Raw genomic sequence first — 57,671 nt, forward strand, 5'->3', positions numbered from 1 at the left:
CTTGTTTCGCTTCCCAAAAAGCTCGTGACCGCTACTATCGAAAGATTACCTTCTCTCTGATTCAGGAATTTGATGCCTGGGCCTAAATGTACTGCTAAATGTACAAAAAAAAGTGTCCGTCAGTCAGGGTTATAGCACTACCAATTAAGGTTAGTGCTATTCATCTGCTGACAGCTGACCGCTGAAGGCTGAATGCTTACAACCAGCTAACCTTGGCCTATTGGCCACGCGATCGCGTTCAACCTGTTAACCTTCAACCAGCTAACCTTGGCCTATTGGCCACGCGATCGCGTTCAACCTACTAACCTTCAACCTACTAACCTTCAACCTACTAACCTTCAACCAGCTAACCTTGGCCTATTGGCCACGCGATCGCGTTCAACCTACTAACCTTCAACCTACTAACCTTCAACCTACTAACCTTCAACCTACTAACCTTCAACCTACTAACCTTCAACCTACTAACCTTCAACCAGCTAACCTTCAACCTACTAACCTTCAACCTTCAACCCTTCAAGGTAGCCAACGAGCATTAAATCCAGTTAAGAGTGGTTCCGCTTCCAGCTTCACTGGAGTATCTGACGATGTATCATCCTCTAAAGGTAATAGCCAGAGTCTAGCATTAGCAATTATTTGTCCTTCATCAGTGATCAAACCTTCCTCAGATGACCGTTCAGGGACTATTTGATCAAAGAGTATACCTAAGTCATCTGGGGACAAGCTCATATGAACTTCCTGTTGCTCCGGTAAAACTACCAAGCGCTTTAAAGTATACTCATTCTTGTCATTAGGTTTAAGGTTAATCGCTGCTAGGAACGGTTCTTCTTTGAACTCTTCCCCAGCAATGAGTTGGCTGAGCAGACAATAGAGAATCTGGTTTTGCGCCGAGAATTCACAACTATGGACAGAACCAGTGGTGCGCAGTATCTCTTGCTCAGAGCCTTGGTTTTTGACTAGAAATAGCGATCGCGTATAGTCACTATTAAACTTCACCATCACTGCTGCTGAACCATCCTTAGCAAAGTTTAGGACCATGCCAAACTTCGGTAAAAAGTCTAGGGGTTGAGCATTTGGTGTCAAGGGTAAAATGCCCACTCCCTGACCTTGAGCCATCGCAATAGCGTTGCTGTCAGGAGTAATCATAAAATCTCCTCCTGGTTCATGGTCTAATGGTTTCGGTTTAGTACCAGTTTGTATGGTCCACAGCCCAAATTCCGAAGGATTACTGCGACTGACCCGCTGTACCACAATCGTTTTACCATCAGCAGACAAATCAAACTTCAGATTCTGGTAGTCTTTGCTATCGAGAACCAGCTCAACTTTACCACCAGAGTCTGAGGATACGGTCTCTTGAGCTGGGGCACGAGTAGATATGCCCGTGGTCACAGTATATAATTTTGCAGAGAGCAAGTCCTGTTCTTTATTCTGACTTCTAACAGCAGAGAAAAGAATTCGGCTGCCATCAGGATAGAACTTAAAGTCCATAACCAGCAAATCTGGAGGCGTTAAGATAGTTTTTTGTTGGCGAGTGAGATTATAGAAAATTAATCGCCCCTGTTCTTCTGCTTTAACACCCACATAGGCAAAGGCTCGGTCACGGGTACGGAAGGATGCCTTAAACGGTTCGATGGCAGTCTTATTGCCAGGCTTAGCGAATTGCTCTACTGCCCCAGTGAGCTGGAATTGATACTCGGTGCCATAGGGTAAAGGGAGCAGCGGAGTATAAGCCATTTTGCGTCCAGCCCAGCTAATTTTGCCCGGGATTGGTGGAACAATGTTCAGATTCGCTTCCACACTAGTCTGATCCATAGGACGGCTGAAGGTTAGGATAAATGCTTTATCCTCCGCACCGATTTGTTTATCTTGCCAGGAAAATTCCCGTACCCTGGGGGCAGTGCGATCGCCAGTCCACAGTAATATACCAATCAGTAGACTCAGTATAACTATGACTACCCCAGCAGTACGGTCAATGGGTTGAACAAAGGTTTGAATCTTCACGGTTTGAGCTGCTACTGTTGACATCTCCCCCGGTTAAAACACGGGGGATTCTAAAAGGTTGTTAGGAGGCTGGTTGAAACCGAGCCTCTATCGGCTTTCGCCGACGCTACGCGAACGCCAACACTTCTTTTTCGATATGATTTTTTCAAGGAACTAAAAACGTCATATCGGTGTGGGACTGTCAAGGATCCCCTACTCACCTTGGTTAGATCAAGACCTAACTGTGTGGCTACTTTTCTTGCAATGTTTCCGGCACCGTTGCAATCAGCGTTTACTAAGCATCCAGAAGAAGTCTTATAAAGCCCACGTCTCACTCTTTTTCCTGATGGCTTCCATTCACTGGGTTTTTCACCGTGTCTAGGTAATGGATCCTCATCCAGAAAAGACGCTTTGCTAGTGTATGACTCTTCAGTAATTGTCAATTTAATTCCGTATTCATAGCAAAGTTGTTTTAATCTTTCGATTAATCTTTTAGTGGGAATTAAAACAAAATTTTGATTACCTCGCTTACCCATATTAGATGCATTTTTTTGCCGCTCATTCCATCCAATAATCAGATTTCCAATTTTATCGTTAAGGCAACGGTTAATAATAAACCTGGCAGCTTTGTTCTTCGCATCTCTCATTTGGTTGTTGCGCTTACGCTGCACTCTATCCAAATTAGCATCCCAATAAGATTCGGATTTCCCTGACTTGTACTTAGCGACCAACCTAGAATAGCCTTGGTTCATTGATTTAAGCTTTCGACCGTCGATTATCAGGCTTTTTCCTTTGGTCGAAATACCAGTTAGCCAGTTGTCTCCGCCATGATCAAAACTCCAAGCTTGAGAGTAGTCCAGATCTGGATTATGTTCAACGGCCTGCTTCCCGTCATCTATAACCCAGTCAATCCACAACTGCCCTAAGTTAGGACGAATGGTTACCTCTTTCACCCAATCTGGATCTATAAAGTCAGGCGGAGTTAACGTTATCTTGCAAATTAGTTCTGGCTTAGATTCTTTACTGATTGAAGGGTAAAAAATGCCTTCTTTGTAGGTAAGTGACTGTCTTGGAAAAGTGACACCAGCTAATCCACCTTTTTTTCTGTATCTAGGCAGCCTTGGCCTATCGACTTCCCCTTTGTAATAAGAACCTACTAGTTGGTTGTAGCTAGAAATTGATTCTCCTACTGATTTTAAAGTCTGTTGAGCTGATTGAGCCGCCATAGCCTTGTAATGAGGATTCATCTTCAAGACTTTGTCTAACTCTGGATACTTTGTAATACACTTGTAAGTCTTCCATCCCAGCCTTAACTCGTCACCTCTCCAATAAGTGGAATAAGCTTCTAGCTGCTCTTTTAACCAATCGTAATGTTTCTGCTTGATGTAATAAATAGCGCAATTTATCAAGCTATTCGCTCGCTGGCACTGAAAGACCCAAAAAGCCTCCTCTTCGTCTGTAAATTCTGCTCTTACCGGAATGGTTTTGTACAACTTCATCACCTCCTACTATAATCATAACAAATGTCTGCCTATATTGTCATATATAAATATGAAAACAAATTAGGATCACAAGTTTGCCAGAAGCAGCAGTTAAAGGAGGAGGCTGAACGGCTGGGAATGACTCAGTCTGAGTTGATTAGGAGTTTGATAGCCAGACTGCCTGAACCCACACGAAGAGATACGGCGGGGTTTACCCCGTGGCTCTGTTTCATCCGGGAGACGAAACCTTAGAATAGGGCAGCCTTAATGAATAAGTTTTAACCAAAGGTGCGCTTTCCGTAGGCGAATTAAATTCGCCACGGGTCTTGAAGTTACCGTAAGTGTAGTGGAGCCTTAATACAATAGTTTTAACCATGCATCTTCATAGCCAGTCACTTATAAAGGCGACCCTACACGCTTGGCGCGCGTCTCTGCACCTCTTTTATGCATAGCCGACCAACTATAAAGACTGCCCCAGGGAGGGATTGCTCGCTGGGGTAACTTCTAAGCCGGTCTAAAGACGCAGGGTTCTCAGATTTCTGGATGTTTTGATAGCCAATCTGTCACCGCCTCAAGCCAATACCCCAGTATTAGTCAGTCCAATCCTCACTAACAGGGTAATTGACCCAAAAAATCGGATATAAGTTCAAAAATTGGTAATTTTAGACTTATCGCATTTTCTAGTCAAAGTAGAAAAACGAAAGTGCGTTCGCGTAGCGTGGCCTACGGCCAATCGCTAATTTTATCAGAGGATTAAACTTTGATTAATTGCAAATTATAGCGGTTTGCGTTTAAATAAAGTATAATATATATATCCCAATTATGAAAGCCTATTCTGTTGACATAAGAACTAAAATTATCACAGCTTATCTAGACTGTGAAGGATCAATTACGCAGTTATCTAAAAGGTTTAAAGTGAGTCGTGATTTTGTATTTATAATTATTAAAAAATTTAAAGATACCGGAGATTTATCACCAGGTAAACAAGGGAATAACCGAGCCTCTAAATTAGAACCATTCACAGAATTTATCAAATCTATGTTGTCAGATTATCCCTCATTAACTCTATCCTAAATAGTGGAAATACTTGAAAACGAAAAAAAAATTACTGTCCACATAACTACCTTAAGTAGATTCTTAAAAAAACTCAATATAACCCGAAAAAAAAAACTTTATATGCCACTCAAGCCAAAACGGAAAGGGTAGGTAACTTAAGCAGGGTAAGCGCATCTCAAAACCTATTGACATAAAGGTTTTGAGGCATCATGATAATGAGATAAACAAGCAGCGATAATCGTCAACATATAGTTATTATCCATGGCAGCTCGATTCGATTTTTGACGATTACTACGCCGGAACGATTGCTCTAAATTCAATGCGTTAAGTGCAATTCGTCGCAGCAATGATAAGTTTTGTGGAGCATGGCCAGTACGAACACGGCAAGCATCTTCATGAAAAGTGACATCTAAAGTCCAATGCAACCCATTTTCTACACCCCAGTGGAGACGGATAGCTTTCCCGCTCTTTACGAGCATCACAATCCAAACTCGTTAAGTAAAACTGAACTTCGCGTGTAGTTTTGTTCCACAGATGACGTACTCTTATCACCATGACAATACACTTAAGTCCGACCCAATCATCTTGGTTATGTAGAGGTGATATTTCAGATATTGGAACACACCACACTTGCCTTGTTTCAGTCCGATGATGACCTTTTTCTATCCGTTTATCATAACTATGAGTAATCCCTTTAAATCCCTGTTCTAGGTTTTTATAAAACCAATCTTTTACTTGTTTATGAAGGGTAGGATGGTTGGCTTTAAGAGCTAAAACGTAATCAGCTTTGGCACTGATAATTTGAGAGGCAATGGCAGTTTGCGTACCCATAGCATCAATTGTTACGATACATCCAGCTAAATCTAGTAATTCTAATAAGGCGGGAATTGCCGTGATTTCATTTGATTTATCAGCTACTTTTACTTGTCCTAAAACAAGACGATATTCACGCTTTCCATGCACTGACTAAGTGCAAAGCGGTTTTTCCCAGTACTCTATCATAAGAGCCTTTGATAGTTTTACCGTCAATGGGAATTACCTGTGCTTCTACTGTCTCAACTATCGATTGGACCCAACGTCTAAAACATCTCTCGAATATTTTTGGGTTGATACGCAACTCCAACGGAGACGCTGCGCGAACAAACACTCGGCGAAATGTGTCTGCACTTGGGATACCTTTCGGTTTTGCTAAAAATTGCTCTAGCCATTCATATTTACTTAATCCATAATTTTCCATATCCTCCCATCCCTTGGCTCCTGCAATTACTGATAGTATTGCGATGATTAAAATATCTGTTAACAAATGGACACGTGTTCTAGCCACACGGGGGTCTTCTATCTCGCTGAAAATTAATGCCATTTTTTCAGTTAACGCAGTCGCTTTAGCTACACTTAAAGCTTTCGAGTTTAATTTCGAAACTGTTCGAGATTGAAAACCATTACCCATGAGACTAACCCTAATCTAAAGTAGACACAATGCTAATCACGATACTACTTAACATCATTAATACTCAAACTGGCACTTATACATATATTAATCAATAAATCTGTACTTTTTTATACAAAATTAGATGCGCTTACCCTGGTAACTTAAGATATCTTTATTGGCAAAAAATTACTAATTTTTTAGTAAAGAACCTAGTTTTTTTGGATGAAACAGGGTTTAATTTAGGCAAAAAACGCATTTATGGCCGTTCTCAAAGAGGAACTAGAGTTGTCGATTATCGTCCTTATTATAGAGGAGAAAATATTACAATAATTAGTGCTCTTTCTTCGGAAGGTATCTTAGGGACTATGACGTTAAATGGTTCAATGAATACTCAAAGTTTTCTAACTTATATAAAACAAGTTTTAGCACCATCATTATGGCCTGGCGCTATGGTAATTATGGATAATTTACCCACCCATAAAAGTCAAAAAATTGTAGAAATATTATCTACAGTTGGAGCTAGTGTTTTCTTTTTACCTCCTTACTCTCCCGATTTTAATCCCATCGAAAAGTTTTGGTTTATTTTGAAAGAATATTTGCGTTCATTAGTCCCGATGACTAGAGATGAGTTAGAACAAGGTCTAGTAGAGTGTTGTGATTCTTTGACTAAAGAAGACATAAAAAAATTGTTTTCTTATTGTTGTTATTGTAACTAACTTAAGTGCAAACCGCTATAAGTAAAAAATTAAGTTTTTCTGACTCGAAGCTCCTGATTCGAAGCTCCTGACTCCTGAGGTGCGCTTTCCGTGTCTTGATGCAGTCGCTCATGGGGGGAACCACGGCAGTCGCTCATGGGGGAAACCCCCAAGACCGCGCTGCCTCCCCAAGACCGCGCTGCATCGCTAGGCGAATTAAATTCGCCACGGGTCGCACCTCGATAACGTTGCTTATGTCGAAATCACGTTGGCACGATATCGAAGGAAAACCATAAGTAAAATTACTCAACAGTTCTAGCCTATAGTTTCCAAAGCCAATCCCCTTCAATTTATACAGTTAATACTTGATCTAGCGGTTATAATAGTAATTATGGATACATTTTTTTACCTATTCCCTATTCCAAAGTTTCCTACTCCCTACTCCCTGTTCCCTTTTACCTGAGCCAAATTTACCTTTGCTATAACAATACAAATCGTCAAAGTCAGATAAGACAAATTGTCAACCTTTTTGGCTTTGTAATAAATCTTAAAACTTCCTGAAAATATACTAATACTAAGGGTTAGCTGGCTATACTAAAACCAGGTGATATATCTAAAGTAAGGTATCGCTATCCTTGCTCCAGTTAGTAGCTATATCTACTAACTGGAGCTAGCTGCTTGCTTTGTAAACCATGTCATTTGAGTCAATCAATTTGACAAAGTTAGTTGTTTGCTTAAAAATTAGCAGTCACTAACTAGATATCTGATCAAGTCTAAGTAAATCCTCAGTTAATGAGGATTTATATCTAGGTAAAAACTAAAAAATAGGAGAATCGCAGTGTTTTTTTTGAAAGGAATAAAGCCCCAACAATTTTATGTTATTTTATTGCTGCTCAGCCTGAATATAATTGTTTTTATGGCTCTAATGTCAAAGATGCCTAATAATTTGATACTAGCGTTTTAGTTAGTCTATTATTTTACTATTATTTGAGTAGTATAATTCAAACTTAGTAAGTTAGTGGTAAATATGTAGTGATTTTGCTACGGTAAGCGTGAAGGTTTCGGGTGTGAAAATCACTACTTGTTTACCACTACCAACAATTCCTCATTGAAACCTCATTGAGAACAATATGCTAGAGTATCTCCCCCCACTCAACGATCACAACTTGCCGTATCCCGATACAATTCATCCGATCGTGGTTCATTTTGTGATTGCCATGGTATTGTTTGCCGTCTTGTGTGACGCTGTCGGCTACTTTAGCCGTAATTATCGTCTGTATGAGGTAAGTTGGTGGAATTTATTTTTTGCGACTATTTCTATCTTTATTGCTGTTATTTTTGGGCAAATTGAAGCTGGATTAGCAGAGCCTTACACAGCAGCAGAGGCAACATTGAACCTGCATACGCTGATTGGTTGGTCTCTATCTGGCATCATTGCAGCGGTGACAGCATGGCGCTACATTATTCGTTCTCGCAATCCCAAAGAGTTACCCATACCTTTTTTGGGGGTGGGGGTGTTGTTAGTAGGGTTAGTGTTTGTCCAGGTCTACCTGGGTGACTTACTCGTTTGGGTCTATGGATTACATACTGTTCCGGTAGTAGAAGGGACTAGGGAGGGCTTGTTGCAATGAGTTCAAACCTAATTGACCAACTAGGGAGCCAATTGGGAGCCAATGGCTTGCCTTACCCGATTCCGATTCATCCCAATCTGGTACATCTAACCCTTGGTTTATTTATCGTGGCCATCGGCTTTGATATCGTTGGGGTCTTGTTTCCCCTGGAAAAGCCAGTCTTTAAGATACTGGCAATTCCTGCCACAAGATCCAATTTTTTTGATGTCGGCTGGTACAACATGCTGGCAGCAGCAGTGGTTACTTTCTTCACCGTTGCAGCCGGTTTCTATGAAATCATGCTGGCAGACCCACCCACAGAGGTTAGAAGTGCCTGGGGATTACAAGCCATGGAAACCATGCTTTGGCATGGAGTTGGCGGAGTCTTGCTGCTGCTGCTGATTGTAGCAATGACAGTATGGCGCGGATTTCAGCGATTTGTTTGGAATAAAGATAGGGCCAGACAAGTACAATGGACCTATTTGTTAGCGGGACTAGGGATTTTTGCACTGATGTTTGTTCACGGTACCCTGGGAGCGCAACTGGCGGCAGATTTTGGCCTACATATTAGCGCCGATCGCCTGTTGAGACTGGGAGAAGATCCAAACTTACTCTTGAAATAAATAAGCTCATGAATATTCGCAGGATTTTGACTTTGGTTGTCGTTGCGATCGCATTAGCCGGGATTAGTCTGTGGATGGGTCAACAGGCTTACTATTGGTTTCCTCCCCAAGCTTCAGCTGAATCCCTGCTAGTTGACGATTTATTCAGTTTCCTAGTGACACTGGGAACCTTTATTTTCTTAGGAGTAGTAGGAACCCTAACCTATTCAGTCTTGTTTCAGCAAGCAGGCAAGTATGACTTAAGCGATGGTCCACCAATTGAAGGAAACATCACCCTGGAAATCGTCTGGACAGCAATTCCCTTGGTCCTAGTAATTTGGATTGCAGCCTACAGTTACCAGGTCTACGACCAGATGTCGATTCTCGGTCCGATGGAGCATGTTCATCTAGAAATGGCAACCGCTGAGGCTGCACCAATTGAACCAAGTACTGACTCACAAATGCCTGACTCCAACGAACCAATAGAGCGTATTGAAGTCTTGTCTCGCCAGTGGGCGTGGGAATTTCGCTATCCCGAGCAAAGTATCAGCAGCACAGAACTGCATTTACCCAACAACCATCGCATCAAGCTTACCCTCAAATCAGAGGATGTGATACATGGGTTTTATATACCCGCCTTTCGAGTCAAGCAGGATATTATCCCAAATCAGGCGATCGAGTTTGAATTTACTCCCATTCGCGAAGGCAACTATCGGTTGCGGGATTCTCAATACAGTGGGACTTACTTTGCAGCAATGCAGGCGGATGTGGTGGTACAATCCCCGGAATCCTATCAGCAGTGGCTTGCTCAAGCAGCGGTTCAACCCCCCAAAGCAGCCTACAATCAAGCCTTCGAGGAATATCGTCGAGCCTCTGAAACAGCAATTAATGCAGGCTGGAAAACGGTGGTTCCAGCTGCGCCTCCTATGGTTAATTACTCCGGTTCCAATCTGCCAAATAAAGGATTATGACCAATCTTTCTTCGGTTGACGCGATCGCATCCTTGGGCAAACAGCCCTCGCCAGGTACCCCTGAAGACTGGAAACGGTTTTTCAGCTTCAGCACCGATCACAAAGTGATTGGGATTCAGTATATTGTCACCTCTTTTTTCTTTTTTCTCATTGGTGGAATCTTTGCCATGATCGTCCGGGGTGAACTGATTACCCCAGAGGCCGATCTGGTTGATCGCACCGTCTACAATGCTATGTTTACCCTCCACGGAACAGTAATGCTGTTCTTGTGGACCTTTCCAGTGTTAGCCGGGCTGGCCAATTACCTAGTACCGCTGATGATTGGGGCACGGGATATGGCATTTCCCAGGCTAAATGCCCTCGCCTTCTGGATGGTGCCCGTCTTTGGGGTTGTCCTGATGGGAAGCTTTTTAGCTCCAGGAGGCCCAGCCCAGGCAGGTTGGTGGTCTTATCCACCCGTGAGCCTGCAAAACCCTACTGGTGCTTTGATTAACGGTCAATTTCTCTGGCTACTAGCCGTGGCGCTTTCGGGAGTATCCTCTATTCTAGGAGCTGTCAATATCGTAACCACGATTATTCGGATGCGATCGCCCGGAATGACCTTTTTCCGAATGCCTGTCTTTGTCTGGGCTGTACTCAGTGCCCAGATTATTCAATTATTTGGCTTACCTGCCCTGACTGCTGGAGCCATCATGCTGTTGTTTGATTTAACCCTAGGCACCAGCTTTTTTGACCCTGCCAAAGGGGGCGATCCCATTCTGTTCCAGCACTTTTTCTGGTTCTACTCTCACCCAGCCGTTTACGTAATTATCCTGCCGATTTTTGGCATTTTTTCAGAAATATTCCCAGTTTACGCCCGCAAGCCCCTTTTTGGTTACAAAGTAGTTGCTATTTCATCCCTAATTATTGTCGGGTTGAGCGCTATAGTCTGGGTGCATCACATGTTTGCTAGTGGCACCCCCGGATGGATGCGGATGCTGTTTATGTTCTCCACAATGTTGATTTCCGTGCCAACTGGCATCAAAGTCTTTGCTTGGGTAGCCACCATTTGGGGAGGCAAACTCAGACTAACCAGCGCCATGCTTTTCGGACTAGGTGGCTTGGTGATGTTCGTATTTGCGGGCATTACTGGCATTATGTTAGCAGCCGTTCCAGTAGATATTCACGTCAACAACACCTATTTCGTTGTTGGTCACTTTCACTACGTTATCTATGGCGCAACAGTTATGGGAATTTATGCCGCCTTCTACCATTGGTTCCCCAAAATGACAGGGCGGATGTATAATGAAGGGTTGGGTAAACTGCACTTTGCCCTAACCTTTATTGGAGCCAATCTCAATTTTTTCCCCATGCACCCATTAGGACTGCAAGGAATGCCCCGCCGAGTTGCGTCCTACGATCCCGAATTTGCCTTTTGGAATGTGGTTGCTAGCATTGGAGCCTTCCTATTGGGCATGTCTACGTTGCCCTTTATCCTCAATATGGTCGGTTCCTGGGTACAAGGAGAAAAAGCACCAGCCAATCCCTGGCGGGCGATCGGGATAGAATGGCTTGTCTCCTCCCCGCCCAGTCACGAGAACTTTGAACAGTTGCCTGTGGTGATTGCCGAACCCTATGGCTATGGCAAATCTGAAGCTTTGATTTCTAACCCTGATGCCCTAGAAGTTACCCATGAACCCAACTGAAATCGATCCATCACTCACCTCTGGTGTAATACCGAGTCAGACCCATACCTCTGATGGGACGGCAGAACATAGCCATGATGAAGCAGGCAACAGCATGTTTGGCTTCATCATTTTCTTGCTCTCGGAAAGTGTTATCTTCCTGAGCTTCTTTGCTGGATACATTGTTTACAAGACTACCACAGCCGACTGGCTCCCTACCGGTGTCACAGGGCTAGAGATCAAAGAGCCAGCTATTAATACTGTAGTGCTGGTGTCTAGTAGTTTCGTAATTTACATTGCCGAACGATATCTTCATGTCAAAAATCTGTGGGGCTTTCGGGCATTCTGGCTCCTGACCATGGCAATGGGGAGCTACTTTTTATATGGTCAGGCAGTGGAATGGGGCAGTCTCCCCTTTGGATTTACCGATGGGGTATTTGGCGGCACCTTTTATTTGCTCACCGGGTTTCATGGTTTGCACGTGCTCACAGGAGTCTTGCTGCAATTGATTATGCTGGGACGCTCCTTCATTCCCGGTAACTACAACAACGGTGAGTTTGGGGTTGCTGCCACCTCCCTGTTCTGGCATTTTGTCGATGTGATCTGGATTATTTTGTTTGTGCTGATTTACATCTGGCAGTAGCGTTATTCTTAGGTTGGGTGAGCAGGAGCGTAACCCAACCAGGTAAGGCTTTCGTCACGTTTAGTGATATTTCCAATAAAAAAATGCTCTATGAAACTGACATCATCCAATGGGTTGAACAACAAGTTTCCCTGATCAAAGAACAACGGTATAGTGAAGTAGACTGGGTTAATCTCCTAGAAGAGATTGAAGACTTGAGTAAACGAGAGCGAGACCGCTTTTTATCCTCGATTCGTTTAACGATTCAACATCTGTTGAAATGGGAATATCAACCTGAAAAACGGTCTAGGTATTGGGAAATCACCATCAAACGAGAGCGCAATAACCTTAAACGCTATCTCAGAGATACTCCTAGTTTAAAGCGATACTGGGCAGATTTATCAAAAGTTTATGGTGATGCGAGAGCCGACGCTGCTAATGAAACCGGAATTTCCGATTGGGACTTTCCTGACAACTGTCCCTATTCCCCTGAGCAAATCCAATCGGATTGGTTTCCTCCAATTGGAGGTAAAACAATGGATACCCAAACGACCTATCGAGAAATAATCAAACAAGTTATTTTAAAATACGCTCAATTTCGTCCCTCTCATGGAGACATCCGACTTGATCCTATTTTTGACGAAACACGAGAGCACTATGGATTAATGCAGGTAGGATGGTCACAGGGAAAAAGAATCAGAGGGAACCTAATATATATTACTCTAAAAAATACTAAAATTTATATTGAATATGATGGAATAGAAACGGGTATCACTACTGATTTAGTTAATGCTGGCATCAAGAAAGAAAATATTGTTTTAGCTTTCTATCCTCCCGAAATGCGTCAGCAAACTGAATTTGCCGTCAATTAAAATTTATTCGTGTTTGATAAAATAAAGGCTATAACCAATTTAATTTTAAATGACCATGGATAGAAAAGACAGGTTACCGCTTCTAGGAGTAGGGTTTACTATTAGCTTAATCATAATGGGTTGTAATCCCTCTGATGATGCGTTAGAAAAATCTCGTTATCAACCCTTGAATATAGCTGAAATCAAAGGTAAGAGAATAGGAGATGATCCGAAAGCGATCGCATTAGACTTATTTGGTAACAAAGAAACGGTCGAGAGTGAGTTTACTGAAGAAATAAAGGTGATTGAGCAGCAAGCTTTTGAGAAAATCGTGATTCTAACCCAGATGAATCTACCTGATGACAAAATTAGGGGCAAGCGTTATCGACTTGAGTTTCAATTCGATCAATCTACCGGTAAATGGAATTTAAAAGAAGCAGGTCGTCAACAGTCCTGTTATAAAAGTGAGAAACCTAAAGATTGGACAATTGAGCCTTGTCCCTAGCTAAACTTGTCGATAGCGTTTATCGTATTTATGAGGTAAGCTATCAGCTATCAGCTATCAGCTATCAGCTATCAGCTATCAGCTATCAGCTATCAGCTATCAGCTATCAGCTATCAGCTATCAGCCATCAGCCATCAGCCCTACTAGATTCAACATTTCTGGGGAATAACCTATCACTAACCTATAATTGTACTAAGTTACTGCTATGTCAATCAGCACCGAAGCTATCAAGCAAGACCTGGATATACTTACTGCTGAACAACTTCAGCAAGTCGCTGATTTTATTGCATTTCTTAAGTTTCAAGATAAACGTCGTCGGATTGTCCTAGATCCTGCTCAGTTAAAAGCCCTTGCTCATGAGTTTGCTGAGGAAGACCGCGCTCTTGCTGAAGTGGGAATGAGCGATTATGCGGCAAGTCTTGATCAAGAAGATAAGCTATGACCAATAAATATCAGCGTGGCGATATCTGGGTAGCTAATCTCAATCCAAGTCAAGGTTCTGAGCAAGCAGGTATTCGTCCTGTCATTATTTTTCAAAATGACATTGTTTCCCAGTTCTCTACAACAATTATTGCAATTCCTTTAACGACAAATCAACGCCGCGCTTCGTTACCAATTTGTGTTCAGATTGCACAAGGAGAGGGTGGATTAGCTCAAGATTCTGTTGCACTGTGTTTCCAAATGCGAGTGCTTGACAAAAGTCGTTTAATTCAAAAACTGGGGCACCTTAGTCCTAAAACAGTTGCTCAATTGGAAGAAGTGGTTTTGCTAACACTTGGATATGAGCTATAAATCCTGCTTTCCATAAGATAATCCACCTATACAAAAGTGCGTTCGCGTAGCGTGGCCTACGGCCAATCACTAATTTTCTAGGGTATGTTAATTAAGTAACGCACCTATCCTCAAAAATATCACAAGTCAGTGATCATCTGTAACTCCTGAACTCCTGCAAGCGCACTACACATTCAGAGGTTTGACATTGTCTTGATGCAATAGCGAGTGGGGGAAACCCCCAAGACCGTAATGGTGCGTTTTCCGTTGGCGAATTTAATTCGCCACGGGTCGCACCTCTGCATCGCTCCTAAACTCCGAAACTTAGTCATAGCTGACTTCTGACTTCTGACTTCTGACTTCTGACTTCTGACTTCCGACTTCCCACTTCAAACTTCGGACTTTTACTATGATTATCGACGACCAATATTACGACTTTATTATTATCGGCACAGGGGCTGGCGGCGGAACCTTAGCCTATAAACTTGCGCCAACAGGAAAGAAAATTCTGATCCTAGAACGAGGCGATTTTATGCCTCTAGAAGAGCAAAATCGCAGTAATGTCGATATTTTTAAGCGAGAACGCTATCACGCTCCTGAAATTTGGTATGACACTGCTGGAGAACCCTTTTTCCCCCAAATGAATTACGCTATCGGTGGCAATACTAAAATCTATGGTGCAGCATTGCTACGACTGCGGGAGCGGGATTTTGAGAAAGTGCAACATCAAGAGGGAGTATCGCCGGAGTGGTGTTTGAAATATTCCGACTTTGAACCCTACTACACTCAAGCGGAACAGCTTTATAAAGTTCACGGTCAGGCAACCAGCGATCCCACCGAGCCATTTCATAGTCAAGACTATCCCTTTGAAGCAATCCCCCAAGAGCCTCAAATTGCGGAAATTTACAATGCGATCGCTCAACAAGGTCTGCATCCATCTTACCTACCGTTAGGACTGACGCGCCAAGACGACGACCCAACCAATGATTCCGAGGTCAGCGGAATTGTGCCAGCTTTGACACATCCGAACGTGACCTTAAAAACCAATGCGAAAGTGGTCTGTTTGCACACTAACCCCTCAGGTTTAGTAGTTAAAGCAGTCGAAGCCGAAATTGCCGGACAATCCTACTTGTTTATGGGGGAGATTGTCGTGGTTGCTTGTGGTGCCGTGAATTCAGCAGCATTGCTATTACACTCTGCTAATGATCGACACCCCCAAGGACTTGCTAACAGTTCGGGGCAAGTGGGACGGAATTTGATGAAAAGCCTAATGACTGCTGTAGTGCAACTGAGCACTAAGCCCAATTCAGGTGCTTTTCAAAGAAGTATTTATCTCAATGATTTTTATTGGGGTGATCCCGATTTTCCTTACCCAATGGGTCACATTCAAAATTCCGGTGGATTGCTGACAGATATTATTTTTGCTGAAGCACCACCACTGTTATCGGTTCTGGCAAAATTTATGCCAGGATTTGGACTGAAGCAGTTAGCTACTCGTTCCATTGGCTGGTGGGTGCAGACGGAGGATTTGCCCGATCCCAATAATCGAGTACGAATTGATGGAAACAAGTTGTATATTGACTACACTCCCAATAATATCGAAGCGCACGATCGCCTGATTTATCGCTTGACTGAGGTACTAAAAGTTATTGAAAAACGTCTGGATAGTTTTCAGAGCGGTAAAATATATCCTCGTGGGGAAGTGCCGATTCAAGTAATGGCAAATCAGTGTGGCACCTGCCGTTTTGGGGACGATCCTGCTACTACTGTGCTCGATCGCAACTGCCGCACTCATGATGTGGAAAATCTTTACGTAGTCGATGGCAGTTTCTTTCCATCCAATGCCAGTGTTAGCCCAGCTTTAACCATTATTGCTAATGCTCTAAGGGTGGGCGATCATCTGATTGAACAGTTTGGGTAAGCATGTAGGGGAGCATGTCACTTTTGAAATTAGGTACATAGATCCCCCCTAACCCCCCTTAAAAAAGGGGGGAATTAGATTCAAAAGTCCCCCTTATTAAGGGGGATTTAGGGGGATCTGAATCAGGGCTTAACAAAACTGACATGCACCCGCATGTAGGGTGCATTAGGGGCGGGCTTGCCCTCATTTTCACAGTCACCAGTGTTTGGAGAGCCCGCCCCGTAACGCACCACCTTTAGACTCTACGTCAATATCTATGACTCGATACTGTTGTTTGATACTTCAATGACTCTTAGCTCGATTATTGCTTCTGGAGTCTTTATCAACAGACTGAAAAATCTGAAGCTTTTGTGGCTGTTAAGGCAATTAAACCAGATAAACCAACCACTTTCAGTAAACTTCCCGCAGAATCACTGATTAGGGCTTAACACCTAACCTACTAGAATAGTAACATAACTTTCAAAAAAAGAATATATCCTGGATTAGGCTATATGCGTTCGCGTAGCGTAGCCCTTCGGGCTAATCGCAAAAAATTTCACACCAGCCCTAATCCTTGTGTTCTCGGTAATCTAGTCAGCAAATCATAACAACAATGAGCGACTTGATACCTCCTCAGGGTAGGAAAACTACTGAGCAAATAATCTATGAAATATTAGTCAACTATAAAGAGCAGCATGATAGAGAGAATATTCAAGATTTTTGTAGAGATGTTATCGAAAACTGAAGTTATGGTAAATAGCAAATAAATTATGATTTTTAGTTTAAACTTAATCAATAGCTCTATAAGGTAAACCTTATCATACTGATATAGTATTATCAAATATTTTTAGTATAATAATTACTAATTCGATGGCTTAAGTGACTTGTGGGATCGTCCTTTAAACTTTATTTTTAAGTATTTATGCTTAAGCTAATTTAAGAAAAATTTGGCAAATTATAAAAAAAAGAATGAATTAGCACTATGTCAGAATTGAACCAACCTCTTACAAAAAATGATTTCACTAACACTTGCTGGCAAGATATAGTGAACAGCAGCGAACGGAAGGATTGTCGCACCTATGGGCGTGCTTTTTGGAAAAAAGTCCAAGAGGCGCAAGAATCAGGAAATTTTAGAGAACAAGCTGTTTTTGAAATTCTGGCAGTCGTGACTAACGCTCCAATTAATCCAGAATGCAACGAAAAGTTGTTTGCTGATAGGTTTAAAAATCTTACAGAAGAGCAGCTAAATTTTCTTGCTGAAATCGCACCTGAAATATCAGATCATGAACTTAAAGCGCGAGTAGCAGATATTCTTTGGGTCAGACGACGTGACCATCCAATGGCTCAGTTGTCAATTACCGCTTACTTAGAATCAGCAACTACGTTATAAAGCTCTAAGAATTGGCATCATTATTTGGAGAGAATAGAACGAGCATTTCGGCTCGAACGCCAATTTAAAAATAATAAAAAAGTTGTTTTTCAACATATAGAAGCAGTTCTTGAATGCTATGAAGGGGAAGACTATTTGTGGCCATCTATACAATTAATGGAGCTATTGCAGGAACATAAATGTGGAGAACCAGCCAAATATGCAGCCCTTGCTGAAAAAGCAGCAACTTTAGCAGAATCAAGCTCTAATTGGGAAATAGCAAGAAGATTCTGGAGTATTAAAGCAGTATGGCATCGTATGGATAAAGACTACAGCAAAGAGCGTGCTGCTTCAATGTCAGCCGCTGAGACTTATGTCAAGAAAGCCGAGTCTGCTCCCAAAAGAACTCCACCAAGCTACATGGTCGCCTCACACTTTTTAGAACAAGCTGTTAAAGCCTTTAGAAGCATTCGAGGCACAAAGGAAGAAACTGTGGATGCCAAAGCAAGAGCCGAGGAACTTCACAGGCTGCTTCTTCAGTACCAAGAAAAAAGTCGCAACGAGATGATGACCATTTCTCATAAAATGGATATTAGCAAGGTCGTAGAGGAAGCCAGAAATTGGGTTAGGGACAAAGACTTTAAAGAGGCACTATTAGCTTTGTCTGTTTTAGCTGTTCCAACTAATGTCTCTAAATTGAAACAAGAAGTACAGCAGGACGCTCATAAGTCTTTAGGATCTCATCTTGTCCCTAATGTCATCATAAATGAAATGGGCAAAACTGTTGCTAATCAACCAGATTCTGTTTTCTCCAGTAATCCTAAAAAAGCGGAGGCTGCAACCAATTTTTATATGTGTCGGAAAGCCATTGACTATTATAAGCTACAAGCTCAAGCATATATTGAACCTGCCAGATATCAGATTAATTTAGAGCATTGTGTGCGACTTAACGATATTCTCTTCATCGTTTCCAATAGTCCATTTATTCCCCCTGAGCGTGAGTACCTGTTTGCAAAGGGGCTGTATGCTGGACTTACTGGAGACTTTTTCACATCTACCCACATCCTAATTCCCCAAATTGAAAACTCTATCCGTTATATCATGTGGCAAAGAGGCATCATTACTTCTGGGTTGGACGACAACGGTATTCAGAAGGAACATAATTTAAACTCTACTCTTTATCGTCCAGAGATAACCTCTATTTTTGATGAAAATACGCTATTTGACTTGAAATGTTTACTGGTTGAACATGCTGGTAGTAACTTAAGAAATCGTATGGCTCATGGTTTGATTCGGGATGGTGAGTTTATGAGTCCATTGATGTCATATATCTGGTGGCTTACATTGAGGCTTTGTTGCTTGCCTATCTTGATACATCAGCAGCAAGTTGAGCAATCAAACACAAGTACTGATGCAATCTAAGATTAGTGCGATCGCTAGCCAACGCCCTTCGGGCTAATCGCTTTTAGCGGAAGCTGAGGCCGTTGGCCACGCTTTGCGAACGCTTCATCGCGTAGCGTGGCCTACGGCCAATCGCTAATTTTGTAGGGTGTGTTGGGAGCATGTCAAATTTCCATGACAAATGTACTCAAATAACTCATGACCGCTACTGAACCACCAAAAAAGTTTAACCAATCACTGCACCCGACCGTAAGCTAGACAATTTATTATTAAAATTGCTGATTTCTCATAACACCAAAAAATAATCCCATCTCTTTCTCCCGACTCCCGACTCCCGACTCCCGTTCCCCTCCTGGGAGGGGTTAGGGGTGGGTTCCGACTCCCGATTCCCGTTCCCCTCCTGGGAGGGGTTAGGGGTGGGTTCCGACTCCCGATTCCCGTTCCCCTCCTGGGAGGGGTTAGGGGTGGGTTCCGACTCCCGATTCCCGTTCCCCTCCTGGGAGGGGTTAGGGGTGGGTTCCGACTCCCTACTCCCTTCGCTATATTACCAAAACCCCCGCTTCCCAGTAGGAAGTACTGTTGTCCAATTAGTCTTAGCTTGAGCCAACTGTTCCTTAGTAATTTTAGCATTAGCAAGATTGGCTCCACACAAATTTGCTCCCCGTAGATTAGCATTTTCGAGATGAGCATAACTAAGATTTGCCCCACGCAAGTCTGCTCCTGCCAAAATAGCTTTTTTCAGGTAAGCTCGACCCAAATTGGCATTGCGTAAGTCGGCTTGATGGAGATTCGCTTCACCAAAATTAGCACTAGATAAATCCGCTCCCTTCAAACTAATATTTAACAGTTTGCCCTGGCGGAAAATTATCCCAGATAACTGGGCATTATTAAGGTTAAGTCCCCTCAAATCTTTAGCCGCAAAGTCTCTTCTGCCAGAGCCGTAAGCTTTTAATAACGTTTCCGCCTCCAACTTGCCATTACCCTTCGACTTGCCTGTAATGCTATTCCTACTACCGCTCACAGCTGTAGAATCCCTGTTGGTAAAACCTCCACCGTTTTTAGGTTCTGATCTTCGACCATTGCTCAATCCCCGACGCTCCCGCCATTCTCTAATTTGCTCTGCCATTCTTCGGGATTGAACTGACGACGGGGATGAATAACCATTCACAGGACCCAAATTCTCTGAGTTGAAGTGAGAATTAGCGTCATCCATCCGTTGCGACACTAAGCTTTTGTTTAAACTCTCCAGATATGGCTCTAGGTCAAGAGCTCTCAGGATGTCTTCTGAGCACTGATAGCGATAACGGACAGAAGACTCCAGCATTTTTCTTAAAACCTTAGCAAAGTGGTCACTAACGTTGACATTAGTCTGCCAGACTATTTCTCCGGTTGAAGGATTATAATCGAGGTCTTTGGGAGATTTACCCGTCAACAGATAAAGGCAAGTAACCCCCACTGCATAGATATCGCTAGCAATTACAGGTCGCAATGCCATTTGTTCAGGAGGGGCAAAGCCTGGAGTTCCTATGGCATAGTTGGTCAATACTGTGTCTGAGGAATTGGAGGGATTGGTTTGGCTGTTTTTCACAGCCCCAAAATCAATCAGTACCAGTTTGCGGTCTTGGTCACGACGAATTATATTCGCTGGTTTAATGTCCCGGTGAATTACGTTTTTCTGATGAATATATTGCAGGAGTGGTAGAATTTCACTTAAAAATTGTTTAACTCCCTCTTCCGAGAATGAACCAGACCGTCTGACTTGCTGTTGCAGTGTCAAACCGCTAATGTATTCCTGAACCAGATAAAAATGCTCATTGTCTTGAAAGTAATCGAATAACTGTGGGAATTGGGGATGATTCCCTATTTCTCCCAAGGTTCGGGCTTCTCGCTCAAACAGATCCCTTGCCATCGGTGAAATCTCTGAGCCTTTGGCGCTTGGGCGGAGTTGTTTGATTACACGGGTCGGCTTACCGGGCAAGGATTGATCTGTTGCTAAGAAAGTTGCTCCAAATCCGCCTTGACCGAGTGGTTTTATCACACGATAGCGGTCAACTAATAATAATTTAGAACTGCACGCCTGACAAAAGTCGGCGTGTTCTGGGTTTTTTGCCTGAGTGCAGGTAGGATTTAGACAGTAGCTCATTCAGCCTTACTGATGTTCCTTTGCCCATACTGGAACTAAAACTTTTGCTCGGAGCACCTGAGCAGGAAAGATGATTTATAGTCTTTTACTTTTCTTTATTTTATGCAAAATGCCTCTTACTACCCCCTTAGTTAGACAACTATTCCGGTGAAACCTGATCCTCAACCAGGATACCTTATTTTTTGTATCCACCTAAGGGTACAAAGGACAATTTTGAGTTAAGTAAAGGGTGATTAAAGTAAAACGTATATGAAGCTACCTATATTTTAGAGCGTTTATTTAGCATTGACCATAGATAGTGTACTTTTGTCAAGCGTTAAGGGGTTAGACCCATCACAATAGAAAAATGTTTTCGTGGAAGGTAAGCTATCAGCTATCAGCTATCAGCTATCAGCTATCAGCTATCAGCTATCAGCTATCAGCTATCAGCTTATGCGCACGCTACTTGAGGTGCCATTGGTCTTTGGCCACGCTAAGCGAACAGCTTTTGAATAAAATAAGCACCTCAAGCAGCGTGAGCCTAAAGCTCACGGCTGACCGCTGACTGCTGAACGCGCACGCGTGCGCGTAGCGCATATGCTTACGGTGGAAGTAACGGGCAACTTGCACCTTATTTATTACCTTATATTAGAGTTCAGCAAAAAAATTTAGGAGTCCATGCGTATATCGTTAAACTGGCTGCGAGAACTAGTAGAAGTAACTCTGAAACCAGAAGAGCTAGCTCAAACCCTAACTATGGCTGGGTTTGAGGTAGAAGATATTGAAGACCAGGGAAACCTGGCCGATGGCGTGGTGATTGGCAAGGTTCTGGAGGTAGAGCCTCACCCTAATGCAAATAAGCTTCGGGTCTGTCAAGTGGATATTGGTGGCAGTGACCCATTGAATATTGTTTGTGGTGCGTCCAATGTCCGACCAGACATTTACGTGCCGGTCGCCACCATCGGAACCTACCTACCAACTATTGATTTGAAAATTCGCGCCTCAAAACTGCGCGGTGTTCGCTCAGAAGGGATGATTTGTTCCCTAGCAGAAGTGGGCTTGGCCAAGGAATCCGCTGGCATTCATATTTTCGAGGGAGAAACTATACCCCTAGGCAGTGATGCTCGTCCTTTACTGGGGTTAACCGATACCATTCTTGATGTTACCTCTACAGCTAATCGGGCGGATGCTCTAAGTATGGTGGGCGTGGCCAGAGAAGTAGTGGCCTTAACTGGGGCATCATTAACCTTGCCAGAAACTGTTGAGGTGTCTATTCCAAAAAAATCCGATGCCTTGACCTTGAAAGTATCTGAACCCAAAGCTTGTCCCGCCTATATTGGCACTGTGATTGAAGGGGTTAAGATTGCTCCTTCTCCGGATTGGTTACAACAGCGCTTGGAAGCCGCTGGAGTACGACCGATTAATAATGTAGTGGATGTCACTAATTACATTCTCTTGGAATGGGGTCAGCCTCTCCATGCCTTTGACCGGGAACGCTTGCAAGCTGTTGCTGGGGTCGAAAACCTGACCATTGGTGTCCGCTTTGCTAAGAGTGGGGAATCCCTGACTACTCTTGATGGTCAAACCCGTTCCCTGGAACCACAAGCGTTACTGATCACAGCTAACGACCAACCCGTTGCGATGGCTGGGGTTATGGGTGGGGAAGCCACAGAAGTCAACGACAACACCCAAAGTATTGTTTTGGAAGCAGCACTGTTTGATCCAGTGACTGTTCGTCGTTCTTCCCGTAGTCAAAGCATACGGACAGAATCATCTACCCGTTATGAGCGTGGTGTCAATAAAGCAGAATTGGATATTGCTTGTAAAAGAGCGATCGCATTAATTACTGAGTTAGCTGGTGGTACCCCCACAACCCAGAGTATTGCTGACCAGCGCCCTGACCCCTCTACTTGGGCACGTTCCATTGAGTTACGTCTTGACCGTGTCAATCAGATTTTAGGACCAGTTCATCAGGGAGAGGAGCTTGGGGAAATCCTGCCAGAAGATGTGGAAAGAATCCTGACTGCCCTCGGATGTCAACTACAACCGATAGCATCCCAGGATTCTGCCCAATGGAAAGTGACTGTACCCCCCTACCGCTACCGGGATTTAGAGCGGGAAATTGATTTAATTGAGGAAATTGCCCGTCTCTACGGCTATGACAACTTCTGTGATAGCTTACCAGACAAAACTGAACCAGGTTATCTCTCTGCTGAGGAATTTTTAAAGCGAAAACTGCGATCGCAATTCCGTGCAGTTGGGTTGACTGAATTAGTCCAGTATTCCTTGGTAAAGCCAGAGGAACAGACCCAAATTCGTCTCGATAATCCCCTGTTTACAGAATACTCATCCCTACGCACGGATTTACTATCAGGGCTTATTGATGCCTGTCAGTACAATATCGAGCAAGGCAATGGTGTACTCAACGGTTTTGAAATTGGTCGGATCTTCTGGCGAGCAGAAGAGGGTTTCGCAGAAGCTGATGCTATTGCCGGGATTTTAGGGGGAAATATCACCCAAGGTAACTGGGTCACGGGAGGGCGTTCCGAACCCATGACCTGGTATGAGGCTAAGGGAGTACTAGAGAGAGTGTTTTCCCGTTGCGGTCTGACAGTAGAATACCAACCAGACCACAGCGATCCCCGTCTTCACCCAGGACGCACTGCATCCTTGTGGTTGCAAGGTGAGAAATTAGGAAAATTTGGGCAGTTGCACCCCCAGCTACGCTCAGAAAGAGGTTTTCCCGATCAGGTTTATGTATTTGATTTGGACTTGGATCTAATTCTAGAAGCTCTTGATCGCGATGAAATTCTTACTCCCCGGTTCCAAGTCTATTCCACCTACCCAGCCATTGACCGGGATATTGCGTTCTTTGCCCCACTACAAGTCTCTGTGGCAGAAATCGAACGTTCAACCCGGAAAGCTGCGGGGAATTTGTTGGAGTCAGTGCAATTGTTTGATGAATATAAAGGAGAGTCTGTTCCTGAGGCACAGAGAAGTTTGGCATTTCGGCTAATCTACCGTGCTAGCGATCGCACTCTTACTGATGCAGAAGTCGAGCCAGTGCATCAGAAAGTGCGAGAAGCCCTAGAGGAAAAATTTGGGGTTAGCCTTAGAAGTTAAACGGAGAAGTTAAACGGTTGAAGGATGAAGTATTCATACTTCATCCTTCATTAATATCGTCTAACAGTTCATCTAGGGTCTGGTGCTGAGTACGGCGGGAGCGACGGCGGTATTTTTTTGTTTCTAGCTTGGGTTCGTATTGACGCCGACCAGAAGCTTTAATTTTTAACTTCATAGTGGATTCTATATCAGCTTTTTGGTTCAAAGCCTCTTGTCGTGCAATCACTTCTGCTAAAAAATCCAGATAATGCTGGTACCGTTCCCAGTCTCCTCGCACAGCACAGTTTGGCTCATTCCGATGTAGGCAATTACTGAATTGACAGCGGTGTTGGGCTAAACGCTCTCTTGCTTCTGGAAAGTAATGGATTAAATCCTCCGGAGTACAAGTCAAGTCAGGCTGATTGAATCCGGGGGTATCTGCCAAAAAACCACCTCTAGGCAACTCAAATAATTCCACGTGCCTAGTGGTGTGGCGTCCTCGACCCAGTTTACCAGTCACTTCTGCCACCCGCACCCTTGTTGCTGGAATCAGATAATTAATTAGACTGGATTTACCGACACCGGAAAGACCAGCCATAACGCTAATTGTCTGACTCAACAGGTCAGTCAGTTGTGCTAAACAAGTACCATTATGAACGCTGATCAAGACTGGCTGATAACCCCATGCTTCCAGACGCTGTTGCCAATGCTGCTGTTGCTGTTGTGTTACTAAATCACGTTTATTCAGACACAAACATACCTTGAAACCAGTAGATTCTGCCTTCACCAAAAACCGACTCAGCTGATAAGCATCCAGGGTCGGTTCTTCCAGAGCAAAAACCACCAGAATTTGCTGAGCATTGGCGATTGGTGGGCGGTCGAGCTGGGTTGTGCGGGGTAGCACTTCGGCAATCACCCCTCGTCCACCAGCCCAGTCAGGTTCATCTACTACAACCCTGTCTCCCACCATCACCTGCTGGCCAATTTTTTTTAACCGGGCTCTACGGGTACATAAGAGGTTTGAAGGTTGTAGGTTATTTGCTTGAAGGTTATCTTCACAACCTACAACCTCCAACTTGTCAACCTTCAACTGATCTAAACGCACCTGATAGAAATTTGCCTGAACCGCCAGCACGGTACCCAGCCAAGGGGTTGACAAGTTGGATGAATTAGTGTATTCTAATTCAATCATGAAGATGCTGGTGTGGACGACGCACCTTCAGAGCAAAATAGCGATCGCGTTCTTCAACGCCCTCTATGGGGTAACCCTCCATAGTCAGACTATCAGGAACCTGTTCTATTGGTTCTCCCGGGTCGAGCCACACTTCTAATAGGGCACCTGGAGCCATTTTCTCCAGATAGAGTTTAGTGCGAACAAAGTTAATCGGGCAAGGGGTGCCGCGCAGATCCAGCTGATCATCAGGTAATGAACTCATCTGCGAGGAGGCTAGTTTACTCATGAGCCAAACAACCCTCCCAAGAATCCTTCTATACCACCTTTGCCAGTGCGCTCTCCCTTAATATTCGCTAGCTTCTCTAGCAATTCCCTTTCGTCAGCGGTAATTCGAGTGGGGATATCTACCAAAATGGTGATTAGGTGATCGCCCCGACTGACTGGGTTGCCCAATTTGGGGACACCGTGATTGTCTAAAGTTAATACCGTATGGGGCTGGGTACCGGGTGGAATAGTTAATTCCTGTGGACCGTCCACTGTCTCTGCTTCGATAAGACAGCCTAATATGGCTTGTAAATAGCTAATTTTCATTTCAGACAGAATGTTAATACCATCCCGCTGAAACTTGCTGTCTTCGTTTACAAATAGATAAACGTATAGGTCTCCTGGTGGACCAGCACGTAATCCAGCATCTCCTTCTTTAGAAACCCGTAGCCTGGTACCATTATCCACTCCTGCTGGAATGGTGATTTTCAGCTTTTTGGTTTCTTGTTTACGACCAGCACCACCACAGGCTTCACACTTATCCTCAATGATTTGCCCTTCACCGTTACACGTAGGACAGACTGAGACTTGGGTGAAACTACCAAAGGGGGTACGAGTAGCACGCCGTACTTGACCTGTACCGTTACAGGTTGGGCAAGTGCGGGGTCGAGTTCCTGGCTTTGCCCCTGTGCCGTTACAGACTTTACAGGTTTCTAGGTGAGGAATTCGGATTTCCTTTTCACCACCGAATATAGCTTCCTTGAAAGCCAGCTTCAAGTCTAGTCGGAGGTCGTCACCACGCACCGGACCACTACGCCGACGACCAGTTTGCTGACCCATACCACCAGCAAAGCCGCTGAAGAAGCTTTCAAAAATATCAGCAAAGCCCATATCCCCAAAATCTGAGTAGCCTGCTCCCGCAGCTGAGGAAACACCAGCTTCCCCAAAACGGTCATATCTTGCTCGTGTTTCTGGTTCTGATAGGACTTCGTAAGCCCGGTTAATTTCCTTAAAGCGCTCTTCAGCTCCTGGTTCTTTGTTAACATCTGGGTGGTACTTCCGTGCCAAGCGACGGTAAGCACGTTTAATTTCATCTTTGTCGGCATCACGAGAGACACCAAGCAGATCATAATAGTCAGCCATAGAGCGCTGATCGGTATTCCATTTACATAGTAGGGGCTATTGTTATTCCTCAGGTTATTGCGACAAAAGCACCATGAGCGCATTTCAGCATTACCTGCATCCTATATCATTGTCTATCAAAAAAATCAGCTGATTGCCACCTGCTTATATGACCATAATGTCAAGGTCGGCTTGAGCTAGTCAAAGCAGCGAGTGAAATTATCTATCTTTTAGGGAGCTGTTGCCGTAATCAACTGCTTCGTAGTCAACATCCACCTCTAAGGTCTCATCCTCAAAATCAACCACAAATTCTCCTAGAGCATCCGGTGCTATTTGGGTGGAGTCGTTGGAATTTGACTCTTGAGCTGTTTCGTCAGAGGTGATAAATTCCGGGTCTGACCCAAGGCTAGCACTGGCGTAAATGATACCCCCAATTTCCAAGACAGTTTTCTGCAAAGTTTCAATAGCTTCTTTCACCTCCTCGACCTCAATTGAGGGGTTTGTCATTATGGTATCTAGGTGCTGCTTTTGTTGATCTGCTTGCTCCTTGAGTCCTTGAGCCTGAAGGTTAGTGCTAATCAATTCCCCATGGTCTTTGATGGTAGATTCATAGTTATATAGTAAGCCATCGGCTTGGTTTTTGAGTTGGATCAATTCCATGCGACGGCGGTCTTGGTCAGCATAGTCTTCTGCCTCACGGCGCATCCGTTCCACCTCCGCTGGACTTAATCCCCCCGTATTGGTAATCACAATACTTTGCTCTTTCCCAGTTCCTCGATCAGTGGCAGCGACTTTAAGAATGCCGTTGACATCGATTTCAAAGGTGACTTCAATTTGAGGTACACCACGGGGAGCTGGGGGAATACCAGTCAGCAGGAATTTTCCCAGGCTTTTGTTATCTCTAGCCATTGCCCGCTCCCCCTGCAATACATGGATTTCTACGGAGGTTTGTCCATCGGTAGCGGTGGAAAATACCTGGGACTTACTGGTAGGGATAGTAGTATTGCGCTCGATAATTTTGGTGAACACTTCCCCTAAGGTTTCTATACCCAGGGACAGGGGAGTAACATCCAGTAGCAGGACATCTTCGACTTCCCCGCCCAAAACACCAGCCTGAATTGCTGCTCCCAATGCCACAGCTTCATCGGGGTTAACCGAACGATCGGTAGCCTTACCATTAAAAAACCTTTTAATAGCATCCTGCACCGCCGGGATACGGGTCGAACCCCCTACCAGCAAAATCCGGTCAATCTCCTCTGGCTTGAGGTCACTATCTTTGAGCGCCTGCTTTACCGGTTCTATAGTTGCGTTAATCATGTCCCTGGATAGTTCTTCAAACTTAGCCCGGGACAACTCCATCTCTAAGTGTTTTGGTCCTGTTTCATCAGCAGTAATGAACGGCAAGTTGATGGGGGTGGCTACCATGCTAGACAGTTCAATTTTTGCCTTTTCCGCTGCCTCTCGCAAACGCTGAAGAGCCATTTTGTCTTGGGTGAGATTGATGCCCTCTTTGGCTTTAAAGTTTTCCACCATCCAGCGGACAATCACATTATCGAAGTCATCTCCCCCCAAATGATTGTTACCAGAGGTTGCCTTTACTTCAAAGACCCCATTCCCCAGTTGCAGAACTGAGACATCAAAGGTACCACCCCCCAAGTCAAACACCAAGATCAGCTGGTCTTGATCCAGCTTATCTAAGCCATAGGCAAGAGCAGCAGCAGTCGGTTCGTTTATAATGCGCAACACTTCCAAGCCAGCAATGGTACCCCCATCCTTGGTGGCTTGTCGTTGAGCATCGGTAAAGTAGGCAGGAACTGTGATCACGGCTTGAGTTACTGGTTCCCCAAGAAAGGTTTCAGCATCAGCCTTGAGCTTTTGTAAGATCATGGCCGAGATTTCCTGAGGGGTGTAATCTCGACGCCGAATCTTGACATCTACGGTCTCATCACGACCCTTAACACAGGTATAGGGGACACGGGAACGCTCTGTAGCGGTTTCATCCCAACGACGTCCGATAAAGCGCTTGATACTGTAGACACTGTTTTCCGCATTGGTCACTGCTTGACGCTTGGCCAGTTGACCCACTAGGTGCTCCCCTGATTTGCCAAATCCGACAATACTCGGTGTGGTTCGCCCACCTTCCGAGCTCGAAATGACTATGGGTTTACCTCCTTCTAAGACAGCAACACAACTATTGGTTGTGCCTAGGTCGATGCCAATAACTTTTCCCATAGGGTTGCGGGTTAAAGGTTATGTTAAGTTATTTTACTTTGATTTTTTGTTGAGTTGGTCAAAATAATAGAACTTCCCTTGGTGCTAAGTCCCTTTTGGTAGGATGATCTCAGACTGACACCAAAGGAAGCTTAACCAATCAATGGCAGCTAATTTTCTGGCTCAGCAGACTTCTGAGCTTCCGAGGTTTCCTGTGGTTCTACCGCAGCAGCTACTTTCACCATAGCGTGACGTAGCACCCGCTCCCCAAGGAAATAACCCCGCATTAGCTGTTCTATCACCACTCCTTCTGGATATTCATCCGTTGGTTCTCGCATAACCGCTTCGTGGAGATTGGGGTCAAACTCTTTCCCTTCTGGTCGCATCGCAGCAACCCCAAGGCGCTTGAGACTGTCTACCAGCTGTTTATAAACACCTTGATAGCTTTTGTGAATCGACATTTCCCCATCATTTTGAGGCTTAATTTGGGTACGCGCCCGTTCAAAATTATCTACTACTGACAATAACTCCGTGATGGTGTTTCCTTTAACTTGATGTTCCAAGTCTTCTTTTTCTTTAGCTGACCGTTTGCGGAAGTTCTCAAAATCTGCCGCAATCCGGATGTATTGAGATTTAAAGGAGTCACATTGCTGAGTTCGCTCTTCTAGTTGAGCTTTCAGAGCCTCATTTTCCTGCTTGATGGTTTCTATAATTTTGGAATCGTCCTCGGTAGGGGATTCATCGGTTGTTGCTGCTTGAGCTACCTCGGTCTGGGCTTCTTGGTCGTTGGGCCCTGACTCAGATGCTTCAGCAGCAGGGGATTCAGTTGGTTGTGCGGCTGTTGGGTTGACCTCTGAGTCAGAGGCTACGGCTACCGCTTCCGCCTGAAGATTATCTTCGAGTACCGTGGTGGACTCTTCATTTGTCTGCTGCGAAGTGTTATCTGACTGTTTTGCTTCGTCAATCATGCTCCACTCATCCCAATTCAATAGACTGCTAGTTTATCTATAATTTCTTACTAGCCAACCAATTTTCCAGCAAATTTTGTAAACTAACCTAGTTAAGTCTAACGACTATACCATGGGTTTATAAGCTCATTGAGAGTTGTTGCGACCTCAGACTACTTACCTCAACTGTCTGGTCTTCCAAGCCCTCCGTCAGCAAAAATGCTGGTCAAGGACAGGGTCGCCGATCAGATCCTTATGGCCTGTACCCTTACTTGCCCACCGACTGTGGTTTTTCCACGGACTGTCCTTGATGGCGCTACTTCCGTTGCCTGGTCTTGTTGCATACTTTTGCTGGTCTTGTTGCATAGTTGAATGTTGTGGCTAAATCAGTCATTAATCAAAATCTAGCATCTGAGATTGTGAACCACCTTGATGGATTAGGGGTTGATAATAATTATACAGCGAATGAGTTTGCTGAGTTTTTATGATGTATAATGTGATATTTAGCTACGACAAATTATCCGAGTCCGTCAATCTAACTAAAACGTAAAAATAAGGGAGTGGCTGCCACTCCTATGTTATTTAACATAAGGCTTTTGGGAATACTGTGTAAAGTAAGGAGACTTCCTATTCCGTCATGACTTACTCCTCATCTCAACGACGCGCCCTAGTAGTCCGTAACGATTTTTCTCCCTTTGGCAATAAACTGATTCAGGCTGGTTACGTTAATGCTGACCAGATGCAGGAAGCTTGGCTGGAAACTCGCAAGTCCGGAAGACCCCTGACGGAAGTCATCGAAGCAATGACCGGACGTCAGTTACCACCGGACTTGATCCGCCAATACAAGAAACAGCAGTTGTTTGAACTGAAAGTTCTTTTTGGTGTTGAGTCTCTAGATCCCGAAATTAGTGATATTTCTACTCAGCAAGTCGGTGGCTTGATCGAAACCCTGATTCCTATTGATATTTGCCGTCGCTATCACCTGCTCCCGATATCTAAGCATGAAACTGAGCCGCCATCGGTTTTGGTGGCAATGGTTTCTCCTGATGATCTAGAAGCCCAGGATGATTTGAATCGGATTCTACGACCTCAGGGAATCAAGTGGCAACGGATGGTAATCACTAAAGAAGACTATCAGCAAATCATTAGTCAGTATCTTGACGATCAGTTGGCACGGCAAAAGCAATTAGATCAACAAAAATCCGTAGATGTAAAGGAGGATTTAGAGAATTTAGGCTCATTTGAGAGTTTACAGGATGCCCCAGAGGAAGCGGAAGCAGACCTAGATTCTTCTTTGAATGAGGCCGGGGGAGCTCCAATCATCAACCTGGTTAACAAAATCCTGGCTAAGGCTTTACAAGAAGGGGTTTCTGACATTCACATTGAACCCCAAGAGGATCAGTTGCGGGTGCGCTATCGCAAAGATGGTGTACTGCGTCAAGCCTTTGATGCCTTACCACAGCGAATACATACAGCGGTGGCGGCTCGTTTCAAAATCATGGCAGATCTCGACATTGCGGAAAGACGCTTACCCCAAGACGGTAAAATTCGGCGTATGTTCCAGGGGCGGAAAGTTGACTTTCGGGTCAATACCTTGCCCAGTCGTTATGGGGAAAAGGTGGTTCTGCGGATCCTAGATAACGAATCCACCCAGTTGGGGTTGGATAAGTTGATCACAGACCCAGACACCTTAGAATTGGTCAGGGAAATGGCTAAGCGTCCCTTTGGATTAATCTTGGTGACGGGTCCAACGGGATCGGGGAAATCAACAACCTTGTATTCAATTCTGGCAGAACGTAATGACCCTGGCGTGAATATCAGTACTGCAGAAGACCCGATTGAGTATTCCTTACCTGGGATTACCCAAGTGCAAGTTATCCGGGAAAAAGGCATGGATTTTGCCTCAATTCTACGAGCTTTTCTGCGCCAAGACCCGGACGTGATTCTGGTGGGTGAGACCCGAGACAAAGAAACAGCTAAAACCGCCATTGAAGCAGCTTTGACTGGTCACTTAGTATTGACTACTCTACACACTAATGATGCGGCTGGTGCGATCGCTCGTTTAGATGAAATGGGTGTTGAACCCTTCATGGTTTCTGGTGCCTTGCTGGGAGTGTTAGCTCAACGATTGATGCGGCGTGTTTGTTCCAATTGCCGCATTTCTTACCAACCAAGTTCTGCGGAACTAGCGCGCTATGGTTTATCATCCTCTAGAGAAGGGGGGATTACCATCTATCGCGCCAATACCCTGACACCGGAGCAAATTGCTGAAGCTAGGGCACAAGGTACACTCTGTAAAACCTGTAATGGTATTGGTTACAAAGGACGGGTTGGTGTTTATGAAGTTATGCGCATCTCTGAAAACCTGCAAGCCTTAATCAACGAAGGTGCCCCCACGGAGGAGATTAAGGAAGCTGCTGTAGAGGAAGGGATGATCACCATATTAGCCTATAGCTTGAATTTGGTAAAGGAAGGTTACACCACCTTTGAAGAAGTGGAACGAGTAACCTTTACTGATTCCGGCTTAGAGGCAGAACTCAAAGCTAAGCGCAAGAGTTCTCTAACCTGTGTCACTTGCTCAGCTCAATTACAGCCGGAGTGGCTAGACTGTCCTTACTGTATGACACCGCGTTTTCAAAATTAATTTAGTTATTAGTATATTGTTTGAACAATTGGCTATTTTATTTTGACTAATGACTAATCACTAACGACTACTGAGGTTTTTAAGGGAGACAACATTATGGAACTGATGATTGAAGACTTGATGGAGCAGATGATTGAGATGGGGGGGTCAGATATGCACATCCAAGCGGGTGCGCCAGTCTACTTCCGCGTCAGTGGTAAACTCCAACCCATTGATGACCAAGCCCTGAACCCTCAAGCCTGTCAGCGATTGATTTTCAGTATGCTTAACAATTCACAGCGTAAGGAATTGGAGCAAAACTGGGAACTTGATTGTTCCTATGGTGTCAAGGGGTTGGCTCGTTTCCGTGTCAATGTTTACAAAGAACGGGGTTGCTATGCGGCTTGCTTGAGGGCTTTGTCTTCCAAGATTCCTAACTTTGAAAAATTGGGTTTACCGGATGTGGTGCGGTCGATGAGTGAACGACCAAGGGGAATGGTATTGGTCACCGGACCCACGGGTTCTGGGAAAACCACTACCCTAGCAGCCATGATTGACTTAATTAACCGCACTCGGGCAGAACATATTCTGACAGTGGAAGACCCGATAGAATATGTGTTTCCTAACATCAAGAGCTTGATTCACCAACGTCAAAAAGGTGAAGATACCAAGAGCTTTGCCAATGCCTTGAAGGGGGCACTGCGGGAAGACCCGGATGTGATTTTGGTGGGTGAAATGCGGGATATGGAAACAATTGCTCTTGCTATTTCCGCAGCTGAAACCGGTCACTTGGTATTTGCAACGCTACACACTAACTCAGCTGCTCAAACTGTAGACAGGATCATTGATGTGTTCCCATCTGGACAGCAAGCTCAAATCCGAGCTCAGCTGTCTAACTCTTTGATTGCAGTATTTAGTCAATGTCTAGTACCGAAGAAAAATCCTAAACCTGGTGAGTTTGGTAGGACTATGGCTCAGGAAATCATGGTAGTGACACCAGCTATTTCTAACCTGATCCGGGAAGGAAAAACTTCTCAAGTTTATTCTGCTATCCAAACCGGTATGAAATTGGGAATGCAGACCCTGGAACAAGCTTTAGCGAATCAGGTTAAATCTGGCTTGATCTCTTTGGAAGTAGCACTTAGTAAAAGTTCTAAACCCGATGAATTGCAACGTATCCTTGCTGGTTCTGGAGGGATGAATGCTAAGGGCGTTAGAGCGAAGGCGACTCGCTAGTCTAGAGAAAGCACGGACTCTTACCATAAAACTTGCGATTAGACTTAATCTAGAAAAAAGCCATGCCTACTTTTATTGCTCAAGTTCGGGACAAATCAGGCAAAGCCAAAAAACAAAAAATTGAAGCTGCTACTCCTGAACAAGCCCGCAGCATCCTAGAAAATCGGTATTCTGCTGTTGGCAGCGTCAAGAAAAGCTTAGATGTTAGCTTTAGCCTGTCTGACCTTTCCGAAAAATTTACCAATGTCACGATCAAAGACAAAGCGGTCTTTTCTCGTCAGTTTGCCGCTATGGTTAATGCTGGTGTGGCTATCGTCCGCTGTCTTGGGGTATTAGGGGAACAGTGTTCTAATCCTAAGCTGAAAAAGGCTTTGATGAACATCAGTGGCGAGGTCCAACAAGGAACTAATCTATCGGATGCTATGCGTAAGCATCCAGATTGTTTTGATACTCTTTACGTGAGTATGGTTCAGGCTGGGGAGGTTGGGGGTGTGCTTGATGAAGTGCTCAACCGATTAGCTAAGCTGCTGGAAGATATGAATCGGCTGCAAAACCAAATCAAATCAGCTATGGCTTACCCTAGTGTGGTAGGTTTCTTAGCCCTACTGGTTTTTCTGGCAATGACGATGTTTCTGATCCCAATCTTTGCTGGGATATTTCAAGATTTAGGAACGGAATTGCCAGCTTTAACTAAGTTTATGCTATGGTTGAGCGGCATCCTTAGAAGTTGGAAAGTATTGATTCCCATTGCTGTTGTAATTGTATTAGTTACAGCTTTTAAGTATTACTATAAAACCCCAATGGGGAAGTTGCAAATTGATGCTTTGCAGTTGAAAATTCCCCTGTTTGGTGAGTTGAATGAAAAAGGCTCTGTAGCTCGCTTTTGCCGAGTGTTTGGCTCCTTAACTCGTTCGGGAGTACCGATCCTGAATTCTTTAGATATTGTAAGAGATACAGCGGGTAACCAGGTAATTGCTAATGCTATTGACTCAGCTAAGTATGAGATTCAACAGGGTGGGATGATTAGCCTGGCCTTACAACGAGAAAACGTTTTTCCTCCTTTAGCAATTCAAATGATTAGTATTGGGGAAGAGACGGGGGAGTTGGATTCTATGGTGATGAAAGTTGCTGACTTCTATGAAGATGAAGTCGAGCAAGCGGTTAAAGCACTAACTAGTATCTTGGAACCAATTATGATTGTAGTTTTGGGAGGCATGGTTGGTGTGATATTGGTATCTATGTATTTACCAATGTTTAAAGTGTTTGACACTATGGGCTAATTCGATGCCTGTTCAGAAATCTGATTACGAAGCTTGGCTAGCAGAGTATAGTAACCATGATGGTGCGATCGCACTCCTGAAATCCTATCGACCTTACCTGGAAATGATTCCTAGTATGCGCCGACCTTACGAGAGTGTGATCACCATTCCCTTGCCAGTAGTGAGAATTCGTCACTCGCCATCCTCCTTAGGGCATAAAAGTGTTAGCCATGGCACTGTTACCGAAGCGGTAGGTTTGCCCTGTGATCTAGCTATGGTAATGTGTGATCCGGAATGGAAAGTCAAGATGGAGATAGAGATTCTCCTATTCATCCATCGTCCCCATGAAGACTTTTCTGACTTGCTCAGTCGCTGGCGTCAGACCCAAGTTTTACTGGACAAAGACTATGAATGGCTAATGCCTCCTGGCTATCAACACATTCTCAGTGATGGCGTAAACCGTATCTATCCCCTCTTTGTGGTTTTCCCAGAGACACCCCAACGGATTCAGCGAGGCTTACTAGGGGCTAGTTTACCATTTGTGGTACAAACGACCGATACCATTAGTCTGGAACAGGATGAAAAATCCAGCTTAGTTGAAAAGGGTGAGGAGATGGGGAGATGGGGAGATGGGGAAATGGGGAAATGGGGAGATAGGGAGATGGGGAGATAGGGAGATGGGGAGATAGGGAGTGTGGGAGATAGGGAGTGTGGGGAGATTTTGATTAAGGGTAATTATCAGGAAATTATTTTAGTATAGCGTTTTTCTCAGCTATAAACAGAAGAGGGCTCGCCCAAAGGTGGTGCGTTACGGGGCGGACTATCCCAACCCGGGCGTTGAGGCGGAAAATCAAGGGCTTTCCGCCCCTAACGCACCCTACGCACTATAAACAGAAGAGGGGTCGCCCAAAGGTGGTGCGTTACGGGGCGGACTATCCCAACCCGGGCGTTGAGGCGGAAAATCATAGGAAGTCCGCCCCTAACGCACCCTACGCACGATTCCCGATTCCCGATTCCCGATTCCCGATTCCCTACTCCCTACTCCCTACTCCCTACTCCCTACTCCCGACTATTTCACAAACTGGGGCATGACTTCAGCAGCAGTCAATAGACCATAAATCCCTTTGTGATGTAGGGAAACTCCAGCTTTTAGATAGCCAAAGGCGGGACCACAGACATTAGCCGCCATGCTGGTTTCATCACCAAGGGTAAAGGTGTGAGTGGAAATCTTACCCTCAAAGGTGCGACCTGTGATTTGGACATTGGTACTGAGGGGTTTTTTAGGATTGCGGGTATCCACGACACCACCAACAGAAACGCGATCGCGTGAGCAAATCCCTGCTAGTTCCAGCATCACATCATCAGCATGTTCCATATTCTCTAGGCTGATGATGCCTTGGGTTTGATCTAATAACGCTTCGACTTCAGCATCACTCATGGCTTTGGCTCGTTCTACATCATAACCGGGAAGGTGAGCAATATCTTCTCGAATGGTGGCTCGATAGGCTTCCCAGTTAGCAATCCCTACCCCAAAGGTAATGTTGACACTGTGAATCTCGGCATAGCTTTGAGATGCGATCGCAGCAGCAGCGGTCAATAGTCCTGGTGTAGCACCGCAGCCAGTCATATAGGTAATTCCAGCGGCTTGCAATTCATCTTGCAGTTGCAACAGTTGTTCTACAGCACTAGTGCGCTTGAGAGCATCTACTAACACTCCCTGCCAACCCGATTGAATAAATTGCTTAACTACCGATGCCATAAAGGTATTCGGTAAATTTGGCAGTGCTAAGAAATATCCATCTACTGTCGCGTTTTGGATTAAGTCTTCGATACTGTTGCTACTTAAAGTGCCACCTGGTTCTACATAACCCAATGAACCTTGGGATTGGTAGGTCTGGATACAACGGTCAGGATTTAAGCCAGCTGGGTCATAAACATAACCTTTCCGGTCAGCTGCTGCTACCCAAAGCATTTCTCCCTTAGGAGCTAAGACTCTGGTAGCGGCTTGACCTAATCCCCCAAAGCCTAAAACCCCTACTCGTATTCGCTCTAATCCATTGGGATTGGCGGTTTTGGGGTTATTTACACCTCTGACTTGCGTTTCACTCATAACTTATAGACTGTTTCGCCGAACTTTAATAATTCATACTTCATACTTCATACTTTGCCCAGTCCCCTCAATTCTCTATATTTTGTTAATGTCAGCATTCAGCCGTCAGCCGTCAGCCGTCAGCCGTCAGCCGTCAGCCGTCAGATGTCACATATAGGCCAAGGCTTTTGGCTGTTCGCGTAGCGTGCGCATTAGCTGATAGCTGATAGCTGAGAGCTGAGAGCTGATAGCTGATAGCTGATAGCTGATAGCTTACTTGTTAATAAACCATTTTTGGGTTATACCACCCCTTGACTATTCCCTAAAGTTACGAGAAACTTACAAAATATTAAAGTATACACTCGATTTACTATAAACTTATGTTAATGTTGTTTGCGCCATGATCTGAATTATTATCATTTGATTAATGACCAGCTATAGCACTGGTCAGTGATCAGTGATATCAATCCGGGATTAGATACTCCTGGACTGGTGCAACAACCGGTGCCACAACCTCTAAATAGGCATAAACGGAGCACTAAGGCGACTATGGAAACATTAGAGTTTGTAATTTATCCAGATGGTCGAGTCCAGGAAAAAGTCACTGGGATCATCGGAGCATCTTGCGCAGAGGTAACAGCTGCTATTGAAGCTCAGCTAGGACGAGTCGTATCTGTTGAGAAAACATCAGATTACTTCGACCAAAAGCTTGAACTGTCGGCAACAGCGACAACTCAAGCTACGGTTAGCCATTGGTAAATTTGTGTTCCAGTTAGTAAATTCGTTTAATTACCAAACATGTCTCATTTCAGCACTATCAAAACCCAAATCCGTAACCGTTCATCCTTAGAAACTGCTTTAACTGACTTAGGGATTGATTGGGAATCTGGTCCTAGCCCTGTGCGCGGTTATCAAGGCCAAACTCGCACTGCTGAAGTAGTGATTGAGCAAGAGAATGACTACGACATCGGTTTTAGTTGGAATGGTAACGCTTACGAACTAGTTGCTGATTTTCAGTATTGGCAACAGCCTTGGTCTGTAGATGGTTTCCTACAACGGGTAACCCAGCGTTACGCTTACAACACAGTAATTAAGGAAACTGCTAAGCAAGGCTTTGAGGTTGCTGAGCAACAAGATAATAAAGATGGTTCAATTCGTTTAGTGGTACAACGCTGGAGCGCGTAATGTCTGAGTTCTCACCGACGCCAGAGCGTTCGGGTTTAGAACCAGAGTTAGGGGGTGTCTTTCGAGATGCTCCAGAGCGGTCTGGTTTTGAGCCAGAGCTAGGGGGTATTCTGCGACAAAAAGGTGTTTACGTTGATGAAATTACCTGCATTGGCTGTAAACACTGCGCCCACGTCGCTCGCAATACGTTTTACATGGAAGCCGACCACGGTAGATCCCGGGTTTTTCGGCAAGATGGCGACCCAGAAGAGGTGATACAAGAAGCGATAGACACTTGTCCAGTAGATTGTATCCACTGGGTTGATTACACTAAGCTTAAAAATCTAGAAGACGAGCGACAATATCAGGTAATTCCTAGAGCAGGATTGCCTATTGAACCAAGTGTTGTGGCTGCCAAAATTAAGGAGAGGAAGCTGGCAAGGAAGCTTAGGAAAAAACGTACCTAGGCTGAATGCGATCGCGTTTAATAGTAATTAATCCTCGATGGCTTAGAGCCGTTGGGGGTTTTGTGTTGTGTTATCGCAATGGTTGGATTTTAGGGAATCGGGAATCGGGAATCGGGAATCGGGAATCGGGAATCGGGAGCAGGGAAACGGAAAATGCGATCGCGTAGGGCGACCAAAGGTCAATCGCGTAGCGGCTCTTTCAACAAAGATACCGTAAAACTGCAAATTACTTTAGTATAGCACAAACATATCTTTATTTCTAATAATATCAAAAACTCTTTGGCTCTCTTTCTTACTACTCCCTACTCCCTACTCCCTACTCCCTATTCCCTTCCTACGACCAAATCCCACAGGGCATCAATACCACTGCCAACATAGTCGGAATCCTGGTGTTGTTCAATCCATTCAATCACAGTAGGCAGAATATGATTGGATGTTTTGCCCAATTTGCCAAAGGCTTCGGTTGCGTCCCTACGCAGATAATAATTATCATCCATTAGTAGTGCTAGTAGAACGCTGACTACTGTTTCTGAGCTGTTGTTCAATCTGCCCAAGGCTATAGCTGCGTCACTAATCACATAATAATCATCATTCTGAAGCCGTACTAGGAGGGCATTAACTACGCTTTCTGAACTGTTGCCCAAATTGCCCAAGGTTCTGGCTGCGTCCCTACGCACATCAGAATTCTGATCCTGAAGCCCTGCTAAAAGCGTGCTGACTAAAGTTTCTGAGCTATTGCCCAAATTGCCCAAGGATTCGGCTGCCTTCCAACGCACACTAAAATTATCATCCTTTAGCTGTGCTAGGAGGGCGTTGACTACGGTTTCTGAGCTGTTGCCCAATTGTCCCAAGGCATAGGCTGTCCACCCACGCACACCAGAATTATCATCCTTTAGCTGTGCTAGGAGGGCGTTGACTACGGTTTCTGAGCTGTTGCCCAATGCCCCCAAGGCATAGGTTGCCTCCCAACGCACATCAGAGTTATTATTCTGAAGCAGTGCTAGGAGGCGATTGACTACGGTGTCTGAGCTGTTGCCCAATTTACCCAAGGCTTCGGCTGCACTACTACGCACATAATAGTGATTATCCTCAAGCAGTGCTAGGAGGCGGTTGACTACGGTGTCTGAGCTGTTGCCCAATTTACCCAAGGCTTCGGCTGCACTACTACGCACATAATAGTGATTATCCTCAAGCAGTGCTAGGAGGCGGTTGACTACGGTGTCTGAGCTGTTGCCCAATTTACCCAAGGCTTCGGCTGCCTTCCAACGCACATAAGAATTATCATCCTTTAGGCGTGCTAGCAATATTGTAATTACCTGATCCTTTTCCCCTAACTCGGCTCGATAGTTGAGCAATCGCCACTCATCAATTAAATCCGTTCGCGTAGCGTGGCCTACGGCCAATTGCTCCTTCAACATCTCCAGAGCTTGCCCCTCAAAATCCGTTTCATACAAACTACAAATTATTTTATCAATCTGCTCGTAAACCCTCTCGCCAACTCGCTCCTCACTACTCACCTCCAACTCAACCAACCGCTCTAAAATCTCTTGAACCAAATCACGATCAGCACCACGCAAATTTTTCGGGTCTTCTGCCAAACAATTACCAGCAAAGAGCAAATCCCGGTGTAACCAATCCTCATAGTCACTAGTATTATTCAATACTGCTCGAATTGCCTTTGCCGCATTTTTTGGTTTTTGTTGTGCTATCAGCAATAATAACACTTCGCGCCAGTGGGAGTCATGTAAATGCTCCCGAATATGATTCAAAACTATTCCAAAATCATACTCATTCTCCGCTTGATAGTTAATCTCCTGAGCACACAAATATTCTTGAAATGTCTTATGGACAAACCCATAACAATCTTGCCCCTGCTGATTCAATAAACCGGTGCGATCGCGAATTAAGGTTACAAATGCTTCTGCTTCTTCTTTAGCTTGATATAACTGCACCTGCTTCAATGTTTTAATCTCTTTACTCAACTGAGCAATTAAATCATCTTGATTAATAATGGTGCTCCCTTCGTTATCGTCACTATTTCCTTGGCTATGAATCCAATAAGCTAACAATTCCATCAATCGGCGCAAATCATAGAAATCTAGATACTTAAATAGTCCCTGATTGCTGATTTCTTTGTTAGCATCCCAAGAGGTTAACAAGGTTTTGACTGCGCAATTGTAAAGCTCAAACCGTTCTTTGGGCAATACCGCTTGATACCGATGAATTAATGCAATAATTGTCAACAATAACGGATTCCGTGCCAACAAGGTAATCCGGTCATTATCATCCAGCGCCTTTCGTAAACTTTGCTTGCGCCTTTCCGCTTCTGCTTGGTCTTGAAACCGACTGTTATACCAGTTATCAATAAATGCGGAAATCTTCTGGTCATCAAAGGGTTGGATTTGATAGTGGGGAAATTCCTCAGTGCGGAAAAAATCCCGTCGATAACCAGCGGGTCTAGATGTAATAATAGCGCGATTTCTGTCAAACTGTCCTAAAAAATTCTCGATGCGCCTAACTACATCATGGCGTTTAGCCTCTTCTGCTACTTCATCCAAACCATCGAGCAATATCAAGGCTCTACCATCAGACAACCAATGCTCAAAAAATCCCACTGGTAACGGTTTCACTGCCATCGTGTTTTCCGCAAATATCCGAGCATAGTCGATCAAGCTTTTATCGAGATGTCTCGCAAAGTCTCGCATCCTGATTAAAATCGGTAGCCAATCGGTATCACCATCTAATCCTAAAATGTCAGGATTTTGCTGAGCTAACATTACTGCAAAATAGCTCATCAAGGTGGTTTTACCAGAGCCTGGGGCACCCAAGATTACCACTCGTCTCCACTGACTTTGGCTCAATAACTGCTGAGCCAAAAATTTGCAGCCAGTTGTCTTTTCCAATAGCAGCTTTTCTGGCTTTTCCCCACTACCAGCTGCTAACAACTCCCGCTCCCAAGCGCCAGCAGTTGATACGTCTTCCACTACATCTGGCATTACGAAAATCTGGGCTAACTTCTCGGATTTTTCTACATCTTGCCCAGGCACAGCAATGCCAGCAAATTTGACATGATTATACCAGTTAGCTAACTGTTGATTATAATCCTGTTTAGCTACCTGAAATTTTATATAAGTATCCGTGTGCTGAAAATACGCATTAATAAATGTCTCTATCCAAGGCTTGAGACTGTCTTGATTTAGTTCAATAGTCTTGGATTCAGCTTCTTGTTGAAATACCGTGCTTAAAATATCCCGGTCTGGCTTCCCTTGATTAAATAACGGTTTCTGTAATTCTGCGACAACAGCAGAATGAGTAAAATAGTGGTTCAAAAACCGATTAACTCCATTCCAGCCATCCGGGGGAGCGTGAAAAAATAAGCGCTGTTGACTATCCAGTTGTTTGTCCCATTGATCAACCGCTTCTGCTCCGGCTTTGATGGCTTTTTCGATATCGCTTTTAGTCAGGGATTGAGTTAAGCGCTTACCTGCTTCTTTAGCAACAATACTTAACAATGGTGGCGCTATTTGCGATAGTTCCAAACCAGCCAAAAGGGACACGGCTTCCATAATTTATAGGTAGTTATGTTGGATTGGTTTAATTATAGCAATTTATAAAGCAGGGAGCAGGGAGCAGGGAGCAGGGAGCGGGGAGCAGGGAGCAGCGAAGCTTCCGCTAAGAGCGATCGCTAATTAAAAACATCAGTAAAAAAATACTAATCTTTTTTTTAATATACCCCCTTACGAAAAAAATATAAAAAAATAAATAAAATTTACTTGACAAAATAAATGATTATTTATTAACATAAAAATGTCCCAAAAACAACAGCAAAAAACATTATGGACATCGAAAACTTTCTCCCAAATTTTGAGTATAATCCCAACAATCCTAATCTCCCTGAATTATTTAGCCAACCCCAGCCAGGACGGGAGCAAATCAAACATATATTGATCGGTTCTCCCAAAACTGTGCGGGTCACAATCTATAATCTTTATGGCCGTGGCTACGCCCAAGTTCATGAGTGGAGCACTCCTCAACCTACCGGAAATCCTAGTGAGGTGATCAGTATATTGATTCGACATCTGTTGGTAGATTAAGATAGCAAGTTGCCAGGGATGCCAATCCCTGTCTTGATGCAGTCGCTCATGGGGGAAACCCCCAAGACCGCGCTGCATCGCTGGCGACAGGTCAAAACTCAGGAGAAAGTACGACGTCTTAAGTCTAAGACCTAAGTTAGTATGTTGTTGATTTGGTGAACACATAGTCAAGAATCCTAGGGCTCTTGACTATTACAAAAAATAATTCGGTCAAGCATTGGAATTAACCAGAACTTGACCGAATTTTTTTTGTTGAGGGAACAGGGAATCGGGAACAGGGAGTAGGGAGTAGGGAGTAGGGAATCGGGAATCGGGCAGTAACGCACCACTGGGTCAAGCAGCTTTAATGACATGCACTCACATCACCCACAGCACCCATAGTGATAATGCAATAGTTTTTCTAACTTCCCACGCTAACCACTCATATCACCCCTGGTGTTAATGCAATAGTTTTTCTATCCGACCACCCTCATAACCCTCATTGCCCTTACAACCCCTGACGTTAATGCAATAGTTTTTCTGGCTGACCACCCTCATAACCCTTATAACACTCATGATGCTTTCGATACTTCTCACCCACCCCTTGCATTTTCTAAAAAATCGTGTTAATATAACAATATCGTTAAAGCAATGGTTTTGCAGCCATGATGATTTCTACCGCACAAGCCGCTAAATTACTAGGTATCTCTGCCACTCGCGTCCGTTTCCTTTTGAGCAAGGGCAGAGTCAAAGGAGCTTATAAGGTCGGTAGAACTTGGGTGATTCCTTTATTTGATGGCATGCCAGTGGTCACGCCTGGCACTCGCGGACCGAAGCGGAATTGGTCAAAGCTTACAAATTACACGAAGGCGGTCATCCACGTTAATCAGAAAGTGATTCGCCAAAATCACAACACCGGCGAACGCAATCCGGTGATTACGGTCAAACGAGGCTCTAAAAATACTTACGGTCATACTGTCGAAGTCAATGGCCCTTGTCGGGTGATGTATCGCCCAGATGATCCCCTACATTGTGGAGCACGGGTATGGATTGAGACGATTTCTGATTTTAAGGTCATCGCCTAAGCGGTCAGCGGTCAGCCGTCAGCCGTCAGTGGTCAGGTTCATGTAGGGTGGGCAGTGCAGCAGAAGACAGATAATTAAGCTTGCAAACCACGTTGCACTGCCCACCCTACGATTAATAGACCTCTTGCTGATAACTGATAGCTGATAGCTGATAGATAGTTCATGTAGGGTGGGCAGTGCAGCAGAAGACAGATAATTAAGCTTGCAAACCACGTTGCACTGCCCACCCTACGATTAATAGACCTCTTGCTGATAACTGATAGCTGATAGCTGATAGCTGATGGCTGATGGCTGATAGCTGATAAACTTGATATTAGCCCAGAGAGTTGTGGTCAGTCAGTAGTTTTTCAACTCTAGCTTCTTCAACTTTCGAGGTTAGTTTTTTCGATTCATGGATATCTCGTGTAGTTTTAGCGATGTTGATGCTAGAGCCAATAGAGAAAAGTAAACCGATACCTAAGTAGCCTTTGATCCAGTTATCTGCTGGCAAATTGGCAATGCCAATAGCCATAGCAAAAACCGAAATAACAAAAGACGCCCAAGACTGAATTACCCAACCTGTACTATGGCTTTGGTTACTAAATCGTTCTTGCATGTTACTCAACCTTTAAGTGCGATAATATTAATGAATTTAATTTTGATCATACAAAGCTTATTGTCTAGTAAGTTGAGAGCAATGACAGTTTTTGGAGCTGCATACAATAGCATTTATCGAGTAAGTCAAATAGGTGGAGGGGCAGGAGTTAGGTAAGCATTCAGCTATCAGTGATCAGCCGTCAGCTCATCAACAACCGTCGCCAGCTGAACCAACTGTCCCCAAGCTGATCAAGTATCCCTACTAAGGTGGTATGATTCTTCAATTTTCCCAATTACTGTACACTCCAGACTTCACCCCCAGTAAGGGTAACAATTCTGCTTATTTCCCAGTCATGTGAGGTAGATAAGTTGTGGATTTTAGGCAATAGGGAATAGGCAATAGGGAATAGACAATAGATAAAACTAGGAAAGAGAACCGATAATTTTTTCCTGTTCTTATAAATCAGCATTGGGTTTTATGATTTATTTGGAAATGCTATAGTTGAGCTTATTAAGATGCTATGGCACACCTGAAAAACTGGAAAACCATGACTTTATATGATTCTAATCCTAACACAAAAGCCCAACCCATAACTAAGGATTTGGTATCCATTTCTTAAGCCATTGATTCTGATCTGGCTAATTATAATTTTTGATTGTATATGTCATTGGTTTGCTAATTTTAAAATTCAGCATAAGTATTGGTGGTTAAATTATTTGTAGCTTAAGGGATTGAGTTACAGTTTGTAAAACTAGGTGATAAAAGACTAGTAAAGGGTTGATGTCAAATTATGTCAAAAAATTTTTTTTTCGGGCTTTAACACTGTATAATACCATTCGAAGTATGAAAATTATGTCAAAAAAAGCAAGTATGTCACAAAACATTAATCAAAGGAGAACAGTTCATGATTTTCCCAACGTGATTGCTGTCAAACGACAGGACTGTCTAGGTGGTTTTTTCACACCCACTCTTGCGGATATTACGGTTAAGCATAAAATGCTAGAGGACTATTTTCGTTCGCCAACCGTAGGTTTGCTCTTACCTCTTGGCTCTAAGCGGGAACAGGATACTTTTCCCGAAACTTTGAACTATTGCCTAAACTGGGGGATTGCATTAGAGAGAATTGTCGTGATACATTCACCGCGAGCGCAAGCTGTCGTGGATCACTTGGGGCTGAAGGAAAAAGGCTGCGTGATTCTCAACGAAGCAGCTATGCTTGATTTATTTAACCTAGAGCGCATTCACTCACTTTTTGCAGTCGATCTTGCCAAACATAAAGGCAAAGGAAGAGCCTTTTCGATGGCTTTTGCTTACTTGAAATATGTTAAGCAATGGCAGAAACTCAAAGATCTATTTGTGCTTGATGTTGATATCAACGCTACCCAATATCGACCACTTCACTATTTGGGATATGCCCAAGCTATTTTTCCAGATCAAGAGCGTCTATTTCTGCTCACGGCACAAAACAATACACTCAGGGATAATCACTATCTTTTTGTGATGCGCGATCCCTGGCGACATGAAAACGAACTTGGTTGCCACTATGCTAAACATTTTGATCGGCTCGTCTGGTCTCTAACTGGTGAAACAATGTTGAGATGGGATATGCTAGTCGAGCATATTCCTTTTGCGATCGCTTATGGGATGGAAACGGTGTGGCAGCTTTTTGCGGCAGATTGGGTTGCCCTTTCCCAGCAAGGTAACTATAAAGTTGCCCAAGTAGTTAACCCACAAACAAAAAGAGACGGGGGGAGTCTGGGGCAAAGTGGGCGTTGCTATGATGCGACGATGTACCGTCAATTGAGTCTGATGGCTTGGTTTCTGATTAAATATGGCAAACCGCTATATAAATTCACCCCAGAAGATTACCATACTGTTAATACCCGTTTAAGTCTGGTAAATCGTACTGCAATCTTGCCAGATAATGAAGACCATGGCCTCCCTTATGACGTTCAACTCCATTCTGATCTCTTTATCCCCCCTTTGGGAATGCTAGCCTCTGAAGATTGTTTAAATATTTAGCATTATTTAGCATTCCAAAGAGCTTAGACCACAAGTGTTGAATTGAGTAATAAACGTTACCCAAAATAACTGATATCTCTATACCATTTTTGTTAAACAACTTCATCAAGACACAGAGCAGGAATTACGATAAACATATACTTCTGGGCACTTGTCAGGCAAAAGGCTTGCATAAACAAGAATCGAAAACTACTTCTGCCCGATTCCCGACTCCCAGGGCGTGCGCTTTCCGACTCCCTGCTCCGTGCTCCCTGCCTAAATTTGAAACCGCAAAGCAGTTTATCGCCCAAGGGGCACGAGGATTATTACCGGAATCGGTCTTGGAGCATTTTGGTGAAACAGAGTGGAGTGCGCAACGGATTTGCGCTGGGTGGAACTCTTGCTTATGCTTGTGGATGCAATCCTCAGGTTTTTGGCAATGGAACACAGGAGGTTCTAGATGAGTGATTTCTTAACTCAGAACTGGGAAAAATTCTTAGAAATTCAGGCTATTGGTGATTGGAATGGCATATGGACTCGGCTGGCAGGGAATGGGGAGTTAGTAGAACGTTGTCTTGATGCAGTCGCTCATGGCGCATGGGTCTGTGTGCGGAACCTGCGTCCGCACCGCTGTTTGCCCCGTGGAAACCCCCTTTGGCGGCGCTGCATCGCTATCGATATGAAGATGGTAGGAGTGAGTCTAGAACATTTGGTCCTTACAAAAAAGGGAAGCTAACAACTCCCTTCTTAGACTATAGCTGGACTTGGGGATACACACCTAAGATTGAGCGGGGCCAGTTATATTATTTTGAGACATGCCTCAAGCACGAAAGGTTAGGAGTGAGTGGCGGCTGTAAGTATCTCGAAGATGGCTCATTACATCATGTTACCTCTATCTGGGAGACACTAGACTTCTTTCGAGGAGAGCCTAAAGAGATAGACTATACTTCTTCTGACAATTGGAAGGGGAGTATGATTTCCACTATAACCCCAGACTTAATTATCGCAACTACCAGTGATTGTCAGTGGAAGCCTATAGATGAATTAGCCCAGGAAAATATTATAGTCAGCTTCTCCCATGGAGTGACTGTTAGTCTCCCAGAAAGGTATGCCTATGATAGAGAATCTCTTATAATCACGGATTGGTTAGTGAATCCCGGTCTTTTAAAAAGGGGAATCCGTCACTATAACCAGGAAATTCTCTCACTTTTCCCTAATGAATTTCATGAGATAACATCTTCAAATATTTATTGCAATTTTTTTTGCGATCGCATAAACTGGATTATAATTAGATTTAATAACAACAATGGGCACAATCAGGATCAGGATCAAAAAAAGCGATCGCTTGATTACTGATAGATAGCAAACTTCGGGATTAGGAATAACAAAATTGTAACACAAAAACACACAATACAAAAAAAATCATGATCCGGTGACTAATTATATGGAATTAAAAGAGCAAAACTGGAAAAACTTCACGGAAAACCATTTGCGGGATTGGCATGGTATTTGGACAAGGTATTCTCCTGAAGGAGAGATAATAGAATCATTTCAAAGTCTAAGAAGCTTCCGCAGCAATCCAGAACAAACAGAACTTTATCACACTAATCGTTATATATACGCTGACGGTAGGATAGAAGAAAAAAAATGGCAGTCTAAGAAACAGGATAAGGTGTTACCTGATGGAATGGTTCACCCAGCATTTCCGTCAATGAGATCATTTTTCTTTGAACAAGGTGCAGCTACATGGTCAGCTAAACAGTTAGAACCTGGTTCGATCTTTCAACCGGCTGAATTGTTCTTCAAACATGAAGATATAAGACATAGTGTGCCAATTCTTTATGATACTAATGGCAGTTTGATGCGGATAGTGAGTATCCGTGAAGATGCAGCAGACTTCCCCAGTAACTATTGGTCAAAGGAAATCAATCTCTTACCTGAGAGAAATCTGAGTGGTAACTGGCAAGGAACTTCTGTTACCATGACCCCAGATTTAAAGGTTTCTGACCCAATAGCAACTCAACTAAACTGGCCCTTGGCAGGAAACAAAATGTTCTTTTTCCCTGATGGTATTTCTCTGAGTTGTCCTACTCAAGTCAGTATTGGCACTTCCTTTACCATTGCGGCAAATTGGCTAGTGACAGATTCCCAACTGCAACAACTTAGCGTTAACTATGATAATTATGGAGCCTTTTCTGGCTTGACGCTCGAACTATTGCACCTTTAAACTATAGAGCACTATCCCTAATGATTTGGATTTGGCATCATTTAGGGATCATACTTGATATTTTTGACGAAAACCAAAATAAAATAGGGATACTAAATGAATTGTGATAATTTTTGTTCCCTACTCCCTACTCCCTAATCCCTACTCCCTGTTACATTTACTAGAGTTTTCTTAAGCTAATGAATTTAAATAAGTTTGTCGATCCCCGATATGATATTTGGATGAAAACAGCAACTATGCTGGAAGAACGTTATCTTTCCTTGGATAGTAATGTTGATTGGGATGGGTTACCAAAAAATATTCCTTCGGCTAGCAAAGAAAGAATACAGAAAATTTTTGATAAAATTAACAACAGTGAAAACCTTAATAAAGGAGAGCGAATTTTTTTGATAATGTTAAAGCTGCTCAATGATACCCCTGTCAATAATGGAGCAGAAATTATCAAACAATTACAAAACCCTATTTGTGAAATAGAAACCATATTTGTGCCTTGGGAGATTGTCTTAGAAAATCAAAAAAGGAATCATCATGAAGCTGAAACTGATCCGATGAAATTAGCTGAGTTATATCGAACTGATTCCACAGAAAGAGCGATTAAAGACGCAAGAGCTGGTATTCCTCCTCAACAACGAGATCAATTTTATCGTGGGATTATGAAACCGCCATCAGAAACAGCTTCTCGTCGCAATATTTTTCCTGGAAAAGTAATTTATGGACTCACTGGACACTTAATTACCATTGATGAAAGTAGTGGTGCTATCCAAATTCAACAAGTTGGTGAACCTTATCAGTCTACAATCACAGGTCTTTGGTTTGATAAAGACTATTTTAAATCGATGCCTAACCGCCCCTATGTCTTTCAAAAACCTGGAGCTGATAGCAAAAATGTTTGGGATAATTATACGTTTAATGAAGCAGCAGATATTAGCAACAAAAAAAGTTAATCTAGATTAAGGAATACAAAAGTACATCGGTCCTGTGAAATAAGCCAAGGGAAAAGAGCGAAGACATAGCGGTGCGCGCACCGTCCAGTTTTTACATTGGTTTGTACGCTCATAATTGGGTAAATTTTTGGGATGAATGTACCGAGTGCCAGTAGGGGTAGGGTGGGCAAATTTTTAGAATTTGATAATTTCGTTAGGTATGATGCCCATTTGCCCACCCTACCAGATCAGGCGATCGCACTGACAGTAGTTCCAAGAGCGATCGCACTTAACGCACCCAACAAGATCAGCGTACGCCCTGTTGTTGACTTGCTATACTCCGAAATAATTTCTTATCTCCTGGGCTTTATTTGCCGCCATATGTGGTGGAATACATGCGCGGTCTTGCGCGCAACGGTTGATTACTTGCCTTAAGTACCGTTCCAATTGAGCCTGATTAGCATTGTAGACATGAGCGTGCGCCCCCTGTAATTGCTGGTTTGGATCATGGGATGATATATGCTGCGGAGATGTCTCTCTCATTCGATTCCCCAGGAACTGCGCTCTGTTCAACGCTAATATCCCGCCTCTGATCGCACTGAACGTAAACATTTTATTGCCATAGTGCCACCCGATACTCGCACCGAAATCCGGGTCTGGTCCAAAGACACGAGCACTACCATCGCCTTGGTGGGCGGCATACCCCGCTCCTAGGTCTCTTCCTCTGTTTGCTGTTATGTCCTGTGTGTACGTCGTTATGCCCGTTCCTAACATGTGGGGATAGTCCGCTGTCTCTATATCCACCCACCAGTCTAGATTCACATCTTGATGATAGTTGTCATTTGGACCATAGATACGTCGGCCTGCGTTCACTTCGTCGTCATGCACCGGTAGGGTGACCACCGTCCGCTGGATTGTTTGCCCTTCGCTAATACTCGCCGTCGAGCCTCCTTGTTGGACTACATGAGTTAATTCATGGGCAATCAATTCCTGTCCACCTTTATTTGATGGATTATACTCGCCTCTCTTGAAAAAGATGTGATTTCCGGTCGTAAATGCTCTGGCTTGGAGGGAGCGATTCAGTGTGTCCGACTGACGGTCTGTGTGGATTTTCACTCGGCTAAAATCCGCCCCCATCGCTTGCCCCATCGACCGTTGTAGACCCGCATCCAAAGCTTGGCCACCACCCCGGGCACGGGATAGGGCTGATTCCAACTCAGGTGATGCTGCGCCACCTCCAATGGCTTTCCGACGGAGCACCAAAGGCTTCAACTGCAAGTCAACTACCGTCTCTTCGTCTCTCTGTAGCCTCTGATTCTCTTGCTTTGTCTGGATTTCTTTCCCTTCCCCCGACTGAACAGTCTCTCCTTGACTGCTAACCCCAGCACCAGGGGCATTAATCTGACTCACCACCTGACGGGCTACCCTGTCCGCTTGCTGCTCATACTTATCCCCAACTGCACCAATGGTTAACTTCGGCTGCACTACCGGTAATCCATTCCCACCCACAGGCACATTTACAAAGCTACGATTCAAACCAGAAGCCCTATCAAGGTCGGAGTTTACCTGTTTTTCTGGCACCGAACGCACTGCCGCTCGCTGTAACCAACCACTACTGGGATGGGATGCACTCTGGGACTGTTGCTGATGTTTAGTTAATCCCTGACGCTTCATTTACCAGTCCTCCGTCCATAGATTGGGCATTTTTTATACCCATGTTTTCCGGTTTGATAGTCTTTGTTACATTAAACTTCGGACTAGTTGTCTCGGTCAAGGGGAAGGGATTTTGGGTTTTGGGATTAGATTTGACTCTAGTGATTAATCTTCCGGTGGGCAGTGCTTACCTTCGCCCTTTGCCAGCAAATGTATCTGTTTCAAGCACTGCCCACCCTACAGGAACGATTTGCTATTCCTGAAGACTTTGCCCGACTGATTGATCTCACGTTCAATTATGTTCCCAATCTAGTGCGGCGGTTAACTGTAACTAAATTTAGTTGCATCTTCGGGTAATGCCTTTTATAATTAATCACTAGATGGGGTGTCAAGATGACTCGACAAGAAAAGCTGATAAAACGTTTTCTAAGTAAGCCGAAGGGTTTTACTTGGGATGAATTGACCAAGCTTTTGTCCGGACTCGGCTTTGAGGAGGTCAAAGCTGGAAAAACAGGCGGTTCAAGGCGACGATTCATTAACTCTGATGGCGTGGCGATCGCTCTGCACAAGCCTCATCCTCACAACACACTCAAGATGTATCAGATTGAGCAAACGATCGATATTCTTAGGCACGAAGGATTGTTATGAATAACTTTATGAAATACAAGGAATACCTTGGCTCGGTCAATTATAATGATGAGGATGAGATTTTCTACGGGAAAGTAGAGTATATTCGTAGCCTGATCAGTTATGAAGGTCAGGATGTTAAATCTCTTCGGGCCAGTTTTTACGAAGCAGTGGATGACTACCTAGAGCTTTGTAAACTCAAAGGGATAGAACCGGAAAAGCCTTTCAAGGGAAGCTTTAACATCAGACCTGGAACCGACCTTCATCGACGTGCTGCATACGCAGCTATTGAACGAGGGATAAACTTGAACCACCTAGTGACAGAGGCACTTGAGCAGTATCTGAGATAACTGCTTGACCCTGCTTCAACCGAAAGGCGGCGGAGTGGGAGCGATCGCACTCATGCACTGCCCACCCTACAGAAACTGCCAACCCTACAGGAACGATTCCCGATTCCCGATTCCCGATTCCCGATTCCCTTTCCCCTCCTGGGAGGGGTTAGGGGTGGGTTCCGATTCCCGATTCCCGATTCCCGATTCCCGATTCCCGATTCCCGATTCCACACTTGCGGCCTATAACCTAAAATCCTCTGGATAAATTGGTATGTTTAACTTGCGAAACTCCGTCCGTGTGGCTGCCAATACCAATTCCATGGTTACGGGGGTACCTGCCTGGGCTGCTAAAAAAGCTGCATTGAGAGCAATATTATTTATACTACCACCGGTAAGATTAAATCGCCCCAAACGGTTATAATCTAATTCTTCTAAAGGTGTTTCCTCTGGAAAAACTTTCTGCCACATCAGCTTACGTTGCAACCTACCAGGGAAGGGAAACTCAATGATAAACCGCAGTCGCCGTAGAAATGCTTGATCTAGAGCACTCTTCATATTGGTTGCCAAAATTGCCAATCCCCGATAAGATTCTATCCGCTGTAATAGATAATTAATCTCTATATTAGCATAGCGGTCATGACTGTCTTTTACTTCACTACGTTTACCAAATAGAGCATCTGCTTCATCGAAAAATAAAATTGCCCCACCATCTTCTGCAGCATCAAATAAACGTCGCAGATTTTTCTCTGTTTCGCCGATATATTTACTTACCACTGCTGACAGGTCAATGCGGTAAAGATTTAGTTGTAAATTATTAGCAATCACTTCCGCTGCCATCGTCTTTCCGGTCCCACTTTCCCCAGCAAACAAGGCACTGATACCCATTCCCCGATTCATCCGTCGTTGAAATCCCCAATTTTCATAGACTTTACGACGTTGGTTAACTTGGTCAGCAATTTGATGGAGCAAGCCCATTTCTTCTTTTGGTAAAACTAGATCATCCCAAGTGGCTTTGGCATCGATGCGAGTCGCCAAGTTATCCAATTGCGGACGAGTGCTAAGTAAACAAGCATGCCAAAGACGAGTATGGAATTCGACCCTATCTGTTACCTTTTCATCCAGTGCTAACCGGGCATTCTGCTCAATAGTTGATAGGTTAAGATTAAACTGACTGGCTAAAAGGGAGGGACTTTCTGTTAAGCCAGCATCACCAAGACAGTTGCTCCAAGCTGCTTGTTGTTCTGGGGCGGTGGGTTTGGTAATATCAAGGGTAACACTGGCTCTACTTAAATGCGATCGCGCTTCGTGGGTATCGAGGAACAACAAACTGTGGTACCGTGATAAAAATCGGTGGAGTGGTGAAGCGGAACCAGTAGTTGCGGATTTTTCTTGTTCCTGGGCATCGAGGTAAAGCACCACTGGCATCAAAATACTTTCCCTCTCCCACAATCGCAAGAAAGTTTCCAATTCTGCGGCTGGGGTCGGTAGTAACCCCGATGGTAAGCGATACAGTTGCAAACCAAGAGCGGCAGCAGTATGACCAGCAATTAGCTCCTTACTAGGACTATCTGTACCCAACAACTGAATGATGGGTAAATGGGGTGCAGAGCTTGCTTGTTTGAGGTTGTTGATAATTTTTTTAACAATAGTTTCCTGAGAAGGAGGTAGGTTACCTGTGGGGGGTTCCACCCTCATTACTAAGGTTCCCAGTCGGTCATCTAAGTAATTTAAGCCTTTGAGGTAATTGACAATTCGCTCATCAGCTCGTATAGCACTAGTAATTAAAGGTTGATATCCTACCTGGTTAATTTCAATCAATCGCCAATAACGCAGGGGACGTTCCGGTGAAACTACATGCCAAGCGGGTTGGTCAAACAGGGAAAGCGCTAAAGCAAAGGTGGGATAGGGACGTTGTCCATCGTTTTGAGCCAAAGCACATAAACCAGCAATGCGGGTATCCAGTTCCATCCCCGCACACAACAGCAACACCCCTTGTTCAAAAGGGGATAGTCCAAACCGCTGACTTAAATACACCAAGGCCGGGTATGGCTCTATGGCTGCAACGGTTTCCATTGCACCATAAGCCTGCTCTATGTCTGTATCTATGACTTCTTTTCCAGCCAGCTGTTGTAAACGCAGACGCAGCCAATCCAGTGCCTTGGCTAAGTAGTTCTCATTACGTTCTAACCAGTAGTCTCCCCGACTCATGATAGCGATCTAAGGGTGAATTACTCATACAGCATGACTCAAAACTTATTACTTTTGGAATTCAGGTCAGTGTAGACAATTTTGAGAAATTGTTCGGGACTGAGAAACCCTTTTCCCCAGGTGGAATCGAACTCAGCAGTAGGCTTGGACCACTAGAGACATCAATGAAAGGATAGATGCCATTGAATTGACATCTCCCCCAGCTAAAGCACGGGGGATTCTCAAAGGATGTTACGTCGCAGGTTGAAACCGTGCGACTTCACTCCTTTTCCTGTACGATCTAGACAGAGATGTGAACAGATCATACCGGTGCGGGAGTGTCAATGCTCCCCTACCTGCCTTGGTTAGGTCGAGTCCTAACTGTACAGTTACTTTCCTGGCAATATTGGCTGCACCGTTGCAGTCTGCGTTAACCAGGTGACCGTTGGAAGACTTATACAATCCACGTTTCATCCTTTTGCCCGACGGTGTCCATCCTGTGGGTTTTTCACCATGTTTTGGGAGGCTGTCGTCGTCAAGGTAAGACGCTTTACTGGTGTACGCTTCCTCAGTAATTGTTAGTTTTATTCCATATTCTCGACAGAGTTGTTTTAGTCTTTCTATTAATCTCTTGGTGGGGATGACCACAAACTTTTGATTTCCTCGTCGCCCCATGTTTGTTCGATTTTTCTGCCCCTCATTCCAACCAATAATAAGATTTCCGATACGATCGCTAAGACAACGGTTGATGATAAATCTGGCCGCTTTATTGACAGCATCGCGCATCTGATTATTACGCTTCCTCTGAACTCTATCAAGGTTGGCATCCCAGTAAAACTCAGGTTTTCCAGCTTTGTACTTCGCAACAAGACGGGCATATCCTTGGTTCATTGACTTGAGCTTACGACCATCAATTATCAGACTCTTTCCTTGGGTCGAAACTCCAGTCAACCAGTTATCGCCACCGTGATCGAAACTCCATGCCTGGGAATAGTCTAGGTTCGGATCTTGTTCTACTGGTTGTTTCCCATCATCTATTACCCAATCAATCCATAGTTGCCCATAGTAAGGGCGAATTGTTACCTCTTTAACCCAGTCTGGGTCTATGAATTCTGGGGCTTCTAGTACAATTTCACCTAATAATTCTGGCTTACTTTCCTTGCTTATAGACGGATAAAATAATCCTTTTCTATAGGTGAGGGCTTGTCGCGGAAAAGTAACAGCAGCCAGTCCTCCTTTATTTCTATACCTAAGAAGCTTTGGCCTGTCTACTTGTCCCTTGTAATAAAGTGGAACTAGCTGATTGTAACTTGTGATTGATTCAGCCACAGATTTAAGGGTCTGCTGTGCTGATTGGGCGGCCATCGCCTTGTAATGGGGATTGTTCTTCAGCTCTTTGCATAGTTCGGCATACTTTACACTACACTTATAGGTTTTCCATCCGTAGCGAAGTACGTCTTCTTTCCAGTAAGTAGTAAAAGCTTCTGGTTGTTGTTCTAGCCAACTATAATGTTTTTGTTTGGAGTAATAGATCGCACAATTCCACAGACTGTTAGCGTTTTCACACTGAAACAGCCAGAAAGCTTTTTCTTCGTCAGTAAATGTTGCTTTTACAGGAATCGTTTTGTACATCGCAAGCTATCACCTCCTTATATATATTATGACCTATTTAGATCATAAAAGTTCCACGTTTTCGGGATACGACTGGATAAATCCAGTCGCTCTGTTTCACCCCGGAGACGAAACCTTAGAATAAGGCAGCCTTAATCATAAAGTTTTAACCTTTTACCCATAACCGACCAACCATAAAGGCTGCCTTATTCTTGCGGTAACTTCTGACCCGGTCTAAAGACACAGGGCTCTCACATTTCGGGAAGTTTTGGTAGAGTGACCAAGAATAGTGAACATCGGCTCAGTAAATTCATGGCTAATGAATTAATTAGTTGCTCAAAACCTTGTTGTTTTTTGCTATAATTTAGTTTATGAAAAATAATTTCAGAAATGATTCAGCAACGGTTACATTGTGAATCATTTCTGATTGCCATTCGGTTCCAATTCGGCTAAAACTATTTGGTAAAACTAGACTATTTGGTCAAACTAGTTAGTGTTAATTCAAACTTTCTTCCTCCTCCTCGTAGTTATTGTCCTCTACCCCCATCAGTTCAGAGATTTCTACGTCATCACCTAGGGGATTTTCTTCCTCTAAAATCTCCCGTGGGATCAGGCGATTATTAGACTCTAACCAATCTAAAAGGGAAGTTTCTTGCTTAAGGGGAATGACCTCAGCGAGTTGATCACGATGTAGTTCACGTAGAGCAGGATTGTACATAGGCTTCTTCAGCTAATATGGACGAGGTGAAAACCTTTAACTTTGAGTCTAGCAGTCAGCTAGAGGAAATTTTATGATTGGCAAGGCGGAACTCTTAGAAGCGATCGCAGGAAAGAATCGTGGTCTCTTAGCAAGCAAAACCGATAAAACAGCAATACTCGCAGCAGTTACCCAACTGGAAGGGAGAAACCCCACCCCTCGACCCCTTGAGGCGCAAGACTTGCTAGATGGTAACTGGCGTCTGCTATATACTACGAGTCAAGAACTTTTGAATCTTGACGGATTTCCCTTGGTACAACTGGGTCAAATCTACCAATGTGTTCGTACCTCAGATACTAAAATTTACAACATAGCTGAATTATCTGGTATTCCCTATCTCGAAGGTGTTGTCAGTGTTTGTGCTAGTTTCGAGCCAGTATCTCAATGCCGGGTTAATGTTAGGTTCGAGAGGTCTATCATTGGCCTACAAAGCTTCCTGAGCTATAGCTCTGCCAATGATTTCATTGAGCAAATCGAAGCTGGCAAAAAGTTCCCAGCTATTGACTTTCCCATCAATAGGGACAACCAACAGGGTTGGTTAGAGATCACCTATCTTGACGATGACCTGCGCATTGGACGGGGGAATCAGGGGAGTGTGTTTGTGTTAACCAAGAAATGAGTAGGGAGTAGGGAGTAGGGAGTAGGGAGTAGGGAGTAGGGAGTAGGGAGTAGGGAGTAGGGAGTAGGGAGTAGGGAGTAGGGAGTAGGGAGTAGGGAGTAGGGAGTAGGGAGTAGGGGTTGGGAAAATTGACTGTACCTCATAACTATGATCAAGGCTATATCTGTTCCCTAACCCTCAACAAACAACCCTCAACAAACAACCCTCAACAAACAACCCTCAACAGTGATCATGAATTAGTAACCAGCCTCTTCTTCGTATTCTGGAGCTTTCTTTTTCTCAGGAATGTTGACTCGCGGTGCTTTGTAAGGCTCT

59 protein-coding genes and 1 pseudogene (1 of these 60 running past the window's edge) are annotated in these 57,671 nt (G+C 44.1%); 39 read left to right on the forward strand and 21 right to left on the reverse strand.

Features of this window, described 5'->3' with window-relative positions; translation table 11 throughout:
• Positions 1-267: 267 nt before the first annotated feature.
• Complete coding sequence (locus F6K53_RS22775; protein ID WP_293068611.1) at positions 268-390, forward strand: hypothetical protein; 123 nt, start codon at positions 268-270, stop codon at positions 388-390.
• Between the two features lie 123 nt (positions 391-513).
• Here the strand turns inward: F6K53_RS22775 and F6K53_RS22780 are convergent, their stop codons facing one another.
• Both F6K53_RS22780 and F6K53_RS22785 read right to left on the reverse strand, forming a co-directional pair.
• Positions 514-2,022, reverse strand: a complete 1,509-nt coding sequence (locus tag F6K53_RS22780; protein ID WP_293068614.1) for an Ig-like domain-containing protein — start codon at positions 2,020-2,022, stop codon at positions 514-516.
• 26 nt (positions 2,023-2,048) lie between these two features.
• On the reverse strand, positions 2,049-3,470 hold the full coding sequence (locus F6K53_RS22785) for a transposase (protein ID WP_293021788.1): 1,422 nt from the start codon (positions 3,468-3,470) through the stop codon (positions 2,049-2,051).
• Positions 3,471-4,280: 810 nt separating this feature from the next.
• Between F6K53_RS22785 and F6K53_RS22790 the strand changes: the two genes are divergently transcribed.
• On the forward strand, positions 4,281-4,532 hold the full coding sequence (locus F6K53_RS22790) for an IS630 transposase-related protein (RefSeq protein WP_293068617.1): 252 nt from the start codon (positions 4,281-4,283) through the stop codon (positions 4,530-4,532).
• A 164-nt stretch (positions 4,533-4,696) separates the two neighbouring features.
• Here the strand turns inward: F6K53_RS22790 and F6K53_RS22795 are convergent.
• Positions 4,697-5,874 (reverse strand): annotated as a pseudogene (locus tag F6K53_RS22795) (ISAs1 family transposase).
• Between the two features lie 287 nt (positions 5,875-6,161).
• Between F6K53_RS22795 and F6K53_RS22800 the strand changes: the two are divergent.
• From F6K53_RS22800 to F6K53_RS22845, 10 genes are all read left to right on the forward strand, one after another.
• Entirely contained in the window at positions 6,162-6,659 is a 498-nt protein-coding gene (locus F6K53_RS22800; RefSeq protein WP_293021785.1) for an IS630 family transposase, read from the forward strand.
• Positions 6,660-7,768: 1,109 nt separating this feature from the next.
• Positions 7,769-8,269: a DUF2231 domain-containing protein gene (locus F6K53_RS22805; protein ID WP_293068620.1), complete on the forward strand. Its 501-nt coding sequence runs from the start codon at positions 7,769-7,771 to the stop codon at positions 8,267-8,269.
• On the forward strand, positions 8,266-8,871 hold the full coding sequence (locus F6K53_RS22810; protein WP_070395150.1) for a DUF2231 domain-containing protein: 606 nt from the start codon (positions 8,266-8,268) through the stop codon (positions 8,869-8,871). Before F6K53_RS22805 ends, F6K53_RS22810 begins: the two co-directional genes overlap by 4 nt.
• An 8-nt stretch (positions 8,872-8,879) precedes the next feature.
• On the forward strand, positions 8,880-9,821 hold the full coding sequence (locus F6K53_RS22815; RefSeq protein WP_293068623.1) for a cytochrome c oxidase subunit II transmembrane domain-containing protein: 942 nt from the start codon (positions 8,880-8,882) through the stop codon (positions 9,819-9,821).
• Positions 9,818-11,506 carry a cytochrome c oxidase subunit I gene (gene ctaD / locus F6K53_RS22820; RefSeq protein WP_293068626.1) on the forward strand — a complete coding sequence of 563 codons (1,689 nt, stop codon included), beginning with the start codon at positions 9,818-9,820 and terminating at the stop codon, positions 11,504-11,506. Before F6K53_RS22815 ends, ctaD begins: the two co-directional genes overlap by 4 nt.
• A complete protein-coding gene (locus tag F6K53_RS22825; protein ID WP_293038244.1) occupies positions 11,493-12,128 on the forward strand; it encodes a heme-copper oxidase subunit III in 636 nt (211 codons plus the stop codon). Before ctaD ends, F6K53_RS22825 begins: the two co-directional genes overlap by 14 nt.
• 83 nt (positions 12,129-12,211) lie before the next feature.
• On the forward strand, positions 12,212-12,979 hold the full coding sequence (locus tag F6K53_RS22830) for a DUF29 family protein (protein ID WP_293038241.1): 768 nt from the start codon (positions 12,212-12,214) through the stop codon (positions 12,977-12,979).
• A 55-nt stretch (positions 12,980-13,034) separates the two neighbouring features.
• On the forward strand, positions 13,035-13,463 hold the full coding sequence (locus F6K53_RS22835; RefSeq protein ID WP_293068630.1) for a hypothetical protein: 429 nt from the start codon (positions 13,035-13,037) through the stop codon (positions 13,461-13,463).
• 205 nt (positions 13,464-13,668) lie between these two features.
• Complete coding sequence (locus tag F6K53_RS22840) at positions 13,669-13,905, forward strand: hypothetical protein (RefSeq protein WP_293038235.1); 237 nt, start codon at positions 13,669-13,671, stop codon at positions 13,903-13,905.
• Entirely contained in the window at positions 13,902-14,255 is a 354-nt protein-coding gene (locus F6K53_RS22845; protein ID WP_293059745.1) for a type II toxin-antitoxin system PemK/MazF family toxin, read from the forward strand. Before F6K53_RS22840 ends, F6K53_RS22845 begins: the two co-directional genes overlap by 4 nt.
• A 173-nt stretch (positions 14,256-14,428) precedes the next feature.
• On the opposite strand, the gene F6K53_RS22850 is transcribed toward F6K53_RS22845, so the two are convergent.
• Positions 14,429-14,566, reverse strand: a complete 138-nt coding sequence (locus F6K53_RS22850) for a hypothetical protein (protein ID WP_293082300.1) — start codon at positions 14,564-14,566, stop codon at positions 14,429-14,431.
• A gap of 77 nt (positions 14,567-14,643) precedes the next feature.
• Between F6K53_RS22850 and F6K53_RS22855 the strand changes: the two genes are divergently transcribed.
• From F6K53_RS22855 to F6K53_RS22870, 4 genes are all read left to right on the forward strand, one after another.
• Positions 14,644-16,155 (forward strand): GMC family oxidoreductase, encoded by a 1,512-nt coding sequence (locus F6K53_RS22855; protein ID WP_293068635.1) that lies wholly within the window; start codon positions 14,644-14,646, stop codon positions 16,153-16,155.
• 961 nt (positions 16,156-17,116) lie between these two features.
• Positions 17,117-17,524 carry a hypothetical protein gene (locus F6K53_RS22860; RefSeq protein WP_293068638.1) on the forward strand — a complete coding sequence of 136 codons (408 nt, stop codon included), beginning with the start codon at positions 17,117-17,119 and terminating at the stop codon, positions 17,522-17,524.
• Between the two features lie 24 nt (positions 17,525-17,548).
• Complete coding sequence (locus F6K53_RS22865; RefSeq protein WP_293068641.1) at positions 17,549-18,925, forward strand: DUF4209 domain-containing protein; 1,377 nt, start codon at positions 17,549-17,551, stop codon at positions 18,923-18,925.
• A gap of 347 nt (positions 18,926-19,272) precedes the next feature.
• On the forward strand, positions 19,273-19,506 hold the full coding sequence (locus tag F6K53_RS22870; protein ID WP_293068645.1) for a hypothetical protein: 234 nt from the start codon (positions 19,273-19,275) through the stop codon (positions 19,504-19,506).
• Here the strand turns inward: F6K53_RS22870 and F6K53_RS22875 are convergent.
• Positions 19,449-21,047, reverse strand: coding sequence for a serine/threonine-protein kinase (locus F6K53_RS22875; protein ID WP_075903418.1), 1,599 nt, complete (start codon positions 21,045-21,047; stop codon positions 19,449-19,451). The two genes, F6K53_RS22870 and F6K53_RS22875, sit on opposite strands and share 58 nt — an antisense overlap.
• A 354-nt stretch (positions 21,048-21,401) precedes the next feature.
• Here F6K53_RS22875 and F6K53_RS22880 point away from each other — a divergent pair, with 354 nt between their 5' ends.
• Both F6K53_RS22880 and pheT read left to right on the forward strand, forming a co-directional pair.
• Positions 21,402-21,542 carry a hypothetical protein gene (locus F6K53_RS22880; protein ID WP_293068648.1) on the forward strand — a complete coding sequence of 47 codons (141 nt, stop codon included), beginning with the start codon at positions 21,402-21,404 and terminating at the stop codon, positions 21,540-21,542.
• Between the two features lie 162 nt (positions 21,543-21,704).
• Positions 21,705-24,149, forward strand: coding sequence for a phenylalanine--tRNA ligase subunit beta (gene pheT / locus F6K53_RS22885; protein ID WP_293026975.1), 2,445 nt, complete (start codon positions 21,705-21,707; stop codon positions 24,147-24,149).
• 40 nt (positions 24,150-24,189) lie between these two features.
• On the opposite strand, the gene rsgA is transcribed toward pheT, so the two are convergent.
• From rsgA to grpE, 5 genes are all read right to left on the reverse strand, one after another.
• The gene (gene rsgA, locus F6K53_RS22890; RefSeq protein WP_293068654.1) at positions 24,190-25,320 is read right to left on the reverse strand and encodes a small ribosomal subunit biogenesis GTPase RsgA; all 1,131 of its coding nucleotides are present in this window, start codon (positions 25,318-25,320) and stop codon (positions 24,190-24,192) included.
• Complete coding sequence (locus F6K53_RS22895) at positions 25,313-25,564, reverse strand: sulfurtransferase TusA family protein (protein WP_364418222.1); 252 nt, start codon at positions 25,562-25,564, stop codon at positions 25,313-25,315. The genes rsgA and F6K53_RS22895 overlap by 8 nt, the downstream gene beginning before the upstream one ends.
• A gap of 20 nt (positions 25,565-25,584) precedes the next feature.
• A complete protein-coding gene (dnaJ, locus tag F6K53_RS22900) occupies positions 25,585-26,709 on the reverse strand; it encodes a molecular chaperone DnaJ (RefSeq protein ID WP_293026965.1) in 1,125 nt (374 codons plus the stop codon).
• A 198-nt stretch (positions 26,710-26,907) separates the two neighbouring features.
• On the reverse strand, positions 26,908-28,920 hold the full coding sequence (gene dnaK / locus F6K53_RS22905) for a molecular chaperone DnaK (protein WP_293026962.1): 2,013 nt from the start codon (positions 28,918-28,920) through the stop codon (positions 26,908-26,910).
• A 149-nt stretch (positions 28,921-29,069) separates the two neighbouring features.
• A complete protein-coding gene (gene grpE / locus F6K53_RS22910) occupies positions 29,070-29,867 on the reverse strand; it encodes a nucleotide exchange factor GrpE (protein WP_293026958.1) in 798 nt (265 codons plus the stop codon).
• Positions 29,868-30,483: 616 nt separating this feature from the next.
• Between grpE and F6K53_RS22915 the strand changes: the two genes are divergently transcribed.
• The 5 genes from F6K53_RS22915 to F6K53_RS22935 all read left to right on the forward strand — a co-directional run bounded on the left by F6K53_RS22915 (position 30,484) and on the right by F6K53_RS22935 (position 36,056).
• A complete protein-coding gene (locus tag F6K53_RS22915) occupies positions 30,484-32,490 on the forward strand; it encodes a GspE/PulE family protein (RefSeq protein WP_293026955.1) in 2,007 nt (668 codons plus the stop codon).
• Positions 32,491-32,586: 96 nt separating this feature from the next.
• Complete coding sequence (locus F6K53_RS22920) at positions 32,587-33,705, forward strand: type IV pilus twitching motility protein PilT (protein ID WP_293026952.1); 1,119 nt, start codon at positions 32,587-32,589, stop codon at positions 33,703-33,705.
• Positions 33,706-33,767: 62 nt separating this feature from the next.
• Complete coding sequence (locus F6K53_RS22925; protein ID WP_293025503.1) at positions 33,768-34,985, forward strand: type II secretion system F family protein; 1,218 nt, start codon at positions 33,768-33,770, stop codon at positions 34,983-34,985.
• A gap of 4 nt (positions 34,986-34,989) precedes the next feature.
• Complete coding sequence (locus F6K53_RS22930) at positions 34,990-35,637, forward strand: hypothetical protein (RefSeq protein ID WP_293038203.1); 648 nt, start codon at positions 34,990-34,992, stop codon at positions 35,635-35,637.
• Positions 35,638-35,879: 242 nt separating this feature from the next.
• A complete protein-coding gene (locus tag F6K53_RS22935) occupies positions 35,880-36,056 on the forward strand; it encodes a hypothetical protein (RefSeq protein WP_293068670.1) in 177 nt (58 codons plus the stop codon).
• Here the strand turns inward: F6K53_RS22935 and F6K53_RS22940 are convergent.
• Positions 36,034-37,074, reverse strand: coding sequence for a saccharopine dehydrogenase-like oxidoreductase (locus tag F6K53_RS22940; RefSeq protein ID WP_293068673.1), 1,041 nt, complete (start codon positions 37,072-37,074; stop codon positions 36,034-36,036). The two genes, F6K53_RS22935 and F6K53_RS22940, sit on opposite strands and share 23 nt — an antisense overlap.
• Positions 37,075-37,602: 528 nt before the next feature.
• Here F6K53_RS22940 and F6K53_RS22945 point away from each other — a divergent pair.
• The 3 genes from F6K53_RS22945 to F6K53_RS22955 are packed head-to-tail and all read left to right on the forward strand — an operon-like array spanning position 37,603 to position 38,684.
• Positions 37,603-37,812 (forward strand): DUF2997 domain-containing protein, encoded by a 210-nt coding sequence (locus F6K53_RS22945; protein WP_071108026.1) that lies wholly within the window; start codon positions 37,603-37,605, stop codon positions 37,810-37,812.
• Positions 37,813-37,851: 39 nt separating this feature from the next.
• Positions 37,852-38,238, forward strand: coding sequence for a DUF1257 domain-containing protein (locus F6K53_RS22950; protein WP_071106400.1), 387 nt, complete (start codon positions 37,852-37,854; stop codon positions 38,236-38,238).
• A complete protein-coding gene (locus F6K53_RS22955; protein ID WP_293068678.1) occupies positions 38,238-38,684 on the forward strand; it encodes a ferredoxin in 447 nt (148 codons plus the stop codon). The genes F6K53_RS22950 and F6K53_RS22955 overlap by 1 nt, the downstream gene beginning before the upstream one ends.
• A 42-nt stretch (positions 38,685-38,726) precedes the next feature.
• Here the strand turns inward: F6K53_RS22955 and F6K53_RS22960 are convergent, their stop codons facing one another.
• Together F6K53_RS22960 and F6K53_RS22965 are read right to left on the reverse strand one after the other, a co-directional pair.
• The gene (locus tag F6K53_RS22960) at positions 38,727-38,909 is read right to left on the reverse strand and encodes a hypothetical protein (protein WP_293068681.1); all 183 of its coding nucleotides are present in this window, start codon (positions 38,907-38,909) and stop codon (positions 38,727-38,729) included.
• Positions 38,910-39,007: 98 nt separating this feature from the next.
• Complete coding sequence (locus F6K53_RS22965; protein WP_293082305.1) at positions 39,008-42,250, reverse strand: HEAT repeat domain-containing protein; 3,243 nt, start codon at positions 42,248-42,250, stop codon at positions 39,008-39,010.
• 270 nt (positions 42,251-42,520) lie between these two features.
• On the opposite strand from F6K53_RS22965, the gene F6K53_RS22970 reads away from it, so the two are divergent.
• Positions 42,521-42,778, forward strand: a complete 258-nt coding sequence (locus F6K53_RS22970) for a hypothetical protein (RefSeq protein ID WP_293025519.1) — start codon at positions 42,521-42,523, stop codon at positions 42,776-42,778.
• A gap of 176 nt (positions 42,779-42,954) precedes the next feature.
• On the opposite strand, the gene F6K53_RS22975 is transcribed toward F6K53_RS22970, so the two are convergent.
• A complete protein-coding gene (locus F6K53_RS22975) occupies positions 42,955-43,131 on the reverse strand; it encodes a hypothetical protein (RefSeq protein WP_293068687.1) in 177 nt (58 codons plus the stop codon).
• Positions 43,132-43,422: 291 nt separating this feature from the next.
• On the opposite strand from F6K53_RS22975, the gene F6K53_RS22980 reads away from it, so the two are divergent.
• Positions 43,423-43,842 carry a helix-turn-helix domain-containing protein gene (locus tag F6K53_RS22980; protein WP_293068690.1) on the forward strand — a complete coding sequence of 140 codons (420 nt, stop codon included), beginning with the start codon at positions 43,423-43,425 and terminating at the stop codon, positions 43,840-43,842.
• A gap of 313 nt (positions 43,843-44,155) precedes the next feature.
• Here the strand turns inward: F6K53_RS22980 and F6K53_RS22985 are convergent, their stop codons facing one another.
• Positions 44,156-44,437: a YiaA/YiaB family inner membrane protein gene (locus F6K53_RS22985; RefSeq protein ID WP_293025525.1), complete on the reverse strand. Its 282-nt coding sequence runs from the start codon at positions 44,435-44,437 to the stop codon at positions 44,156-44,158.
• Positions 44,438-45,262: 825 nt separating this feature from the next.
• Between F6K53_RS22985 and F6K53_RS22990 the strand changes: the two genes are divergently transcribed.
• The 6 genes from F6K53_RS22990 (at position 45,263) to F6K53_RS23015 (ending at position 49,591) form a co-directional block, all read left to right on the forward strand.
• On the forward strand, positions 45,263-46,441 hold the full coding sequence (locus F6K53_RS22990) for a hypothetical protein (protein ID WP_293082308.1): 1,179 nt from the start codon (positions 45,263-45,265) through the stop codon (positions 46,439-46,441).
• 167 nt (positions 46,442-46,608) lie between these two features.
• Positions 46,609-46,884 (forward strand): hypothetical protein, encoded by a 276-nt coding sequence (locus tag F6K53_RS22995; protein ID WP_293025529.1) that lies wholly within the window; start codon positions 46,609-46,611, stop codon positions 46,882-46,884.
• The gene (locus F6K53_RS23000) at positions 46,881-47,156 is read left to right on the forward strand and encodes a DUF3598 family protein (protein WP_293068699.1); all 276 of its coding nucleotides are present in this window, start codon (positions 46,881-46,883) and stop codon (positions 47,154-47,156) included. The genes F6K53_RS22995 and F6K53_RS23000 overlap by 4 nt, the downstream gene beginning before the upstream one ends.
• 104 nt (positions 47,157-47,260) lie before the next feature.
• On the forward strand, positions 47,261-47,776 hold the full coding sequence (locus F6K53_RS23005; protein WP_364302890.1) for a hypothetical protein: 516 nt from the start codon (positions 47,261-47,263) through the stop codon (positions 47,774-47,776).
• Between the two features lie 76 nt (positions 47,777-47,852).
• Positions 47,853-48,647, forward strand: a complete 795-nt coding sequence (locus F6K53_RS23010) for a DUF3598 family protein (protein WP_293068704.1) — start codon at positions 47,853-47,855, stop codon at positions 48,645-48,647.
• Positions 48,648-48,826: 179 nt separating this feature from the next.
• Complete coding sequence (locus F6K53_RS23015) at positions 48,827-49,591, forward strand: hypothetical protein (RefSeq protein WP_293025537.1); 765 nt, start codon at positions 48,827-48,829, stop codon at positions 49,589-49,591.
• Positions 49,592-49,903: 312 nt separating this feature from the next.
• On the opposite strand, the gene F6K53_RS23020 is transcribed toward F6K53_RS23015, so the two are convergent.
• The gene (locus F6K53_RS23020) at positions 49,904-51,244 is read right to left on the reverse strand and encodes a DUF4157 domain-containing protein (RefSeq protein ID WP_293025539.1); all 1,341 of its coding nucleotides are present in this window, start codon (positions 51,242-51,244) and stop codon (positions 49,904-49,906) included.
• Positions 51,245-51,406: 162 nt separating this feature from the next.
• Here F6K53_RS23020 and F6K53_RS23025 point away from each other — a divergent pair, with 162 nt between their 5' ends.
• The 4 genes from F6K53_RS23025 to F6K53_RS23040 are packed head-to-tail and all read left to right on the forward strand — an operon-like array spanning position 51,407 to position 52,447.
• On the forward strand, positions 51,407-51,580 hold the full coding sequence (locus F6K53_RS23025; RefSeq protein WP_293068708.1) for a hypothetical protein: 174 nt from the start codon (positions 51,407-51,409) through the stop codon (positions 51,578-51,580).
• A 36-nt stretch (positions 51,581-51,616) separates the two neighbouring features.
• Positions 51,617-51,871 (forward strand): type II toxin-antitoxin system HicA family toxin, encoded by a 255-nt coding sequence (locus tag F6K53_RS23030; protein ID WP_293025542.1) that lies wholly within the window; start codon positions 51,617-51,619, stop codon positions 51,869-51,871.
• An 8-nt stretch (positions 51,872-51,879) separates the two neighbouring features.
• Positions 51,880-52,200: a type II toxin-antitoxin system HicB family antitoxin gene (locus F6K53_RS23035; RefSeq protein ID WP_293025544.1), complete on the forward strand. Its 321-nt coding sequence runs from the start codon at positions 51,880-51,882 to the stop codon at positions 52,198-52,200.
• Between the two features lie 4 nt (positions 52,201-52,204).
• The gene (locus tag F6K53_RS23040) at positions 52,205-52,447 is read left to right on the forward strand and encodes a hypothetical protein (RefSeq protein WP_293068711.1); all 243 of its coding nucleotides are present in this window, start codon (positions 52,205-52,207) and stop codon (positions 52,445-52,447) included.
• Here F6K53_RS23040 and F6K53_RS23045 read toward each other — a convergent pair.
• The 3 genes from F6K53_RS23045 to F6K53_RS23055 form a co-directional block, all read right to left on the reverse strand.
• A complete protein-coding gene (locus F6K53_RS23045; RefSeq protein ID WP_293068714.1) occupies positions 52,423-54,390 on the reverse strand; it encodes an ATP-binding protein in 1,968 nt (655 codons plus the stop codon). The two genes, F6K53_RS23040 and F6K53_RS23045, sit on opposite strands and share 25 nt — an antisense overlap.
• 231 nt (positions 54,391-54,621) lie before the next feature.
• On the reverse strand, positions 54,622-56,001 hold the full coding sequence (locus F6K53_RS23050) for a transposase (RefSeq protein ID WP_293068717.1): 1,380 nt from the start codon (positions 55,999-56,001) through the stop codon (positions 54,622-54,624).
• A 475-nt stretch (positions 56,002-56,476) separates the two neighbouring features.
• Positions 56,477-56,698, reverse strand: a complete 222-nt coding sequence (locus F6K53_RS23055) for a DUF3134 domain-containing protein (protein ID WP_293025549.1) — start codon at positions 56,696-56,698, stop codon at positions 56,477-56,479.
• Between the two features lie 73 nt (positions 56,699-56,771).
• Between F6K53_RS23055 and F6K53_RS23060 the strand changes: the two genes are divergently transcribed.
• Positions 56,772-57,356: a PAP/fibrillin family protein gene (locus F6K53_RS23060; RefSeq protein WP_293025551.1), complete on the forward strand. Its 585-nt coding sequence runs from the start codon at positions 56,772-56,774 to the stop codon at positions 57,354-57,356.
• Here the strand turns inward: F6K53_RS23060 and F6K53_RS23065 are convergent.
• Positions 57,323-57,499: a hypothetical protein gene (locus tag F6K53_RS23065; RefSeq protein WP_293068720.1), complete on the reverse strand. Its 177-nt coding sequence runs from the start codon at positions 57,497-57,499 to the stop codon at positions 57,323-57,325. The two genes, F6K53_RS23060 and F6K53_RS23065, sit on opposite strands and share 34 nt — an antisense overlap.
• A 93-nt stretch (positions 57,500-57,592) precedes the next feature.
• Positions 57,593-57,671, reverse strand: the final stretch of a protein-coding gene (locus F6K53_RS23070; RefSeq protein WP_293025554.1) for a PRC-barrel domain-containing protein. The gene runs 920 nt beyond the window's last position; only the last 79 of its 999 coding nucleotides appear in the window; its start codon lies off the right edge, out of view — the gene reads right to left on this strand; its stop codon occupies positions 57,593-57,595.

Origin of the sequence: Moorena sp. SIO4A1 (genome assembly GCF_010672065.1) — a bacterium.
Classification (GTDB): domain Bacteria; phylum Cyanobacteriota; class Cyanobacteriia; order Cyanobacteriales; family Coleofasciculaceae; genus Moorena.

Bases quoted from the DNA above. Each gene is read 5' to 3' on its own strand.
- F6K53_RS23045 (WP_293068714.1), bottom strand. From the start codon at position 54,390: ATGAGTCGGGGAGACTACTGGTTAGAACGTAATGAGAACTACTTAGCC.
- F6K53_RS22980 (WP_293068690.1), top strand. From the start codon at position 43,423: ATGATGATTTCTACCGCACAAGCCGCTAAATTACTAGGTATCTCTGCC.
- F6K53_RS22825 (WP_293038244.1), top strand. From the start codon at position 11,493: ATGAACCCAACTGAAATCGATCCATCACTCACCTCTGGTGTAATACCG.
- F6K53_RS22875 (WP_075903418.1), bottom strand. From the start codon at position 21,047: ATGAGCTACTGTCTAAATCCTACCTGCACTCAGGCAAAAAACCCAGAA.
- F6K53_RS22815 (WP_293068623.1), top strand. From the start codon at position 8,880: ATGAATATTCGCAGGATTTTGACTTTGGTTGTCGTTGCGATCGCATTA.
- F6K53_RS22860 (WP_293068638.1), top strand. From the start codon at position 17,117: ATGTCAGAATTGAACCAACCTCTTACAAAAAATGATTTCACTAACACT.
- rsgA (WP_293068654.1), bottom strand. From the start codon at position 25,320: ATGATTGAATTAGAATACACTAATTCATCCAACTTGTCAACCCCTTGG.
- F6K53_RS22855 (WP_293068635.1), top strand. From the start codon at position 14,644: ATGATTATCGACGACCAATATTACGACTTTATTATTATCGGCACAGGG.
- dnaJ (WP_293026965.1), bottom strand. From the start codon at position 26,709: ATGGCTGACTATTATGATCTGCTTGGTGTCTCTCGTGATGCCGACAAA.
- F6K53_RS22930 (WP_293038203.1), top strand. From the start codon at position 34,990: ATGCCTGTTCAGAAATCTGATTACGAAGCTTGGCTAGCAGAGTATAGT.
- F6K53_RS22990 (WP_293082308.1), top strand. From the start codon at position 45,263: ATGAAAATTATGTCAAAAAAAGCAAGTATGTCACAAAACATTAATCAA.
- F6K53_RS22780 (WP_293068614.1), bottom strand. From the start codon at position 2,022: ATGTCAACAGTAGCAGCTCAAACCGTGAAGATTCAAACCTTTGTTCAA.
- F6K53_RS22915 (WP_293026955.1), top strand. From the start codon at position 30,484: ATGACTTACTCCTCATCTCAACGACGCGCCCTAGTAGTCCGTAACGAT.
- F6K53_RS23050 (WP_293068717.1), bottom strand. From the start codon at position 56,001: ATGTACAAAACGATTCCTGTAAAAGCAACATTTACTGACGAAGAAAAA.
- F6K53_RS23015 (WP_293025537.1), top strand. From the start codon at position 48,827: ATGAATTTAAATAAGTTTGTCGATCCCCGATATGATATTTGGATGAAA.
- F6K53_RS23020 (WP_293025539.1), bottom strand. From the start codon at position 51,244: ATGAAGCGTCAGGGATTAACTAAACATCAGCAACAGTCCCAGAGTGCA.
- F6K53_RS23060 (WP_293025551.1), top strand. From the start codon at position 56,772: ATGATTGGCAAGGCGGAACTCTTAGAAGCGATCGCAGGAAAGAATCGT.
- F6K53_RS23000 (WP_293068699.1), top strand. From the start codon at position 46,881: ATGAGTGATTTCTTAACTCAGAACTGGGAAAAATTCTTAGAAATTCAG.
- F6K53_RS22940 (WP_293068673.1), bottom strand. From the start codon at position 37,074: ATGAGTGAAACGCAAGTCAGAGGTGTAAATAACCCCAAAACCGCCAAT.
- F6K53_RS22845 (WP_293059745.1), top strand. From the start codon at position 13,902: ATGACCAATAAATATCAGCGTGGCGATATCTGGGTAGCTAATCTCAAT.
- grpE (WP_293026958.1), bottom strand. From the start codon at position 29,867: ATGATTGACGAAGCAAAACAGTCAGATAACACTTCGCAGCAGACAAAT.
- F6K53_RS23055 (WP_293025549.1), bottom strand. From the start codon at position 56,698: ATGTACAATCCTGCTCTACGTGAACTACATCGTGATCAACTCGCTGAG.
- F6K53_RS23065 (WP_293068720.1), bottom strand. From the start codon at position 57,499: ATGAGGTACAGTCAATTTTCCCAACCCCTACTCCCTACTCCCTACTCC.
- F6K53_RS22790 (WP_293068617.1), top strand. From the start codon at position 4,281: ATGAAAGCCTATTCTGTTGACATAAGAACTAAAATTATCACAGCTTAT.
- F6K53_RS22965 (WP_293082305.1), bottom strand. From the start codon at position 42,250: ATGGAAGCCGTGTCCCTTTTGGCTGGTTTGGAACTATCGCAAATAGCG.
- F6K53_RS22810 (WP_070395150.1), top strand. From the start codon at position 8,266: ATGAGTTCAAACCTAATTGACCAACTAGGGAGCCAATTGGGAGCCAAT.
- F6K53_RS22985 (WP_293025525.1), bottom strand. From the start codon at position 44,437: ATGCAAGAACGATTTAGTAACCAAAGCCATAGTACAGGTTGGGTAATT.
- F6K53_RS22805 (WP_293068620.1), top strand. From the start codon at position 7,769: ATGCTAGAGTATCTCCCCCCACTCAACGATCACAACTTGCCGTATCCC.
- F6K53_RS22920 (WP_293026952.1), top strand. From the start codon at position 32,587: ATGGAACTGATGATTGAAGACTTGATGGAGCAGATGATTGAGATGGGG.
- F6K53_RS22840 (WP_293038235.1), top strand. From the start codon at position 13,669: ATGTCAATCAGCACCGAAGCTATCAAGCAAGACCTGGATATACTTACT.
- dnaK (WP_293026962.1), bottom strand. From the start codon at position 28,920: ATGGGAAAAGTTATTGGCATCGACCTAGGCACAACCAATAGTTGTGTT.
- F6K53_RS22945 (WP_071108026.1), top strand. From the start codon at position 37,603: ATGGAAACATTAGAGTTTGTAATTTATCCAGATGGTCGAGTCCAGGAA.
- ctaD (WP_293068626.1), top strand. From the start codon at position 9,818: ATGACCAATCTTTCTTCGGTTGACGCGATCGCATCCTTGGGCAAACAG.
- F6K53_RS22950 (WP_071106400.1), top strand. From the start codon at position 37,852: ATGTCTCATTTCAGCACTATCAAAACCCAAATCCGTAACCGTTCATCC.
- F6K53_RS23030 (WP_293025542.1), top strand. From the start codon at position 51,617: ATGACTCGACAAGAAAAGCTGATAAAACGTTTTCTAAGTAAGCCGAAG.
- F6K53_RS22970 (WP_293025519.1), top strand. From the start codon at position 42,521: ATGGACATCGAAAACTTTCTCCCAAATTTTGAGTATAATCCCAACAAT.
- F6K53_RS22850 (WP_293082300.1), bottom strand. From the start codon at position 14,566: ATGACTAAGTTTCGGAGTTTAGGAGCGATGCAGAGGTGCGACCCGTGG.
- F6K53_RS22955 (WP_293068678.1), top strand. From the start codon at position 38,238: ATGTCTGAGTTCTCACCGACGCCAGAGCGTTCGGGTTTAGAACCAGAG.
- F6K53_RS23035 (WP_293025544.1), top strand. From the start codon at position 51,880: ATGAAATACAAGGAATACCTTGGCTCGGTCAATTATAATGATGAGGAT.
- pheT (WP_293026975.1), top strand. From the start codon at position 21,705: ATGCGTATATCGTTAAACTGGCTGCGAGAACTAGTAGAAGTAACTCTG.
- F6K53_RS22975 (WP_293068687.1), bottom strand. From the start codon at position 43,131: ATGTCATTAAAGCTGCTTGACCCAGTGGTGCGTTACTGCCCGATTCCC.
- F6K53_RS22895 (WP_364418222.1), bottom strand. From the start codon at position 25,564: ATGAGTTCATTACCTGATGATCAGCTGGATCTGCGCGGCACCCCTTGC.
- F6K53_RS22835 (WP_293068630.1), top strand. From the start codon at position 13,035: ATGGATAGAAAAGACAGGTTACCGCTTCTAGGAGTAGGGTTTACTATT.
- F6K53_RS22830 (WP_293038241.1), top strand. From the start codon at position 12,212: ATGCTCTATGAAACTGACATCATCCAATGGGTTGAACAACAAGTTTCC.
- F6K53_RS22925 (WP_293025503.1), top strand. From the start codon at position 33,768: ATGCCTACTTTTATTGCTCAAGTTCGGGACAAATCAGGCAAAGCCAAA.